This is a genomic window from Phenylobacterium terrae, from assembly GCF_042681205.1.
GTDB lineage: Bacteria > Pseudomonadota > Alphaproteobacteria > Caulobacterales > Caulobacteraceae > Phenylobacterium > Phenylobacterium terrae.
In genome coordinates, this window is sequence record NZ_JBHUEY010000006.1 from 673384 (window position 1) to 728548 (window position 55165).

The 55165-nt window shown below is 70.7% G+C and carries 53 protein-coding genes and 1 tRNA gene (1 of these 54 cut by a window edge); 20 read left to right on the plus strand and 34 right to left on the minus strand.

Annotated features, from left to right (window positions below):
* The first annotated feature begins 21 nt into the window (after positions 1-21).
* Positions 22-885 (plus strand): phenylalanine 4-monooxygenase, encoded by an 864-nt coding sequence (phhA, locus tag ACFSC0_RS17835; RefSeq protein WP_377282218.1) that lies wholly within the window; start codon positions 22-24, stop codon positions 883-885.
* Here phhA and ACFSC0_RS17840 read toward each other — a convergent pair.
* The 5 genes from ACFSC0_RS17840 to ACFSC0_RS17860 all read right to left on the minus strand — a co-directional run bounded on the left by ACFSC0_RS17840 (position 879) and on the right by ACFSC0_RS17860 (position 8384).
* A complete protein-coding gene (locus tag ACFSC0_RS17840; RefSeq protein WP_377282219.1) occupies positions 879-5039 on the minus strand; it encodes a translocation/assembly module TamB domain-containing protein in 4161 nt (1386 codons plus the stop codon). The genes phhA and ACFSC0_RS17840 overlap by 7 nt on opposite strands.
* Positions 5036-6751, minus strand: coding sequence for an autotransporter assembly complex protein TamA (locus ACFSC0_RS17845; protein ID WP_377282220.1), 1716 nt, complete (start codon positions 6749-6751; stop codon positions 5036-5038). The genes ACFSC0_RS17840 and ACFSC0_RS17845 overlap by 4 nt, the downstream gene beginning before the upstream one ends.
* A gap of 242 nt (positions 6752-6993) precedes the next feature.
* On the minus strand, positions 6994-7125 hold the full coding sequence (locus ACFSC0_RS17850) for a hypothetical protein (protein WP_377282221.1): 132 nt from the start codon (positions 7123-7125) through the stop codon (positions 6994-6996).
* Positions 7126-7139: 14 nt separating this feature from the next.
* Positions 7140-7553 (minus strand): hypothetical protein, encoded by a 414-nt coding sequence (locus ACFSC0_RS17855; RefSeq protein WP_377282222.1) that lies wholly within the window; start codon positions 7551-7553, stop codon positions 7140-7142.
* 369 nt (positions 7554-7922) lie between these two features.
* Positions 7923-8384 carry a phasin family protein gene (locus tag ACFSC0_RS17860; RefSeq protein ID WP_377282223.1) on the minus strand — a complete coding sequence of 154 codons (462 nt, stop codon included), beginning with the start codon at positions 8382-8384 and terminating at the stop codon, positions 7923-7925.
* A gap of 134 nt (positions 8385-8518) precedes the next feature.
* Between ACFSC0_RS17860 and ACFSC0_RS17865 the strand changes: the two genes are divergently transcribed.
* Complete coding sequence (locus ACFSC0_RS17865) at positions 8519-9736, plus strand: LLM class flavin-dependent oxidoreductase (RefSeq protein ID WP_377282224.1); 1218 nt, start codon at positions 8519-8521, stop codon at positions 9734-9736.
* Between the two features lie 136 nt (positions 9737-9872).
* On the opposite strand, the gene ACFSC0_RS17870 is transcribed toward ACFSC0_RS17865, so the two are convergent.
* On the minus strand, positions 9873-10184 hold the full coding sequence (locus tag ACFSC0_RS17870; RefSeq protein ID WP_377282225.1) for a hypothetical protein: 312 nt from the start codon (positions 10182-10184) through the stop codon (positions 9873-9875).
* Between the two features lie 221 nt (positions 10185-10405).
* Positions 10406-10480, minus strand: a tRNA-Lys gene (locus ACFSC0_RS17875).
* A 125-nt stretch (positions 10481-10605) separates the two neighbouring features.
* Here ACFSC0_RS17875 and ACFSC0_RS17880 point away from each other — a divergent pair.
* Positions 10606-11253, plus strand: coding sequence for a hypothetical protein (locus ACFSC0_RS17880; RefSeq protein WP_377282226.1), 648 nt, complete (start codon positions 10606-10608; stop codon positions 11251-11253).
* Between the two features lie 57 nt (positions 11254-11310).
* On the opposite strand, the gene tgt is transcribed toward ACFSC0_RS17880, so the two are convergent.
* Both tgt and queA read right to left on the minus strand, forming a co-directional pair.
* Positions 11311-12417: a tRNA guanosine(34) transglycosylase Tgt gene (gene tgt / locus ACFSC0_RS17885; RefSeq protein WP_377282227.1), complete on the minus strand. Its 1107-nt coding sequence runs from the start codon at positions 12415-12417 to the stop codon at positions 11311-11313.
* Entirely contained in the window at positions 12417-13493 is a 1077-nt protein-coding gene (queA, locus tag ACFSC0_RS17890; protein WP_377282228.1) for a tRNA preQ1(34) S-adenosylmethionine ribosyltransferase-isomerase QueA, read from the minus strand. Before queA ends, tgt begins: the two co-directional genes overlap by 1 nt.
* Positions 13494-13574: 81 nt before the next feature.
* Here queA and ACFSC0_RS17895 point away from each other — a divergent pair, with 81 nt between their 5' ends.
* Both ACFSC0_RS17895 and ACFSC0_RS17900 read left to right on the plus strand, forming a co-directional pair.
* Entirely contained in the window at positions 13575-14534 is a 960-nt protein-coding gene (locus tag ACFSC0_RS17895) for an endonuclease/exonuclease/phosphatase family protein (RefSeq protein ID WP_377355238.1), read from the plus strand.
* 63 nt (positions 14535-14597) lie between these two features.
* A complete protein-coding gene (locus ACFSC0_RS17900; protein WP_377282230.1) occupies positions 14598-15602 on the plus strand; it encodes an aldo/keto reductase in 1005 nt (334 codons plus the stop codon).
* Between the two features lie 133 nt (positions 15603-15735).
* Here ACFSC0_RS17900 and ACFSC0_RS17905 read toward each other — a convergent pair whose 3' ends face one another.
* The 6 genes from ACFSC0_RS17905 to gyrA form a co-directional block, all read right to left on the minus strand.
* Complete coding sequence (locus ACFSC0_RS17905; protein ID WP_377282231.1) at positions 15736-16203, minus strand: hypothetical protein; 468 nt, start codon at positions 16201-16203, stop codon at positions 15736-15738.
* 8 nt (positions 16204-16211) lie between these two features.
* Positions 16212-16769 (minus strand): HD domain-containing protein, encoded by a 558-nt coding sequence (locus ACFSC0_RS17910; protein ID WP_377282232.1) that lies wholly within the window; start codon positions 16767-16769, stop codon positions 16212-16214.
* Positions 16753-17232, minus strand: coding sequence for a peptidylprolyl isomerase (locus ACFSC0_RS17915; protein ID WP_377282233.1), 480 nt, complete (start codon positions 17230-17232; stop codon positions 16753-16755). The genes ACFSC0_RS17910 and ACFSC0_RS17915 overlap by 17 nt, the downstream gene beginning before the upstream one ends.
* Complete coding sequence (locus tag ACFSC0_RS17920) at positions 17232-18092, minus strand: peptidylprolyl isomerase (protein WP_377282234.1); 861 nt, start codon at positions 18090-18092, stop codon at positions 17232-17234. Before ACFSC0_RS17920 ends, ACFSC0_RS17915 begins: the two co-directional genes overlap by 1 nt.
* Positions 18093-18136: 44 nt before the next feature.
* Entirely contained in the window at positions 18137-18631 is a 495-nt protein-coding gene (gene coaD / locus ACFSC0_RS17925; protein ID WP_377282235.1) for a pantetheine-phosphate adenylyltransferase, read from the minus strand.
* 242 nt (positions 18632-18873) lie between these two features.
* Positions 18874-21642, minus strand: a complete 2769-nt coding sequence (gyrA, locus tag ACFSC0_RS17930; protein ID WP_377282236.1) for a DNA gyrase subunit A — start codon at positions 21640-21642, stop codon at positions 18874-18876.
* Positions 21643-21751: 109 nt separating this feature from the next.
* Here gyrA and ACFSC0_RS17935 point away from each other — a divergent pair, with 109 nt between their 5' ends.
* Both ACFSC0_RS17935 and ACFSC0_RS17940 read left to right on the plus strand, forming a co-directional pair.
* Entirely contained in the window at positions 21752-22270 is a 519-nt protein-coding gene (locus ACFSC0_RS17935) for a superoxide dismutase family protein (RefSeq protein ID WP_377282237.1), read from the plus strand.
* A 10-nt stretch (positions 22271-22280) separates the two neighbouring features.
* On the plus strand, positions 22281-24200 hold the full coding sequence (locus ACFSC0_RS17940) for a cellulase family glycosylhydrolase (RefSeq protein ID WP_377282238.1): 1920 nt from the start codon (positions 22281-22283) through the stop codon (positions 24198-24200).
* A 50-nt stretch (positions 24201-24250) separates the two neighbouring features.
* Here the strand turns inward: ACFSC0_RS17940 and ACFSC0_RS17945 are convergent, their stop codons facing one another.
* A complete protein-coding gene (locus ACFSC0_RS17945) occupies positions 24251-24625 on the minus strand; it encodes a VOC family protein (RefSeq protein ID WP_377282239.1) in 375 nt (124 codons plus the stop codon).
* 171 nt (positions 24626-24796) lie between these two features.
* Between ACFSC0_RS17945 and ACFSC0_RS17950 the strand changes: the two genes are divergently transcribed.
* The 3 genes from ACFSC0_RS17950 to ACFSC0_RS17960 all read left to right on the plus strand — a co-directional run bounded on the left by ACFSC0_RS17950 (position 24797) and on the right by ACFSC0_RS17960 (position 27122).
* The gene (locus tag ACFSC0_RS17950; protein WP_377282240.1) at positions 24797-25237 is read left to right on the plus strand and encodes a DUF3617 domain-containing protein; all 441 of its coding nucleotides are present in this window, start codon (positions 24797-24799) and stop codon (positions 25235-25237) included.
* A 194-nt stretch (positions 25238-25431) separates the two neighbouring features.
* Complete coding sequence (locus ACFSC0_RS17955) at positions 25432-26433, plus strand: fatty acid desaturase (protein ID WP_377282241.1); 1002 nt, start codon at positions 25432-25434, stop codon at positions 26431-26433.
* A 77-nt stretch (positions 26434-26510) separates the two neighbouring features.
* Positions 26511-27122, plus strand: a complete 612-nt coding sequence (locus tag ACFSC0_RS17960; RefSeq protein ID WP_377282242.1) for a beta/gamma crystallin-related protein — start codon at positions 26511-26513, stop codon at positions 27120-27122.
* 153 nt (positions 27123-27275) lie between these two features.
* Here ACFSC0_RS17960 and ssb read toward each other — a convergent pair whose 3' ends face one another.
* From ssb to flbT, 9 genes are all read right to left on the minus strand, one after another.
* Positions 27276-27761, minus strand: a complete 486-nt coding sequence (gene ssb, locus ACFSC0_RS17965) for a single-stranded DNA-binding protein (RefSeq protein ID WP_377282243.1) — start codon at positions 27759-27761, stop codon at positions 27276-27278.
* Between the two features lie 126 nt (positions 27762-27887).
* Positions 27888-28262 carry a hypothetical protein gene (locus tag ACFSC0_RS17970; RefSeq protein ID WP_377282244.1) on the minus strand — a complete coding sequence of 125 codons (375 nt, stop codon included), beginning with the start codon at positions 28260-28262 and terminating at the stop codon, positions 27888-27890.
* A gap of 38 nt (positions 28263-28300) precedes the next feature.
* Positions 28301-28999 (minus strand): hypothetical protein, encoded by a 699-nt coding sequence (locus tag ACFSC0_RS17975; protein WP_377282245.1) that lies wholly within the window; start codon positions 28997-28999, stop codon positions 28301-28303.
* A gap of 52 nt (positions 29000-29051) precedes the next feature.
* Positions 29052-31823, minus strand: a complete 2772-nt coding sequence (locus ACFSC0_RS17980) for a PQQ-binding-like beta-propeller repeat protein (RefSeq protein ID WP_377282246.1) — start codon at positions 31821-31823, stop codon at positions 29052-29054.
* A gap of 129 nt (positions 31824-31952) precedes the next feature.
* Positions 31953-32801: a flagellin gene (locus ACFSC0_RS17985; protein ID WP_377282247.1), complete on the minus strand. Its 849-nt coding sequence runs from the start codon at positions 32799-32801 to the stop codon at positions 31953-31955.
* 182 nt (positions 32802-32983) lie between these two features.
* Complete coding sequence (locus tag ACFSC0_RS17990; RefSeq protein ID WP_377355216.1) at positions 32984-33271, minus strand: flagellar protein FlaG; 288 nt, start codon at positions 33269-33271, stop codon at positions 32984-32986.
* A gap of 120 nt (positions 33272-33391) precedes the next feature.
* Positions 33392-34213 (minus strand): flagellin, encoded by an 822-nt coding sequence (locus ACFSC0_RS17995; RefSeq protein WP_377282249.1) that lies wholly within the window; start codon positions 34211-34213, stop codon positions 33392-33394.
* 456 nt (positions 34214-34669) lie between these two features.
* A complete protein-coding gene (gene flaF, locus ACFSC0_RS18000; protein ID WP_377282250.1) occupies positions 34670-35035 on the minus strand; it encodes a flagellar biosynthesis regulator FlaF in 366 nt (121 codons plus the stop codon).
* A complete protein-coding gene (gene flbT, locus ACFSC0_RS18005) occupies positions 34995-35420 on the minus strand; it encodes a flagellar biosynthesis repressor FlbT (RefSeq protein ID WP_377282251.1) in 426 nt (141 codons plus the stop codon). Before flbT ends, flaF begins: the two co-directional genes overlap by 41 nt.
* A 290-nt stretch (positions 35421-35710) precedes the next feature.
* Between flbT and ACFSC0_RS18010 the strand changes: the two genes are divergently transcribed.
* The 4 genes from ACFSC0_RS18010 (at position 35711) to ACFSC0_RS18025 (ending at position 39918) form a co-directional block, all read left to right on the plus strand.
* Positions 35711-37441, plus strand: a complete 1731-nt coding sequence (locus ACFSC0_RS18010) for a tetratricopeptide repeat protein (protein WP_377282252.1) — start codon at positions 35711-35713, stop codon at positions 37439-37441.
* A 49-nt stretch (positions 37442-37490) separates the two neighbouring features.
* Entirely contained in the window at positions 37491-38033 is a 543-nt protein-coding gene (locus ACFSC0_RS18015) for a hypothetical protein (RefSeq protein WP_377282253.1), read from the plus strand.
* A gap of 114 nt (positions 38034-38147) precedes the next feature.
* Positions 38148-39017, plus strand: coding sequence for an AAA family ATPase (locus ACFSC0_RS18020; RefSeq protein WP_377282254.1), 870 nt, complete (start codon positions 38148-38150; stop codon positions 39015-39017).
* A 79-nt stretch (positions 39018-39096) separates the two neighbouring features.
* A complete protein-coding gene (locus tag ACFSC0_RS18025) occupies positions 39097-39918 on the plus strand; it encodes a hypothetical protein (RefSeq protein WP_377282255.1) in 822 nt (273 codons plus the stop codon).
* On the opposite strand, the gene ACFSC0_RS18030 is transcribed toward ACFSC0_RS18025, so the two are convergent.
* A complete protein-coding gene (locus tag ACFSC0_RS18030) occupies positions 39915-40289 on the minus strand; it encodes a sortase family protein (protein WP_377282256.1) in 375 nt (124 codons plus the stop codon). The genes ACFSC0_RS18025 and ACFSC0_RS18030 overlap by 4 nt on opposite strands.
* Before the next feature lie 15 nt (positions 40290-40304).
* Entirely contained in the window at positions 40305-41111 is an 807-nt protein-coding gene (locus ACFSC0_RS18035; RefSeq protein WP_377282257.1) for a universal stress protein, read from the minus strand.
* 110 nt (positions 41112-41221) lie between these two features.
* On the opposite strand from ACFSC0_RS18035, the gene ACFSC0_RS18040 reads away from it, so the two are divergent.
* From ACFSC0_RS18040 to ACFSC0_RS18050, 3 genes are read left to right on the plus strand one after another with little or no spacing between them, the layout of a single operon-like run.
* Positions 41222-41866: a YfbR-like 5'-deoxynucleotidase gene (locus ACFSC0_RS18040; RefSeq protein WP_377282258.1), complete on the plus strand. Its 645-nt coding sequence runs from the start codon at positions 41222-41224 to the stop codon at positions 41864-41866.
* Between the two features lie 5 nt (positions 41867-41871).
* The gene (locus tag ACFSC0_RS18045; protein ID WP_377282259.1) at positions 41872-42387 is read left to right on the plus strand and encodes a tyrosine phosphatase family protein; all 516 of its coding nucleotides are present in this window, start codon (positions 41872-41874) and stop codon (positions 42385-42387) included.
* On the plus strand, positions 42384-43352 hold the full coding sequence (locus ACFSC0_RS18050) for an NUDIX hydrolase (protein ID WP_377282260.1): 969 nt from the start codon (positions 42384-42386) through the stop codon (positions 43350-43352). Before ACFSC0_RS18045 ends, ACFSC0_RS18050 begins: the two co-directional genes overlap by 4 nt.
* Here the strand turns inward: ACFSC0_RS18050 and ACFSC0_RS18055 are convergent.
* From ACFSC0_RS18055 to ACFSC0_RS18065, 3 genes are all read right to left on the minus strand, one after another.
* Complete coding sequence (locus ACFSC0_RS18055) at positions 43342-44280, minus strand: sterol desaturase family protein (RefSeq protein WP_377282261.1); 939 nt, start codon at positions 44278-44280, stop codon at positions 43342-43344. The genes ACFSC0_RS18050 and ACFSC0_RS18055 overlap by 11 nt on opposite strands.
* The gene (locus ACFSC0_RS18060) at positions 44277-44663 is read right to left on the minus strand and encodes a hypothetical protein (protein WP_377282262.1); all 387 of its coding nucleotides are present in this window, start codon (positions 44661-44663) and stop codon (positions 44277-44279) included. The genes ACFSC0_RS18055 and ACFSC0_RS18060 overlap by 4 nt, the downstream gene beginning before the upstream one ends.
* A 108-nt stretch (positions 44664-44771) precedes the next feature.
* Positions 44772-45302: a porin family protein gene (locus tag ACFSC0_RS18065; protein ID WP_377282263.1), complete on the minus strand. Its 531-nt coding sequence runs from the start codon at positions 45300-45302 to the stop codon at positions 44772-44774.
* A gap of 226 nt (positions 45303-45528) precedes the next feature.
* Between ACFSC0_RS18065 and ACFSC0_RS18070 the strand changes: the two genes are divergently transcribed.
* The 3 genes from ACFSC0_RS18070 (at position 45529) to ACFSC0_RS18080 (ending at position 49101) form a co-directional block, all read left to right on the plus strand.
* On the plus strand, positions 45529-46230 hold the full coding sequence (locus tag ACFSC0_RS18070; protein ID WP_377282264.1) for a Crp/Fnr family transcriptional regulator: 702 nt from the start codon (positions 45529-45531) through the stop codon (positions 46228-46230).
* A 70-nt stretch (positions 46231-46300) separates the two neighbouring features.
* Complete coding sequence (locus ACFSC0_RS18075; protein ID WP_377282265.1) at positions 46301-47818, plus strand: response regulator; 1518 nt, start codon at positions 46301-46303, stop codon at positions 47816-47818.
* Between the two features lie 278 nt (positions 47819-48096).
* A complete protein-coding gene (locus ACFSC0_RS18080) occupies positions 48097-49101 on the plus strand; it encodes a hypothetical protein (protein WP_377355217.1) in 1005 nt (334 codons plus the stop codon).
* A gap of 53 nt (positions 49102-49154) precedes the next feature.
* Here the strand turns inward: ACFSC0_RS18080 and ppdK are convergent, their stop codons facing one another.
* The 4 genes in view from ppdK to ACFSC0_RS18100 are tightly spaced (at most 11 nt apart) and all read right to left on the minus strand, a layout consistent with a single transcriptional unit that may run on beyond the window.
* Positions 49155-51851 (minus strand): pyruvate, phosphate dikinase, encoded by a 2697-nt coding sequence (gene ppdK, locus ACFSC0_RS18085; protein ID WP_377282267.1) that lies wholly within the window; start codon positions 51849-51851, stop codon positions 49155-49157.
* An 11-nt stretch (positions 51852-51862) separates the two neighbouring features.
* On the minus strand, positions 51863-54139 hold the full coding sequence (glyS, locus tag ACFSC0_RS18090) for a glycine--tRNA ligase subunit beta (protein WP_377282268.1): 2277 nt from the start codon (positions 54137-54139) through the stop codon (positions 51863-51865).
* Positions 54139-54654, minus strand: coding sequence for a DUF2314 domain-containing protein (locus ACFSC0_RS18095; protein ID WP_377282269.1), 516 nt, complete (start codon positions 54652-54654; stop codon positions 54139-54141). The genes glyS and ACFSC0_RS18095 overlap by 1 nt, the downstream gene beginning before the upstream one ends.
* A protein-coding gene (locus ACFSC0_RS18100) for a glycine--tRNA ligase subunit alpha (protein WP_377282270.1) crosses the window boundary here: on the minus strand, positions 54651-55165 show its 3' portion. Its footprint extends 385 nt past the window's final position; the window shows 515 of its 900 coding nt (coding positions 386-900); the start codon falls outside the window, past its right edge; the stop codon is at positions 54651-54653. Before ACFSC0_RS18100 ends, ACFSC0_RS18095 begins: the two co-directional genes overlap by 4 nt.

Consider the following 55165-nt stretch of genomic DNA (forward strand, 5'->3'; position numbering starts at 1 on the left):
CGAGGGGTCCATTCTCTGCGCATGAGCGCGGATGGGTTCGCCTCGCCGCCGCCCGGGGCCCGGGCGGACTGGACCATCGACCAGGACTGGGCCGGCTACACCGAGGCCGAGCACCGGGTCTGGATCACGCTGTACGAGCGCCAGGCGGCGCTGCTGCCCGGCCGGGCCTGCGAGCCGTTCCTCAAGGGGCTGGAGGCGCTGGACCTGCACCGCACCGGCATCCCCGACTTCAGCCGCATCAACGAGGAGCTCGGCCGGCTGACCGGCTGGCGGGTGGTGGCCGTGCCGGGACTGGTCCCCGACGAGATCTTCTTCGACCACCTGGCGAATCGGCGATTCCCCGCCGGGCGGTTCATCCGCAAGCCCGAGCAGCTGGACTACCTGCAGGAGCCGGACGTCTTCCACGACGTGTTCGGCCACGTGCCCATGCTGACCGACCCGGTGTTCGCCGACTTCATGCAGGCTTACGGCGAGGGCGGCCGGCGGGCGATGCGGCTCGGCCGGCTGAAGAACCTTGCCCGCCTCTACTGGTACACGGTGGAGTTCGGCCTGCTGGACACGCCGCAGGGCCTGCGGATCCTCGGCGCCGGCATCGTCTCGTCCCACGCCGAGAGCCGGTTCGCGCTGGAGGATCCCTCCCCCAACCGCCTGGGCTTCGAGCTGGAACGGGTGATGCGCACCCCCTACCGCATCGACGACTTCCAGCAGGTCTATTTCGTGGTGCCGAGCCTCGAGGCTCTGCTGGACGCCAAGCGCCGGGACTTCGGCCCGATCTACGAGCGCCTCGGTTCGGCCTGGGACATCCCCATCGACGCCATCCTGCCGACCGACCGCGTGTTCACCCGCGGGACACAGGCCTACGCCAAGGAAAAGGCGGCTCAGTAGTCGCGTCGCCAGCGCACCGCCAGGCGCGAATCGCCCTGGCCGGTGAGCCGCGACAGGATCGAGAGATTGCGGCTGACCCGCCACTCCACCTGGGCCGCAGGCCCCTGCCGGCCGCCGCCGATGATCTCGAGATAGACGTCGTCGGTCAGGTACTTGCCGCCGGCCACCATCACGCCGGACTCGTCGCCGCCGACCAGCGCCAGCCGGTCGAGACCTGCGAAGCTGCGCAGCCCGCCGATCACGTCGAAGCCGCCGCCGCCGGCCAGGGCCGACAGCGCCGAGGCGAGCTGGGCCGCCTCCAGCGGCGACAGCTGCGAGGCCGAGCGGCCGAACAGCACCTGGCTGAGCACCTCGTCGCTGGGCAGCACCGGCCGGGAGGAGAGCGTGATCTCCGGTTCGGCCGCCGTGCCGCGGATCCGCACCTCGGCCGTCAGCGCGGGGTCCTCGCGGACGGCGGTCAGGTCGAGGCGGATGCCCTCCGCACTGCTGGCCAGGTAGACGACGCCGCGGTCGTCGAACTCGAACCGCTTGCCCGCGAACTCGTAGCCGCCGCGCACGACGCGTGCGGTCCCGGTCAGCAGCGGCCGGGCCGTCGTCCCGCCGACGTGGGCGTCGAGCGAGAACTCCACGTCCAGGCCCCGGCCGCGCAGGAACACCCGGCGGGGCGCCTCCAGGCTGACGTCCAGCCCGATGGCCGGGCCCTGCCGGGGCCGGATGTCGAACGGCTCGTCCAGCTCCTCGGGCTTGTTGCGCTCGATGACGTCGAGGGTCACGACGCCGGAGGGGGTCGGGGGCTCGGCGGCGATGTCGGCCCGGTCGATGACCAGCGCCCCGGCCAGGCGCACGCGCCCGTCGGCCGCGCGGTTGATGGTCGCCTGGCCGCTCGCCGAGGCGGTGGCCATCTCATTGTCGATCAGCCGGAAGTGATTCAGGTCGAGCCGGAAGCTGCTCTCGCCGTTGCGGGTCAGGCTGATGTTGCCCGAGCCCTGCACCGTGCCCCCCTCGGGCCCTCGGCCGCTCATCTGGGTGACGTTGATCCCGGCGTTGGTGAAGTCGGCCCGCAGCACCACGTCCTGCAGGGTCAGCCCGGTGGCCGCGTCCTCGAAGCGGCCGCCGTCGACGGCGCCCTGCCCGCGCGCCTTCGGATCGGCCAGGGTGCCGCTGAGCGTGCCGCTGGTGCTGACCCGCCCCGAGAGCGACCGCTCGCCGCCGATCAGCAGATCCCAGAGCGGCCGGATCTCGCCGTTGGCCTGGAACTGGCCGCTGATCGGCCGCCGGCGGTTCAGCGCCAGGCGCAGGGGCGTTGCGGAGGCTTCCGCCGGCAGCACGACGTGGGCCGCCGCCTTCAGCCCCTGGGCGTTGCCGGCGTCGGCGTCGATGACCAACTGGTTGTCCGAGAGGCGGGCCAGCAGCGCGCCGTCGAGGCCCTGGGCCGGATCGGAGCCGCGTCCGCGCGCATCCTCCAGCTTGGCGTCGAGCACCCCGTCCAGCCGGTCGCCCCGCCCGCGCAGGGCCAGCACGCCGTTGATCCGCCCCGCCAGGTCCTCGTTGAACAGCTGCAGATCGAGGCGGGTGAGCTGGGCGCGCAGGTCCGCGGCGGAATCGTCGAGCCGCGCATCGACGTTGAGCAGTCCGCCGCCGCTGGTCGCCAGGCGGACCCGGGCGGTCTGGGCCGGCCCCCCGAAGCCGAACACCGCCGGCTCGACGGTCCGCAGCTCGCGATCCCCGAGCTTCCCGGCGCCGCCCAGGGTGAGAGTGTAGCCGGGGCCGGAGTCGGCCAGCGTCCCCTGCCCCGTTAGCGTCCAGCGTCCGCTGGTGGAGGCGCCGTTCGCCTCAACCGTGTAGGGCAGCCGGGACAGCGGCCCCTGGCCGGTGATGTGGCCGCGGGCGATGGAGAATCGCGCCCCCTTCGGCACCGCGCGGCGGGCGGTCAGGTCGAACTCGCCGCGGCCGCCGGCGCTGGTGTCCACCAGCCGCACGCGTCCGGCCACCTCGCCGCGATCCAGCAGAACGCCGGGTCCGACCGCCAGCTGCAGATCGGCCGACGAGGGCGTGCTGCGGCGGAGCGAGAGGGCGCCGGTGGCCCGGATCCCACCGGCGTCGACGGCCAGGTCGGTCAGGTCGACGCCGCCGCGCGGGAAGCGGAAGGCGGCCGAGCCCTTGGCCGGCCCATGCTCGCTGGCGGCGGTCACCGCGATCGTGCCGCTGGAGCCGTCCTGGCGCTGCAGGAAGCTGAGGACGATCTGCGCGTCGCGCAGGGGCAGCCTCGGCAGGTCGATGGCCTCGGCGTTGGCCACGACGTCCACTCGCGGCGCGAGCAGCGTGCCGCTCACCGCGCCGGTGCCCTTGGCCGCGCCGGTGATCTCGACGGGCCCGGCCCGGAACGGCCCGTCGGCCGACCAGTCGCCCTTGAAGGCGAGCTGGGCGTCGGGTCCGAACACGCCGGCGAAGTCGGCCCGCCCTTCGGCGCCGTTCAGCCGCGCCTCGGCGACCGAGAACAGGCCGTCGCGCCAGCTGGCCCTGCCGTTCAGGGTCGGCGAGGCGCCGAGGATCCGGTCGAGCTCCGCGAAGCCGGAGGCGAACCGCTGGCCCCTGGCGTTCACGTCGAACAGCCAGGGGGAGGTGTCGCCGCGATCGCGTGTCGCCCGCCACTCGGCGTTGACCACGCCGGAGGCGCCGATGCGGGCGGCCGGCAGATTGGTGACCTGCGCCTGCCCCTTGAAGCTGAGGTTGCCCAGAAGGCCGTAGCCGCCGCTGCCGGTGACGTTCAGCCCCGTCCCGTTGGCCTTCAGGTCGCGCACCAGCCAGCGGCCGTCGCCCAGCCGCTCCAGCGCCACCTCCGCGGTCGGCGTGGGGCCGAGCAACGGACCCAGCAGGTTCTCGCTGTGGCCGCCGGCGATGGCCAGCTTCGTCTCGATGGCGATCACCTGGTTCTTGCGCGTGACGGTCACCGGACCGCTGGCCCGCTGGGCGACGTAGTCGAGGATGTTGGCGTCCTCGGCCGTGGCGTTCCCCACCAGCTTCCAGGTCTTCCAGTCGCCGGTGAGCACGCCGCCGGCCTTCAGGGCGCCCATCGGCGGGAACGGGATGATGCGGGCCGCCAGCGGGGTCTGGGCGCTGATTGTCCAGCCCTTCGGCCCCGTGCGCCGCTCGCCGAGGTTGCCCAGGCCGCTGGCGGTGACCAGCAGGTTCTCCGCCCTGGCCTCGGCCGTGAGGTCGTAGAGCGACCCGTTCGCCTTCCGACCGGTGACGTTGAACGTCGCCTCGGGACCGAACGCCCTGGCGAGCCCCTGGGTCAGGGTCGAGGCGGTGAGCACCAGCCGCCCGGACGCCTGCCCCCCCTGCGGATTCCAGGCGCCGTGGGCCTGCAGCGGGCTCGAGGTCCCGGAGGTGGCGGCCGCGGAGAACCGGCCCTCGCTCTCGCGGCCATTGGCGTCCACCTGCAGGGCGAAAGGCTGGTCGACCGGCAGGCCGAGGGCGCCGGCCAGGGCGCCGCCCTCGGCCTCGAGCGCGCGCGCGGCGATCTTCAGCGGACGCCGGCCGCCGAATTCGAAGCGGACGTCCAGATGGTCGCCCGGCCGCAGCACGCTGTCGGCCTCGATCCGCCCGCTCTGGCCGCTGTTGCGGCGGCCGAGCTCCACATGGCCTTTGACGTCGTAGACCCCGCGCTCGTAGCTGAAGCCTTCCTGCAGCTCCACGCGGGCGGCCAGACCGTCGATGTCCACCGAGACCGGCAGCCCCGGCGACTTGGTGCTGGGCTCCAGGGTCGGCCGCCGGATCAGATGCACGGTCTTGGCGGTGATCTCCTCGGCCGACAGGCGGCGGAACAGGAGCTGGCTGTAGTCCCATTGGACCCGCACCTCGCGCGCCTCGAGCCAGGCGCCCTTCTCGTCCGAGACCGTCAGCCGCTGGACCGCGAAGTCGCGCCAGACGTCGCCGGACAGGCCATAGATCTTCAGCCGCCCGAAGCGGCCGAGCTTGAGGCCGTCGGTGCGCGCCTCGATCAGCAGCCGGGTCTGGGGCAGCAGGACCCCGTAGCGGGTGGTCAGAAGCGCCGCTCCGATCAGCACCCCCAGGATCGCGCAGACGATCAGGATCGCCTTCGGGAGCCGCGCGCGGCGGCGCTTCGGGGCCTCTGCGGTCTCGGCGGTCAAAAGCTTTGCCCGATGCTGAGGTAGACCTGGAAGGGCGCGTCGCTGGTCCGCCGGTCGAGGGGCACGGCGATGTCGACCCGGATCGGCCCGAACCCTAGGTCGTAGCGCAGCCCCAGGCCCGCGCCCAAGCTGAAGTCCTTACCGGCCGGGAACGGATCGGTGCCGACCGCCCCGCCGTCGACGAACGCGGCCATGCCCCAGCGGCCGAACAGCTTGCGGCGCACCTCGATGGAGGTCTCGAGCAGCGAGATGCCGCCCTGGGGCGTGTTGTCCTCGAGCCTGGGCCCCACCGCCTGATAGGCGTAGCCGCGCACCGAGCCGCCGCCGCCGGCGTAGAAGCGCCGGGAGGCCGGAACCTCGGGGATCGACCCGCCGACCATCGTCCCGACCCGCAGCCGGCCGGCGACGACCGTGCGGCCCTCGTCGTCGAGGGGATAGTACATCGTCCCCTGGGTCTGCAGCTTCAGGTACGGCAGGGTGTCTTCGCCGGTGATCAGCGTGGGCTCGCCCCGGGCCTCGATGCGCCAGCCGCGCTTGGGGTCCAGCGGATCGTCCGACCGGTCGAGGGCCAGGGCCCCCAGCAGGGTGGCGGTGACCAGGTCGCGGCCGAGCGGCGAGAGCGTGCCCCGCCTCAGTTCGTCCGTGCGGCTGAGGTCCAGGGTCGCGCCGACGGTCAGGTAGGAGGTCTTTCCGTAGCGGCGGGTGACGTCGACGTGCACGCCGGCGCCGGTCTCGTCGTAGGCGTCGGTCTTGACCTGGTAGACCGCCCCGCCAAGCCGCAGGGTCTGCTGCGCCTGGCGCCAGTGCGGCAGGCTGAGCTCGGCGCCGGCCCGGCTGTCGATGCTGGAGAGGCGGCCGAGCAGCTCAAGCGTGTCGGCCCGGCCGAGCACGTTGTAGCGCGTCCAGCGCGCCTCGAGGCCGGCGCCGTCGGTGGTGGAATAGCTGGCGCCCAGCTCGAGGGTGCGCCGCTCCCTGTCGGCCAGGCTGACCACGATCGGGCGAAGGCCCTCGGGCGTGGTCTGTTCCTTCGGCGCCAGAGCCACGGTCACCGACTCGTAGACGCCGGTATCGAGCAGCCGCCGCTCCAGCTCGGCCACGTCCTCCGGATCGTAGGGCTCGCCCTCGCGCCAGGGGGCCAGGCGCTGCACCCACACCGGGTTAGTGCGCCCCTCGGTCACCAGCTTCAGCCCGTCCAGCCGGACCAGGTCGCCGGAGTTGATGCGGAAGGTCGGCCGAAGCGTGCTGTCGGCGTAGTCGACGATCACCTCGCGGGGGGCGGCGGCGACGTCGGCGTAGCCGCTCTTCTGCACGGCCGCGACGGCGCGCCCCTCGGCGGCGAGCACGTCGGCGGCGCGCCCGGGGGCGCCCGGCTCCAGCAGCAGCGATTCCTCGGCGGCCTCGCGAACCTCCGGCTGCGGAGGCTCGCCGACCCACTCCACCCGCGGCTCGGCGACGACGAAGCGCGGGCCCGGCGCCACCCGGACGACGGGGACCGGCGGCTCGGTGTCGGTGAGGTCGGCCTCGACCTCGTGGGCGTAGTAGCCCTCGCTCCGCAGGACGGCGATGGCGTCCTCGGCGGCCTCGCGGGCGCGGCGGCGGGCGTCGAAGCGGTTCTGGATCGGCCGCTCGGTCTCGCCGATCGCCTGGGCGATGGCGGCGCGCAGCTCCTCGTCGAGCTCACCCTCGATGGTGGCGCGAGGAGATTGCGCCAAGGCGCGCGGCGCCGCGGCCCAAGCGCACAAAGCCGCAGAGGCGGCGACTGCGATGACCAGTCGACCCAAGCAGACTCACCCCTGTCGCCCCCACCCGGGTGTAACGGGGCCATAATGGGATGTCACCTGCGCCGGCCCGCGGGGTCGCGGAAATTGTGGAGGCGCCGGCGCCCGGAATTTGGGCGCCTGCTCGTCTCTCGGCGCGGCGACGGCCGCTTCGACGTGCCGCCGACCCGGGGCGTCTACAAGGGCGAGGCGGAAAGCCGGCTGGGGGTGGGGGTGAAGCCTTCCTCAGCGCCGCGGCCCGGCGGCCCCGCCCCGCCGGCGGCTTCGACTACGAGCAGCAGCAGCAGCAGCAGCAGCAGCAGCAACAACAGCAGCAGTAGGCTCAGCGCGGCGGCGCCGTGGCGATCCGGACCACGGTCCGCGGCGGCGTCGGCAGGATGCGCCTGAGGCCGTAGATCCACCAGTGCGAGGCGTCGTACGAGACCTGCACCAGCAGGCCTTCGGGCCGGCGCTGCAGCGTGACGCGGCTGGCCTGGGCGCGCGCGTCTCCGGGAAGCCGGCGGGCGGCGGCGCGGCGGGCGAGCTCTTCCTGCACGCTGGGGTCGGCGCTGACCCGCACCGCCAACGCGCCTTCGTCGGCCGCCGCCTGCACCCGGCCGCTGAGCCACCAGTAGCCGCCCCACGCCGCCAGTTGGCCGGCGGCCAGCACCAGAGCCGGCGCGAACAGAAGCCATTGGAAACGCCTCAGGTTCAGCACGGCAAGGTTGAGGGCCAAGCGGCGGCGCAATTCAGACATGGCGACCTATTGCCGCAAACCGGGTAAACCGCGCGTAAAGGTTGTGAGCCTGAAGCCCGAGTACGGCGACCGGCCCGCACGGAGGTGGGGGTTGCGTGGGGCCACGGGCCGGCCGCCGCCCGCGCGCCGCCGAAGCCGGCGCCGGACGGCAAGCCAACATCCGGCCGCGGCCGAAGGTTCCCCTAGGTCAATCCAGGTCGGCTCGAACGGGATCGCCGGGTGCGCTCCCGCCGCCCGCCGCGTCCAACGTCTGGTTCAGAAGGCTGGACCACGATGCAGGCCCAAACAGGAGCATAAACAACCACATGCAACGCTTCCTTTCGTGGGAGCCTGAACGGCCGCCCACGCGGAGGCGTTCCTACGGCGCCGCTAGCGGGGCGGCTCCTGGCCCGTCCGGTCGGCGGCCGCGCTGAGGGGCTTGAGCGAGGCGTTGACGATGTCGCCCATGGCCTGCGAGGCGCGCCGCAGCTCGTTCACATAGGCCTCCATCGCCGCCTTGTTGTAGGCGCTCTGAGCCTCGATCACCTCCTGCGGGCTGCGGGCGGCGGCCAGCGCCTGGGCCGCGCGGGCCTGGTGCTCCATCATCTGGCGGGCGTAGTCGGCGGCGTGGGCGGCCAGCTCCTGCGCCCCCTGGGCGGCGGCCGTGACGCTGGCGACCATCGCCTCGAGGGTGCGGCGCCCCTGGGCGTCCATCTCCTGGAAGGTGGCCATCGGCCCGTCGAAACCGGGCATGAACGAGCGCCGCTCGGCGCCGCCGCCCGCGGCCGATGCGCCCGCGCCGTCAGCCGATGTCGCGCCCGGACCGGGCGTGGGGTTTGCGGGGTCTGCCATGATCATTCCTCCCAGTATCGCCCGATAACGGACGGGACCCCGCTTCGCTCCACCAAGCGACGGATTCGCGGCAGGTTGACCGAACGTCGATACGCAGCCCTACTTTCCGCAAAGGAAAGAGAGGGAACGCGACCATGAAGTTCGGCATCTTCTACGAGCTGCAGCTGCCCAGGCCGTGGGGGCCGGACGACGAATGGCGCCTCTACAACAACGCCCTCGACCAGCTCGAGCTGGCCGACAAGCTGGGCTACGACTACGCCTGGGAGGTCGAGCACCACTTCCTGGAGGAGTATTCCCACTCCTCCGCCCCGTCGGTGTTCTTCGGCGCGGCCAGCCAGCGGACCAAGAACATCCGCCTGGGCCACGGCATCTACCAGCTGACCACCAACCATCCGGCCAAGGTCGCGGCCAACGTCGCGGCCCTGGACCTCTTGTCCAACGGCCGCGTCGACCTCGGCATGGGCGAGAGCGCCTCGATCACCGAGCTCGAGCCGTTCGACGTGCCGTTCAAGGAGAAGCGCGAGATCTTCGAGGACGCGGTGCGCTGCATGGTCCCGATGTTCACCTCGCCGAACCACAAATACCACGGGCGCTACTTCGACTTCCCCGCCCGCAACGTGCTGCCGAAGCCGCGGCAGAAGCCGCACCCGCCGCTGTGGACCGCCTGCTCCCAGCTGCCGACCATCGCCTACGCCGGCGAGAAGGGACTAGGCGCCCTGGGCTTCCAGTTCGTCAGCGCCGATGCGGCCCACGCCTGGGTGCACGCCTACTACAACGGCATGACCAAGCGGCTCGACCGGCTGGCCGACTATCCGGTCAACCCGAACATCGCGCTGGTCTCGATGTTCATGTGCGCCAGGACCGACGAGGAGGCGCGCCAGAAGGCGGACGGGGCGACCTTCTTCCAGTTCTGCCTCAGGTTCTACAACTCGGCCGACCGCAAGCGGCCCGCGCCCGGCGAGGTCGACATGTGGGTCGAGTACAACAAGTGGAAACAGGCCAATCCCGAGGCCGCGGAGAACGCCCTCTCGGGTGGCCTGATCGGCAGCCCCGAGACCCTGCGCCGGAAGCTGCGCAAGTTCGAGCAGAGCCACATCGACCAGGTGATCCTGCTCAACCAGGCCGGCCGCAACAGTCACCAGGACATCTGCGACTCGCTGGAGCTGTTCGCCGAGGAGGTGATGCCCGAGTTCCACGCCAACGTACCCGCGCACGAGGAGTGGAAGGCCAAGGTGATGGCCCGCGAGATCGAACTGGAGGAGATCGATACCGCCGCCTTCACCGCCCGCTACGGCGCCAAGTCGGTGGACCTGACGAAGGCGCCTGTGCCGGCCAAGGCGCCGGCGGAGTAACGGCTCCGCCAGCACCGTCATCCCGGCCGGAAGCCCGCTTCGGCGGGCTGGAGAGCCGGGACCCAGAAAACTGGCGCAGATGCTGGGCCCCGGATCGGCCTTGCAGGCCGTCCGGGACGACGACGATCGAGGCGCTCTAGTCCTTCTTCGCCCGCTGCCGCGCCACCAGCAGCGAGACAAGCGCCGCCGCGGCCACGGCGACGGCCGTCGCGGTCGCCGCCGGGTGCTTCCTGACCGTCTCGGTCGCGCCCTTGGCGAGCGCCTTGGACTGCTCCTTGGCCTGGACGGTCAGCTGCTGAGCCGCCTGGGAGAGGGCCTCGGCCGCCCGCGCGATCGCCTCCTCGGCCTCGTCGCCGCTCTTGGCGGTGGCCGTCTTCAGGTTGCGGGTGATCTCCTTGAGGTTGGTCTCAAGGTCGGAGGCGACGGACTTGATCAGCGATCTGGCCAAAGGGGGTGCTCCTCGCAGGCGTTCGCCCGCGATGCTGCGCAATTCCTGGGCGAGGGCAAGCCCTGGCGGCCGAGCTCAGGTCGCGAACAGACTGTCGCACCCTTAACCATATGGAATTTGCGCCGTTGTCAGCTCGCCGAAAGCAGCTCACCATCCCTCCCGCCGCCCGGGGGCGCCGAAAGTGGGAGCGTGTCGTCTGCCGCCTTTCGCACGACAGAGCTTGGTAGGCCGGGTGAGGATCGAACTCACGACCATTCGATTAAAAGTCGAATGCTCTACCACTGAGCTACCGGCCCATGGCGCGGCGCGAAAGCGCGCCGGCCGAAGCGGCGCGGACCTTAGGGCCGAGGCCGCGTCGCGGCAAGGCGCGAACGGGAGCCACGGCAAGCCTCGCGCATTATCCCCCTTGGGAGGATCAAAAATGAAGCGCACCCTTGCCGTGTCTGTAGCCTGCGGGGGAGCGCTCGCCGCCCTCGCCTGCCCCGCCGCAGGCCAGACCCTCAAGACCGCCGAAGACGCCCAGAAGAGTTCGCTCACGCACGCGATCACCGCGCCGCTGCGGGACGTGAACCTGATGCGCAGCAAGATCCCCGTGGTGCTGAAGGACGCCCTCGACGATCCCTACCGCCGGCCGGTTCCGGCCAATTGCTCCGGCATCATCCACGAGGTCACCCAGCTCAACGACGCCCTGGGCGACGACCTCGACGCCGACAATGTGAAGAAGGTGACGATGAGCGGCCGGGCCAAGGAAGAGGCCCTGAACGCCATCGCCGGCCTGGCCTCCGACGTGATCCCGTTCCGTGGATGGGTCCGGAAGATCACCGGCGCCGAAAAGCACGACAAGACCGTGCAGCAGTCCATCGCCGCCGGCGCCGTCCGCCGGGCTTATCTGAAGGGCCTGGGCGAGGCGCGCGGCTGCAACCCGCCGGGCACGCCGATGCACAAGCCGCTGGCTGACGCGCCCGTGCTGACCGAGAACGACGTGACCGCGCCGCCGGCGGTGCTGACCAAGCAGCAGGCCGCCCCGATCCAGAAGATCGACGTGAACCAGACCTTCGCGCCCCACTGACCCCCAATCCCGGCGATGGCCGGGGTGAGCGGGGTGCAGGGGCGGCCAGGCGCCTGCCTACTGTCTGGCGGCGAAGTCCTTGCGGAAGGCGTCCAGCCGCCCTTCGGCGATCGCCTGCCTGAGCGCGGCCATGAGGCCCTCGAAGAAGGCGACGTTGTGCCAGGAGAGCAGCACCTGGCCGAGGATCTCGTCCGCCCTCACCAGATGGTGCAGGTAGGCCTTGGAATAGGCTGACGAGGCCGGGCATGGGCTGGCCTCGTCCAGCGGGGCCTCGTCCTCGGCGAAGCGGGCGTTCTTCAGGTTGATCGGCCCGTCCCAGGTCCAGGCCTGGCCGTGGCGGCCGGACCTCGTCGGCAGCACGCAGTCGAACATGTCGACGCCGCGGGCCACCGCTTCGACGATGTCGATGGGCTTGCCGACGCCCATCAGGTAGCGCGGCCGCTCGTCCGGCAGCATGGCCGGGGCGAAGTCCAGCACCTCGCACATGGCCGCGTGGCCCTCGCCCACCGCCAGCCCGCCGATCGCGTAGCCGTCGAAGCCGATCTCGATCAGCCGCTCGGCGCTCTCCCTGCGCAGGGGTTCGTAGACCGAGCCCTGCTGGATGCCGAACAGGGCCTGCGTATCGCGCGCGCCGAACGCGGCCTTGCAGCGCTCGGCCCATCGCGCGGAAAGGCGCATCCCCTCGGCCGCGCGCGGCTCTTCGGCCGGCCAGGCGACGCACTCGTCGAGTTGCATGACGATGTCCGAACCCAGCAGGTCGGCCTGGATCTCGATGGAGCGTTCCGGCGAAAGCACGTGACGCGAGCCGTCCAGGTGGCTCTGGAAGGTGACCGCCTCCTCCTTGACCTTGGAGATCTTGGACAGGCTCATCACCTGGAAACCGCCGGAGTCGGTCAGGATCGGCCCGTCCCAGCGCATGAACTTGTGCAGCCCGCCGAGCCGCGCCACCCGCTCCGCCGTGGGCCGCAGCATCAGGTGGTAGGTGTTGCCCAGGATGATGTCGGCCTGCGCCTGGCGGACCTGGTCGACCGTCAGCGCCTTGACGGTGCCGGCGGTGCCGACGGGCATGAAGGCGGGCGTGCGGATCTCGCCGCGCGGGGTTTGGATCATCCCCGTGCGGGCCCGCCCGTCGCGGGCGTCGATGCGGAAGGGAAAGGCCGCCATCAGGCCGCCCGCCACAGCAGGCTGCCGTCGCCGTAGGAATAGAAGCGGTAGCCCGTCTCGACCGCGTGCGCATAGGCGGCCCGCATCCGCTCCAGGCCCGCGAACGCGCTCACCAGCATGAACAGGGTCGATTTCGGCAGGTGGAAGTTGGTCATAAGCCCGTCGGCGATGCGGAAACGGTAGCCCGGGGTGATGAAGATGGCGGTCTCTCCGGAGAAGGGCGCGAGCCGGCCATCCTCCGCCGCCGCCGACTCCAGCAGCCGCAGGGAGGTGGTGCCGACGCAGACGATCCGTCCGCCGGCCGCGCGGGTGGCGTTGATCTCCTCGGCGGTCGCTGCGGCGACCTCGCCCGACTCCGCGTGCATCCGGTGCTCGGCGACGTTGTCCGTCTTCACGGGCAGGAAGGTGCCGGCGCCCACGTGCAAGGTGACGAAGGAGAGGCCGACGCCCATCTCGCGCAGACTCCCCAGCAGGGTCTCGGTGAAGTGCAGGCCCGCCGTCGGCGCGGCGACCGATCCCTCGGTCTCGGCGTACACCGTCTGGTAGTCGCGCCGGTCCTGCTCGTCCTCCCCCCGCTTGGCGGCGATGTAGGGCGGCAGGGGCATGGCGCCGCGCTCGGCGATGGCCGCGTCCAGGTCGGGGCCGGAAAGATCGAAGCTCAGCGTGACCTCGCCGCCCTCCCCCTTCTCCTTGACGGTCGCGTCGAGGGCGGTGAGCAGGCAGGCGCGGTCGGCGCCCTCGCCGAACGAGACGCGGTCGCCGACGGCCAGCCGCTTGCCGGGCTTCATGAACGCCGTCCAGCGGTGCGGCGCCAGGCGCCGGTGCAGGGTCGCCTCCACCATCACCACCGAATCTCCACGGATCCTGCGCCCCTTCAGCCGTGCGGGGATCACACGCGTGTCGTTGAACACCAGCCGGTCGCCCGGCCTCAGCAGCCTGGGCAGGTCGCGGACGATCAGGTCCTCGAACGGGCCGGAGGGAGGCACATGCAGCAGCCGCGCCGAATCCCTGGGACTCGCGGGCCGGAGCGCGATGCGGTCCTCGGGCAGGTGGAAGTCGAAATCGGAAAGCTGCATCGGGGCCCGGTCAAGCGCATGGCGGCCGGGGCGCGTCAAGCGGGGGCGTGGTACAGGCCGGCCATGGGGGCCTTGCGACTCGTGCTGATCCGGATGGCGGCGGCGCTCGCCCTGGCGATGGTGGTCACCGGGGCGTTCGCCGCCCTGGCGGCCCACGGCGGGCGCGTCTCCGACCGGCTCGACGTGGCCGCCCACTTCGCCCCGATCCAGCTGTGGATGGTGCTGGCCGGCGCCGCCCTGACGCTGCTGACGCCGAGGAGCCGCCTGAGGGCCGCGACGGTGGGGATCGCGGCGGTGGGCGCGCCGCTCGCCCTGCTGCTCGTCTGGCCCGAGCTGACCCGCGCCGAAAGCCGGGCGCCGGCCGGCGCGGAGGCCGACCTGAAGCTGATCCAGTTCAACATCTGGGGCGGCCGCAACCGCGACCTGGAGGGTACGCTCGACTGGCTCTACGCCCAGGACGCCGACGTGGTGGTGATGCAGGAGGTCAAGCCGCGCGTCCTGGATGCGGTGGCGCGACGCGGCGGCTATCACGTCACCTGCGAGCGCCGCTACCGCTGCCAGACGGTGATCCTGAGCAGAGCCCCGCCGCTGGAGACCGGGGTGCCCGATGTGACGCGGCGCGCCCATCCCTCGTCGGCGCGCGCCACGCTGCCCCTGCCGGACGGCTCGCGCTTCACGGTCGTCGGCGTGCACTACACCTGGCCGATCCCGGCCGGGCCGCAGCAGGCGCAGGGGCGGGAGCTGTCGGCGACCCTCGGCCAGTTCCCGAAGGAGCGTCTGATCGTCTCCGGCGACTTCAACTCCACGCCCTGGTCGTTCAGCCGTCGGCGGGAGGACCGCGACTTCGGTCTGGAACGGCGCACGCGGATGCTGTTCAGCTGGCCGGCGGCCCGGCCGGCCGGGGCGGCCTCACCCCTGCCCTTCCTGCCCATAGACCACGTCTACGCAGGGCCTGCCTGGCGCACCGTCAGCGTCGAGCGTGGGCCGCGCCTCGGATCCGACCACTACCCGGTCGTCGTCCGGCTCGCTCTGGCCCCTTGACGCCTCCTCCGCACGGGCGTTCCTGACGGGCTTCCCGGAAAGCAACAGGTGCGGAGGTCCTCCATGGACAAGCGGCGCGTCGGTCCCTTCGAAGTCTCGGCCATCGGGCTGGGCTGCATGAGCCTGTCGCACGCCTACGGCTCGCCGCCGCCGAGGGAACAGGCCGAGCAGGTGCTGCTGGGCGCCCTGGACGCCGGCTACACCTTCTTCGACACCGCCGCCGTCTACGGCCTCGGCCATAACGAGACCCTGGTGGGCGAGGTGCTGGGCCCGCATCGCGACAGGTTCGTGCTGGCCTCCAAGTGCGGCATGACCGTCGGCGACAAGCGCGAGATCAACGGCCGGCCGGAGAACCTGAAGGCCACCTGCGAGGACAGCCTGCGCCGTCTGAAGACGGAGGTCATCGACCTCTACTACCTGCACCGCTGGGACCGCCGGGTGCCGATCGAGGAGAGCGTCGGCGCGCTCGCCGACCTGGTGCGCGAGGGCAAGATCCGCTCCATCGGCCTCTCGGAAGTCTCGGCCGACACCCTGCGCCGGGCCCATGCCGTGCACCCGATCGCGGCGATCCAGACCGAGTACTCTCCCTGGACCCGCAACCCCGAGGTCGCCGTGCTCGACGCCTGCCGCGAGCTCGGCGTGACCTTCGTCGCCTTCAGCCCGGTGGCCCGCGGCTTCCTGGCCGGCGGCGTGCGCGACGTCTCGAAGCTCGAGCCCGGCGACATCCGGCTGAACATGCCGAGGTTCCAGGGCGAGAACTTCGCCGCCAACCTCAAGCTGCTGGAGCGTTTCGAGGCGCTGGCCCGCGAGGCCGGCTGCACGCCGGCACAGCTTTGCCTCGCCTGGCTGCTGCACAAGGACGAGACCATCGTCCCGATCCCCGGCACGACCAGCCCCGACCACATGCGCGAGAACGCCGCCGCCGCTCAGGTGCGGCTCTCGGCCGAGGTGATGGCCCGCATCGACGAACTGGTGAACCCGAAGACCGTCGCCGGCCCCCGCTACAGCGCCGCGCTGCAGGCCAACATCGACACCGAGCTGCTGCCCGGCGAGCTGGAGCCGGCGTGATCTAGACCTCTCCCCCCGCTAGAGCCGCTACGGTGACTGGTTGGCCGCCAAACGGCCGACCTGTCACCTCTCTCCGCGCCGGGTGACAGGTAGCGCCGGTGGCGCAACCGGTCACCGGATCGCACTGGAGGGTCTACTCCAACGCCTTGCGCGCCTTCTTGAGGTCCGCGTCCAACCTGTCCCGCTGGGCGGCGTAGTTGCGCGCCTCGAGGGCCTCGCGGGCGTTCAACTCCTCGCGGGCGGCGGCGATCTCGGCGCAGGCGGTGCGGTGGGTTTCCTCGAGCGAGGCGAGCCGGGCTTCGAGGTCGGCGACGCGCTTCAGGGCGGCGGGCGACGGGCCCTTCTTCTTCGGCTTGGCGGCCTTGGCGGGCTTGAGCTTGGCGAGCGCCTCGCGGGAGCCGGCCGGGCGGCGGAGCACCTCGCCGGGCCGGGCCAGGGCGGCCTCCACCACCGCGGGATCGTCCGTCTCGCGCGCCGCGCCGGACTTGAACAGATCCTGATGGACGCCCCAGGCCGCCAGCGCCTTGGCCTTGGAGCTGACGGCGACGACATAGTCGGTGAGCCCGTCGGAGGTGACGAAGACCTTCAGCCGGGGGGCCATGGCGTCCTCTAGGCGAGCGTTGCGAGCTCCCGGGCGAGATTCTCGCGCGCCTGGACCTCGAAGCGGGCGCCCAAGCCGGGATCGGGAAAGATAACCGGCGCATCGAGGAAGCGTTGCAACACGCGGCTGCGGCCGGAGCGCCAGAGCGCGTCCGGCACATGGGCGTACTCCTGCCGGACGGCGCGGGCGTAAGCGTCGTAGTCGGCCGGCGGTGCGCCAAGGATCGCCAGGTCGACGGAGACCAGGACGGCGCCCAGCCGATCGCCCGGCTCCACCGCGTGGCCGGCGGTCAACCGGATCAGCCGCGCGACCTCGGCGCGGTCCGCCGGGCTCACGTCCATCGCAGCCAGGTCCGCCTCGGCCAGTTCGGCGCTACGGGCCTCGTTGTCCGACGCCTTCGGATCGTAGACCGCGTCGTGCCACCAGATCGCCCAGGTGAGCAGGCGCCGCGCGTCCGCCGACAGCCCCTGGACCTCGTCCAGGAGCTTCAGGCAGGCCTCGATGTGGGCGCGGGTGTGGTAGCGCCGGTGCGGCTCGGCGTAGGCGGCCTCAAGCCTGGGCTTCAATGTCCGCCAGCACCTTCATCGAGACGATGCGGCCCGGGTTCCTCGGCGGCTCGCCCTTGGGCAGGGCGTCGACGTGCTCCATGCCCTCGATCACCTCGCCCCAGACGGTGTACTGGCGGTCGAGGAAGGTGGCGTCGTCGAAGCAGATGAAGAACTGGCTGTTGGCCGAGTTCGGGTTGTTGGTGCGGGCCATCGAGCAGGCGCCGCGCACGTGGTGGGCGTCGGTGAACTCGGCGTTCAGGTTCGGCTTGTCCGAGCCGCCCGAGCCGGTGCCGGTGGGATCGCCGCCCTGGGCCATGAAGCCGGGGATCACCCGGTGGAACTTCACCCCGTCGTAGAAGCCCTCGCGCGCCAGCTCCTTGATGCGGGCCACGTGGTTGGGGGCGAGATCCGGGCGGAGCTTGATCCTCACCGGCCCGCTTTCGAGCTCCATGATCAGGAAATTCTCGGGGTCCTGGGCCATCACTTCACCTCCACGGGGAGTTCCACATCGCAAGCGTTGAAATCGGGGCCCTTGAGGGCCTTCAGCCGCGCCACCTCGGCCGTCAGCCACGGGCTCTTCGTGTCAACCACGCGGACCTTCGGTCGTTCCGCCTCGGGGATGTCGGCAAGGACGCGCACCTTCTGCATCTCATCCTGCGGCGGGGCGACCGGCTCGCCGGTCTTGATCGCCCGCACCACCTCAAGGCCCGAGATCACCCGGCCCCATACGGTGTAGCGCTGCTCGAGCGCCGGGTACTTGGCGCGCATCAGGAAGAATTGGCTGTTGGCGGAATTGGGATCGCCGCCCCGCGCCATGCCCGCGACGCCCGGGCAGTAGAGGCCGAAGGCGGTGACCTTGCCGTCGACGGTGGCGGCCGCCATCCAGGCGTTCTGGCTGCGAACCGGGACGGGCCCGACGAATCCGATCTCGCTGACCGCGTCGGCGTGCACCTTGACCATCTCGGAGGGCGCGATGCGAAGCGTGAACTCGGCCGGCAGGTCCGGCAGGGCCGAGCCGCCCTCCCCGGTGTCCAGCGGATCGCCGGTCTGGGCCATGAAGCCGTCGATGACGCGGAAGAACCTGCGCCCGTCGTAGAGGCCCTGCCGGGTGAGCGTGCGGATGCGCTCGGCGTGCTGGGGCGCCACCTGCGGGACGATCTCCACCAGGATGCGGCCCTTGTTGGTGTCGATCACCAGCACGTTCTGCGGATCGGGCGTGCGCCAGTCGCCGGGACCGGGCGCCGCCGGCTGGGCGGCGGGCGCGGGCGGCTTGGGCTGGGCCAGGGCGGGGGCGGCGGCGAGCGAGAGCGCGCACGCGCCCAGGACGAGGGCTCGGATCATGGGCGCTACTGGTAGCGGGCGTCGCGGGGCTAGGCCAGCGGCGCTCAGCGCGCGGCGACCTTTTCCTTCAGCCGGGCCTCGATGCGGGGGCTGACGAACCTGTTCACCTCGCCGCCGAGCACGGCGATCTCCTTCACCAGCTTGGAGGCGATCGCCTGATGGCGCGGGTCGGCCATCAGGAAGACGGTCTCGATCTCGCGGTCCAGCTGCTGGTTCATCGCCGTCATCTGGAACTCGAACTCGAAGTCCGCCACGGCCCGCAGGCCGCGGACGATGACGCTGGCCCCGACCTCCCGGGCGAAGTGCATCAAGAGGCCCTCGAAGGGCTCGACGACGATCTCGGCGGTGGAATTCAGATGCTCGGTCTCGGCGCGGACCATCTCGACCCGCTCGTCGAGGGAGAACATCGGGCCCTTGCCCTGGTTGATCGCGACGCCCAGGACCAGCTTGTCCACCAGCTTCACGGCCCGGCCGATGATGTCCAGGTGGCCGTTGTGCATCGGGTCGAAGGTGCCCGGATAGAGACCGATACGCGTCATAAAGGGCGTTCCCCCTGAGCTCTCCCCCTGCGGCAATGGCCTAGCCGGGCGCCATTAGGCAAGCCGTTTCTTGCTCAGAGGGAGCTTCCCTCCTCTTCCCTCCCCTTCAGGGGAGGGTGGCCCGGAGCGTAGCGACGGGACGGGTGGGGAAGTGAGGCGAGCCTCCGGCGTCGGGGATGTCCGCGCCTCCCCCGCCCCGGTCGGCTTCGCCGACTCGGCCCTCCCCTGAGGGGGAGGGAAAGCTACTCGTCGGTCGGCGCAGGCGGCTCTTCGCCCACCACGCCCTCTTCCGGCTCGTCGCCGGCGTCGGCGAGGCGCTCGACGGAGACGACGTGCTCGTCGGCGGACTTGCGGAAGATGGTGACGCCCTGGGTGTTGCGGCCGGCCACCCGGACCTGCCGGACCGGGGTGCGGATCAGCTGGCCCTGGTCGGTGACCAGCAGGATCTGGTCGGCGTCCTCGATCGGGAAGGAGGCGACCAGCCGCCCGCCGCGCTTCGAGAGGTCCTGGGCCATCAGCCCCTGGCCGCCGCGGCCGGTCCGCCGGTACTCGTAGGCGCTGGTCCGCTTGCCGAAGCCTTCCGACGAGACGGTGAGGATGAACTCCTCGGCCGCGCCCAGCGCCGCGATGCGCTCGGGCGGCATGGGGGCGAGGCCCTCCTCTTCCCCGGCCTCGTCGTCCTCGGGCGCGGATTCCTCCGGCTGCTCGCCGAGCTCGGCCGCGCGCATGGCTCTGCTGTGCTTGAGGTAGGCGGCCCGTTCGGCAGGGCTGGCCTCGACCGAGCGCAGGATGGCCATGGAGATGACCTGGTCGCCGTCGGCCAGGCGCACGCCGCGCACGCCGGTGGAGTCACGGCCGGCGAACACCCGCACCTCCTCCACCGAGAAGCGGATGCAGCGCCCCAGCGCCGTGGTCAGCAGCACGTCGTTCTCACGCGTGCAGACGCAGACCCCGATGATCGAGTCGCCCTCGTCGAGCTTCATGGCGATCTTGCCGTTGCGGCGGATGTCGATGAAGTCGGAGAGCTTGTTGCGGCGGACGTTCCCCGAGCGGGTGGCGAACATCACGTCGTACTGGTCCCAGGTCGCCTCGTCCTCCGGCAGCGGCAGGATGGAGGTGATGGTCTCGCCGGGCTCGATCGGCAGGATGTTGACGAACGCCTTGCCGCGGCTGGTCGGCGTGCCCACCGGCAGGCGCCAGACCTTCAGCTTGTAGGCCTTGCCGCCGGACGAGAAGAACAGCACCGGCGTGTGGGTGTTGGCCGAGAACACCCGGGTGACGGCGTCCTCTTCCTTGGTGGCCATGCCCGAGCGGCCTTTGCCGCCCCGGTGCTGGGTCCGGTAGATGTTGAGCGGGGTGCGCTTGACGTAGCCCGAGTGGGTCACGGTGATGACCATGTCCTCGCGGGCGATCAGGTCCTCGTCCTCGACGTCGGCGTCGCCTTCGACGATGTCCGTCCGGCGCGGCACGGCGTAGGCGTTGCGGACCTCCACCAGCTCTTCGCGGACGATGGCCATCACCCGCTCGCGCGAGGACAGGATGTCGAGGTGGCCCTGGATGACGGCCGCCAGCTCGCGCGCTTCGCCGAAGATCTCGTCGCGGCCGAGGCCGGTCAGGCGAGACAGGGTCAGCGCCAGGATCGCCCTCGCCTGCTCGTCGGTCAGCCGGATGCGGTCGCCCTCGACCAGCACCGTGCGCGGGTCGGCGATCAGGTCGACGAGGGGCATCATGTCGCCGGTCGGCCAGGCCTCGGCGATCAGCCGCTCGCGGGCCTCGGCCGGGTCCTTAGACGAACGGATGATGTGGATCACCTCGTCGATGTTGGCGACGGCGATGGCCAGGCCGACCAGCACGTGGCCGCGGTCGCGGGCCTTGGCGAGTTCGAACTTGGTCCGGCGGACGACGACTTCCTCGCGGAAATCGACGAAGGCCGTGATCATCTCCTTCAGGCCCATCTGCTGGGGCCGGCCGCGGTTGAGCGCCAGCATGTTGACCCCGAACGAGGTCTGCAGAGGGGTGAAGCGGTAGAGCTGGTTGAGCAGGACTTCGGCGCTGGCCTCGCGCTTCATCTCGACGACGACGCGCATGCCGTCGCGGTCGGATTCGTCGCGCAGGTCGGCGACGCCCTCGATGCGCTTCTCGCGCACCAGCTCGGCGATCCGCTCGACCAGGGCGGCCTTGTTCACCTGGTAGGGGATGGCGGTGATGACGATCGCCTCGCGGTCCTTGCGGACCTCCTCGATGGTCGCCTTGCCGCGCATCACCACCGACCCGCGGCCGGTCATCAGCGCCTGGCGCGCGCCGGTCCGGCCGATGATCTCGCCGCCGGTCGGGAAGTCGGGGCCGGGGACGATGTCCAGCAGCTCGTCGAGGCCGACGTCGGGGTTGTCGATCAGCGCCAGGCAGGCGTCGACCACTTCGCCGAGGTTGTGCGGCGGGATGTTCGTCGCCATGCCGACGGCGATGCCGCCGGCGCCGTTGACCAGCAGGTTGGGGACGCGCGAGGGCAGCACCACCGGCTCGTGCTCGGAGCCGTCGTAGTTGTCCTTGAAGTCGACCGTGTCCTTGTCGAGGTCGGCCAGGATCGACATGGCCGCCCGAGTCAGCCGGCACTCGGTGTAGCGCATGGCCGCTGGCGGATCGTTGTCCACCGAGCCGAAGTTGCCCTGGCCGTCGATCAGCAGCAGCCCCATCGAGAACGGCTGGGCCATCCGCACCAGGGTGTCGTAGATCGCGACGTCGCCGTGCGGGTGATACTTACCCATCACGTCGCCGACCACGCGGGCCGACTTCACGTAGCCGCGGTCGGGGGTATGCCCCTGCTCGTTCATCGAGAACAGGATGCGCCGGTGCACGGGCTTGAGGCCGTCGCGCACGTCGGGCAGCGCCCGGCTGACGATGACGCTCATGGCGTAGTCGAGGTAGCTGCGCTTCAGCTCGTCCTCGATGGCGATAGGGGCGATGCCCCCGCGCCGGCCGTCGTCCGGTGGGGTGGGGTTGTCTGCGCTCAAGGGTGGGATTTAGCCGTCAGAATCGGACACAGGAGATAGGGTCTCCGGGTATCATCCGAAAGCCGCAGACGCTAGGTTTCCCACCTCTTCAGTCACAGGAATCCTGCCCATGCGTACTCCGATCGCCGCTCTCGCCGTCCTGGCGCTCGCCGCGCCCGCCTTCGCCCAGACCGCGGCCGCACCGCTGCACGTCGAGCTGAAGAACAACGCCGGCGCGTCGGTCGGGCACGCCATGATCAGCGAGGCGCCCAACGGGGTCCTGATGCGCGTCGAGGCCAAGGGCCTGCCCCCTGGCTGGCACGGCCTGCACTTCCACGAGAAGGCCGACTGCTCCAAGAGCGACTTCACCAGCGCCGGCGGTCACGTGCACGACAAGCCGACCATGGTCCACGGCCTCCTGAACCCCGACGCCAACGAGGCCGGCGACCTGCCGAACCTGTTCGTCGCCCGGGACGGGACGGCGAACGCGGAGTTCTTCTCGACCTACGTGTCGCTCAAGGCCTCCGGAAAGGTCCAGCTGGCCGACGCCGACGGCTCGGCCCTGGTGATCCACGCCTCGCCGGACGACCACAAGACCCAGCCGATCGGCGGGGCCGGCGCGCGCATCGCCTGCGGCGCGATCAAGTAGGCCCCTGTCGATGAGCCCTGGACGCCTCGCGACCCGCGGAACCGCCTTCATCGATGACGCCGGGCGCGAGGTGATCCTGCGGGGCGTCAATCTCGGCGGGGACTGCAAGGTCCCCTACCCCGACGGCGGCACCCACATCCCGAGCGACTTCGCCGGCCATCGCGAGGTCTCCTTCGTGGGCCGCCCGTTCCCGATCGAGGAAGTCGACGAGCACCTTGGCCGGCTGCGCGGCTGGGGCTTCAACTGCCTGCGCCTGCTGACCACCTGGGAGGCGGTCGAACACGCGGGCCCCGGCCGATACGACGCCGACTACCTCGACTATTTCGCGCAGGTCTGCCGGCGGGCCGGCGAGCACGGCTTCTGGGTGTTCGTCGACTTCCACCAGGACGTCTGGAGTCGGATGACCGGCGGCGACGGGGCGCCCGGCTGGACGTTCGAGGCGCTGGGCCTCGACTTCACCCGCTTCGATGCGGCCGACGCGGCGCTCGTGATGCAGCACCGCTACGACTACGCCAGCCCCATGGCGCGCCAGGAAGACCGCTACCCGATGATGAGCTGGGGGCGGAACTACCAGATGCCGGCCAACGGCATCTGCTGGACCGCCTTCTTCGCCGGCCGCGCCTTCACGCCGGAGTGGACCATCGACGGGCGCAACGTGCAGGACCTGCTCCAGGGCGCCTACCTCGGCGCCATGCGGGCGGTGGCCGAGGCGGTGAAGGACCAGCCGCACGTCATCGGCTTCGATTCCTTGAACGAGCCCGGCCGAGGCTGGATCGGCCAGCCGCTGTCGGCGCGGGCGCTGACCGCCACGCCCGACAATCCTCGCCCGCCCCGGCCCGGGCCCGTGTGGACGCCGCTGGACGGCCTGGCCGCCGCCGCCGGCCTGACCCGCGCCCTGCCCGTGCTGGGCCGGCGGGGCGAGGCGCCAGGCCTGGAGATCGTCTCCGAGCTCACCGTCAACGCCGCCGGCGTGCGCATCTGGACCTCCGAAGACGCCGATCCGTTCGAACGCGCCGGGATCTGGCGGCGCGACGACGGGGCGGCCCTGCGCGAAGACGCCTTCCGGGCGGTGGACGGCCGGCGGGTGGACCACGACGCCGACTTCATGGCCCCGTTTATGCGCGCGGTCGCGCAGACGGTGCGCAGCGTGCGCGAGGACTGGCTGCTGTTCGCCGAGCTCGACCCCTTCGACGCGGCCACCGGCCACGGCTTCCCGGCCGGCATGCCCGAGCGGACGGTCAACGCCAACCACTGGTACGACGCCCGCACCCTGGTGACCAAGACCTTCGACGCCGACTTCGATCCGGAGCGGCTGAGGGGCCGCTACCTGCGCGAGCTGTCGCGCATCCGCGAGCACGGCGAGGCGCTGGACGCCCCCACCCTGATCGGCGAGTTCGGCATCCCCTACGACCTGAACGGCGGCGAGGCCTACCGCCGCTGGGCCGAGGGCGAGCGCGGCGAGGCGATCTGGGCCGCGCACGAGCGGGCCCTGTCGCTGATGTACGACGCCATGGATGAGCTCGGCCTGTCCTCCACCCAGTGGAACTACACCGCCTCCAACCGCAACGACCTGCGCATCGGCGACGGCTGGAACCAGGAGGACCTGTCCATCTTCTCCCGCGACCAGCTGGCGGGCGGCTCGGATGGCGGGCGGGCCGTGCGGGGCTTCTCACGGCCCTACGTGCGCGCGGCGCAGGGGCGCATCACCGCTCAGCGGTTCGACTGGAGCGCGGGGCTGTTCACCGCCGAGATCGAGGTCGATCCGGCTGTCGGCGCGGCGAGCGAGCTCTACGTGCCCCAGGCCTGGTTCGGCGCCGGCGCCGAGGTGCTGTGCGACGACCCGAACGCCGAGGTGGGCCGCTCCGGCGATCTGGTGCAGGTCCGCTCCCGCCGGCCAAGACGACTGAGGCTGGGGGTTTCGAACGGCTGACGACCAATGGACCTCCCCCTCCGGCATGCGGAGGGAGAGGTCACATCCTGCTACAGCCTGTGCATCGCGCAGAGCTTGTTGCCGTCGGGATCGCGCAGGTACGCGAGGTACATGCGGCCGGTGGGCTGCTCGCGCACGCCGGGCGGGTCTTCGATCGAGGTCCCGCCGTGGGCCAGGCCCGTGGCGTGCCAGGCGTCCACCTGGTCGGTGGAGGCGCAGGCGAAGCCGATGGTGCCGCCGTTGGCGGGGGTGGCGGGCTGGCCGTCGATCGGCAGGGAGACGCCCAGGACGCCGCCGTTGGCGCGGTAGAAGATCCGGTGGCGGTCGACGAAGCCGGGCCCGGCGCCCAACGTGCCGAGCAGGGCGTCGTAGAAGCCCTTGGCCTTCTCCAGGTCGTTGGTGCCGATCATCACGTGCGAGAACATCTGCGCCCCTTTGGGTGTTTGAGCGCCCAGACGAGCGTGCGGATGGGCGATGGTCAAGCGTGACCCAGCGTCGGGTTGCGACCTTGGACATCCCCCGTTCAGCTTGCCCCGGGCATGCTTGCGTCCCATCTGAGCCGCAGCCCCTTCGAAACGCCATTCAAAGACGACGCCATGAAACGCCGCCTCGCCCTCCTCCTTGCGCCGCTTCTGCTGGCCGGTCCGGCCGCCGCCGCCGAAGGCATCCTGCCGGGCTACTGGGAGACCACCAACCGGCTGATCTCGCCGATCCCGCAGAAGAAGGTGGAGAAGCGCTGCATCACGCCCCAGGAGGTGGCCAAGTTCATGGAGGGCCCGTCCAACCGGCACTACAAGTGCACCTATCCCACCAAGTCGTTCGAAGGCGGCAAGATCCTGCTGAAGGGCACCTGCCGCTCCAAGAAGGGCCGTGTGGTCGACGTCTCCGGCCAAGGCAGCTACACGCCGACGACGATGCAGCTGACCGCCAACATCGCCACCGAGTGGGCCGGCCTGACCATCGCCGGCAGGGCCAGCACCGACGCGCGGCGGATCAGCGACACCTGCCCGTCCGCCGCCGTGGCGCAGTCCAACTGACGCGGCCCTGACGATCATTTGATGGGCCCGGGCGGAACGTCGGCCGCCGCCCGGCCCTTCCGTTCGCAAGCGTTCCGGTTGACCGCAGCCGCAAAGCCCGCAACAGCAGGGCGGCGCGGGGTACGGTCTCATCGGCGCCCCATTCCCCCCGCATCACCTCGCCGCCTCCAAACGAAAGCCGACAGACCTTCCCCGTGACCGACCTGACCGCCACCGACTGGAGCCGGACGCTCGCTCCTTACCGGACGCCCAAGCTCAGCCGCAGCCTGCTCGAGATCCTGATCACCATGGGATCCCTCTTCGCCCTGTGGGGCCTGGCCTGGTTCGCCTTCGAGGCGGGCGTGGTCTGGGCGGCCCTGCTGCTGACCATCCCCGCCTCCTTCTTCCTGATGCGGGTGTTCCTCATCCAGCACGACTGCGGCCACGGCTCCTTCTTCCCGGCCAAGGCGGCGAACGACTGGGTCGGGCGAGTGATGAGCGTCTTCACCCTGACGCCCTACGAATACTGGCGGCGGGCCCACGCCCTGCACCACGCCACCTCCGGCAACCTCGACCGGCGCGGCATCGGCGCCATCGACACCCTCACGGTGGAGGAATACCGGGCGCTCAGCCCGCTTCGCCAGCTCGGCTACCGCCTCTACCGCCACCCGCTGGTGATGTTCGGGCTTGGGCCGGCGTTCAACTTCTTCATCATCCAGCGCGTGCCGCTCGGCATGATGCGCGAAGGCTGGCGGCCGTGGGCCTCCACCTTGGGCAATACCGTGGCCATCCTGGCCGGGGCGGCGCTGCTCGTCTGGCTGGTCGGCCTGGGGCCGCTGGTGGTGAACTTCGTCACCATGCTGCTGGCCGCCACCATCGGGGTGTGGCTGTTCTTCGTGCAGCACCAGTTCGAGGGGGTCTACTGGGCCCGCCAGGGCAAGTGGAAGCGCGACCTGGGCGCGCTGGCGGGCTCGTCCCACTACGACCTGCCGCCGGTGCTGCGCTGGCTGACCGCCAACATCGGCATCCACCACGTGCACCACCTGTCGAGCCGCATCCCCTATTACCGGCTGCCGGAAGTGCTGCGCGACCAGCCGGAGCTGAAGGATGTGAGCCGCATCGGCCTCATGGAAAGCTTCAAGTGCGCGCGTCTGGCGCTCTACGACGAGGCGCGCGGCGAGCTGATCTCCTTCCGCGAGTTCAAGCGCCGCGGCTGACGCGGACCCGACGGCGCCGTACAGCCAAGGTTCATACCTGCCGGCCTAGCCTCCTCCCATCAACCACGGAGGCTGGGATGCGGCTCTTGACGATGGCGGCGGTGGCCGCGACGACCCTGGCGACGGCGGCGAGCGCCCAGCCCTACGGCGGGCGCGGGGGCTCGGCCACGCTCTACGAGTTCCCGAACTTCCAGGGCCGCCAGTTCACGGTCTCCAGCGAGACCACCAACCTGCCCCGCCAGTTCAACGACTTGGCCCGCAGCGCCCGCTTCAACGGCCGCTGGACCGTCTGCGAGAACGCCGACTTCGGCGGCCGCTGCGTGGAGCTGTCAGGGGACGTGCCCGAGCTGAACAGCGTCGGCCTGGCCGAGCGGATCAGTTCGCTGCGCCCGGCCGGCCGCGACGGCGGCTGGGGCCGGCCCGACGACGACTGGGACCGCCCGGGCGGCGGCCGGCCCGGCGGGCGCGGGATCGACGGCGCCCGGACCGTCTTCTACCCCTACCCGACCATCCGCGGCTCGGACATCGCCGCAGGCTCGACCTCGGCCAACGAGTTCTGCCGCCGGATGGGCCACGGGGGCGCTGCCCACTACGACTCCTCGGAACGCGCGCCGCGCGCGGTGGACTGGAACGGCCGCCCCATCGGCCCCTCGCCGGTGCTGCGCGACCTGCTCTGCCGGAAGTACTGAGGCGTCAGAAAACAAGACCTCTCCCTCCGCAACGGAGGGAGAGGGTTGGGAGACGGAGGCCCGGCCGGGGGCCATCCCTAACGTCAGCGATTTCGGCGAGGCCCCCCTCACCCTTCCCTCTCCCCCCGCAAACGTGGGGAGAGGCCTGACGTCCTAGAACGGGATCTCGTCGTCGAGGTCGGCGGAGAAGTCCTCGCGGGGGCCGGCGCTCTGGTTGCGCGGGCCGGAGGAGAAGCCGCCGCCACCGCCGGCGTATTCGGAGTCGCGACCGCCGCCAGCGCCCTCGCCGCGGCCGTCCAGCAGGGTCAGCTCGCCGCGGAACTTCTGGATCACCACCTCGGTGGAGAACTTCTCGACGCCGGACTGGTCGGTCCATTTGCGGGTCTGCAGCTGGCCCTCGATGTAGACCTTAGAGCCCTTGCGCAGATAGTTCTCGGCGACCTTGGCGATGTTGTCGTTGAAGATCGCCACCCGGTGCCACTCGGTCTTTTCCTTGCGCTCGCCGGTGGTGCGGTCGCGCCAGCTTTCCGAGGTCGCCACGCGCAGGTTGGCCACGCGCTCGCCTGACGGGAGCGAGCGGATTTCGGGATCGGCGCCGAGATTGCCGATCAGAATGACCTTGTTGACGCTGCCCGCCATCGATCTGTCCTTGTTCTTTCCGTAGGTGCGGGCCGAACGCCCGGTCGCACGCTACTCCCGGCCGGTGGGCCGATCAATGCTGATGTTCACGTTCGGTTCTGGGTCGCGACTGCGGCCGATAGACCTCTACCGCTGGGGCATGGCGCCCGGAATGGCGAGTCGGCCGTCGCCGGTGCGCACGAGCGCCAGGTAGCGGTGCTCCTCCAGCGAGGGGGCGGTGAAGATGCCCTCGCGCTGCAGGAAGATGAAATTGCCCTGGTAGGCGCCGACCAGTTCGCGGTTGCTGCCGCCCAGCGTCAGGAAGCGGATGCGCATGGCCTCGAGGGCCGCGGCGCAGTTCTCCAGGTTCGGCTGTTCGGAGAGCCTGTTGTACTTCAGCGTCCCGTCCTGCTGCGGCACCACGTGGTAGCAGACGTTGGGCGTGCCCGGCGGGATGGTCCGCTTCTGACAGGCGACGAGGGCGAGCGCGGCGAGCGCCGCGATCAGGAGTGAGCGAGACATGGCGCGAACCTATACACGAGACGCGCCGGGCTCAAACCTCACCCGACGGCGGGGATGGCGCAGGCCGGCCCCTGTTCGGCCAGCCGGCGGAAGCTGCGGTTGTCGGCGGAGATCTCCACCCGGCCCGGCACCAGCCGCAGGGTCTGCTGGCCCCAGCGTCCGTAGCTGGCGGCGCCGGGGCGCTCGCAGCGTCCGGCGTAGAGGGTCTGGACGCAGGCGTTGAGGGTCATGTCCGGCAGCTTGCGCCATTCGGCGCCCGAATAGCGCCAGCAAGGCGCCGCGGGCCCGGCCGGCCGGGCCGAGGGCGCAGCGCCCGCGGGCGCCGGGGCCGGCTGAGGCGCCGGCGGCCCGTCCATCCCGGCGGAGGTCGCCTCGCTGATCGGCGGCAGGGGCACGATCGAGGCGCCCGCCTGGTTGGCGGCGGCCAGGGCGCCGGTCTCGTCGACGCCGACGTCCAGGGCGTCGGTGGCCACGCCGTTGCGGCGGGCGCAGTCGGCCAGGGTCAGCTCGCCGACGAACTGGCCGTCCACGAAGCAGCGCAGGGCCCGGGTCGGGCTGACGCGCTCGTCGGTGTCGGTGGTTTCGACCACCAGTCCCGCCTGGGAGGCCGGCGGCGGCGCGGCGGGTTCCTCCCGCCCCTGCAGCACGAGGACGGCGGCCAGGCCGAGGCCGGCGAGCAGCGCCGCCGCGCCGCCGCCCACGACCAGGGCGTTGCGCCTGTCCGAGAGGAATGCCATCGCCCCTGGCTAGACCGCGCGGGGCGCGCTTTCAAGCGGTGCGCGCGGCGCCTCAGCCGCCGCCGGTCAGCCGGTCCAGGGCGGACTGGTAGTTGGCGATCTGCGACTGCAGGTAGGCCGGAACGTGTCCCGCGGGGTTCACGGTCGACGGCGGCGGCTTCGGCGAGGCGAGCGCCACCAGATCCTTGTAGGCGGTGCGGATGACGCTCATCGCCGACGAGATCTCGGCCAGGGCGTGCCGAACCTGGTGGATGTCGTCGAGATTGAGGTCGCTGGGCAGGCCCAGGCCATACAGCGGCGCCTTGCCGTCGGCCGGCACGGTCTTGCCATCGACGACCTTGGTGTTGCGCACCACCCCTTCGGCCAGGCCGAGGACCTCCAGGGCGTTGTCGCTGCCCTTGCCCGGCAGGATCTCGATCAGCGAGCGGTCGTGCAGCGGCTTGATCTGCAGGCGCCGGACGCCCTCGCTGGTGACGATCTCCACCTTGGCCCGGAAGGCGAGCGCCCGGCGGATCTTGGTGGCCAGGGTCTCCAGGGTGTCCTTCTCGTCGAGGGTCACCGCCTGGGGACGGCCGCCGTCGGCGCGCAGGTAGAAGGTGTCGCCCGCGCGGGCCGCGCTGACCGCGGTGACCCGCGGGGAGTCGGAGAGGTCCAGCGTCCCCTTGGGCAGGCCGATGCGGTCGAGCACGCTGGCGCCGGTGGTGTCGATGGCGATCGGACCGGGCGCCGTGTGGCCTTCGCGGCCGGTGAAGCGGCGCGACCAGACCGCATCGCCGGTATCGACGTCGATGCGGGCCAGGAAGCCGTCCTTGGTCCCGACCTTCGGCTGGTCCGGCAGGTCGGCGCCGGCCTGGCCGCTCAGCCAGATCTGGCCGTCCTTGGCCGCAAGACCGGTGAGCTTCTCGTCTCCGGTCCCGCCGTAGTAGGCGAGCCGATCGCTGGCCGCCGGAGTGAGGTTGGCGGAAAGGCGGGCCACGAAGGCGTCGGAGCCGCCGGCGTGCGCCTGGGTGATCGTGCCGGCCGAAAGGGCGGCGTTGCGGGTCGTACCGGCGAGGACCAGCTGGCCGCCGTCGAGAACCAGGCCCTTGATCTCGCCCTGCATCTCGCCCAGGTCGCGGGTGGCGACGAGCGTCGGCGCGCCGGTCGCCTGCAGGTCGAAGCGGCGCAGCACGGCGCGGCCGTTCTCGACCCCCGCCACGACGAGGGAATCGCCGTCCACCACCAGGCCGCCGGCCCGGTCGTCGCCGCTGGAGCCCACCGCCTGGGTGAACAGGTGCTGGACCTTGCCGGTCGCGTCGGCCTTGAAGCCCTGAATGTAGTTGTCCCAGCCGCCCAGGCCGGTGGAGCCGGTGATGCTGGAGCGCGCCCGGCCGGCCACGTAGACGGCTCCGTCGGCGCCGAAGCTGACCTGGCTCGCCTCGTCCGCCTGCCGCGCGCCGCGGCGCTGGGTCCACATCTCCTGGCCGTCGGCGTCGAACAGGGTGACGAAGCTGTCGGACTGGTCGGCGAAGGCGCCGGTCTCGCCCGAGTTGAAGACGCCGTTCGTGGTCCCGTTCATGGCGCCGGTCACCGAGCCGGCGACCGCCACCTTCCCGTCGGCGGACACCGCCAGGGCCAGGCCGGAGGCCTTGTCCGAGGCGCCGAGGGTGCGCGTGTAGAGGAGGTTGCCGGCCGAGTCGTACTTCAGCAGGGCGACGTCCTGCGTCCCCTTGATCTCCTGGCCGGCCACCTTGTTCTCGACATCGGCCAGCATGTAGACGGCGCCGTCCGGCCCGACCTGGGTCGCACGGACGGCGATGACGTTCGGGTCCAGGTCCTTGGCGAAGGCGCGCCCGTCCACGAAGTTGGCCTCGCCCGAGGTCTGCAGCGGCGCGGGCACGGACGTGACGTCGGTCTGGAACTTGAGGAACTGGTTGGTCAGCTTGGCGTCGTCGGTGGACGGCTTGCCGTCGGGGTCGGGGTTGCCGACGGTCTGGGCCATGTAGACGGCGCCGGCCGTGGCGGGCGCCGAGAAGGTCAGCTTCTCGGCGATGTCGGTCTTGACCTTCAGAGCCCAGCGGTCGGGCTCCGGCGTCAGCTTGACCACCCGGCCGTTGACCGTGGTGGTCCGCTCGGCCCCCGGGATGCGATGGCTGGCGAAGCGGGTGACGGCGCCGGCGTCGGCCAGCTTCTGGTTGATGAAGCCGACCACGTTGCCCATGGTCCGCGGCGTCGAGCCCATCTGCGACAGGTCGATGCTGACGTTAAGAGTATCGTTTACCCGCTTGAGGGATATGTCGAATTTGACGTCGCCCTGAAACGCGGGAACCTCCGCGCTGGACGAGCCGGAGACCAGGGGGGCGGTGATGTACTCCGTCTTGTCCCGCGGGACGCCGGTTTCCATCCGGGCCCGCGTCATCGCCTCGCCGCGGGTCAGCCTGACGCTGTCGAGCTTCAGGTCGTCGACGTAGTTGGCGATCTCGGCCATGCCCTTGGTGAAGGTCGAGCGGATCTTCGCCTGGTCGACGCTCGTCAGGCCCTTGGCGTTCATCCGCTCGGCGACGCCCATCAGGGTGGAAAGGCCGTTGTAGAGCGCGAACATCCTGCGGTAGTCGGCGCTCGCGCCGGCAAGGTCGAGCTTGGCCGCGCCCTCGTCGATGAAGCGGCGTCCCAGCAGCGCATTGCGGACCGATTGGGCCGGGTCCGGCGCCCCGCCGCCGGGCGACCACGGCGCCGTCGGCGCGTACTTCTTCCTCGGGAGAAGCTCAGACGCGCCGCCCTGCCCCGTCACGCCCAGACGCGACTGGTAGTAGTTCATCAGGATGGACGGATCGAACGAGATCATGCCGGTCCCAGCGCGGGCGCAATCCCGCAAGGCGGATGGTGACCGCTCGTCGCTGCCAGTCCGTTAACCGGCAAGGTAAAGGGCCCGGACGTCGCCGTCCGAGCCCTGGAACAGCCCCTCACGCGCGGACTACTGGCGGAACAGCGACAGGATCACCTGCGGCGCCTGGTTGGCGATCGCCAGCGCCTGGGCGCCCAGCTGCTGCTGCACCTGCAGGGCCTGCAGCCTCGCGCTCTCCTTCGCCAGGTCGGCGTCGACCAGGTTGCCGACGCCCGAGGTGAGCACGTCGGTGAGCTTGGTGACGAACAGGGTGTGGTTCTCGATCTGCTTGGCCTGGGCGCCCAGGTCGCCGAGCGCCTGGTTCACGTTGGCCAGCGAGGCGTTCACCCGGGCCAGGTTCAACGAGGCCTGGCTCTTGGTCGAGATGTTGGCCGTCGGATAGCTGAAGGTGACGTACGGGCCGCCGCCGGCCGCGGACATCGAGAAGGTCTTCGCCGACAGGGTGACGGACGATGTGGCCTCGGCGTTGGCCAGGAACTTGATCGAGGCGGTGACGGCGCCCTTCAGCAGGTTCGCGCCGTCGAACTCGGCGTTGTCCACCACCTGCTTGATCTGGCGCAGCAGCGACTGGAAGTCGGAGTTGAGGGCGGTGCGGGCCTGGGTGTCCAGCGACGGGTCCATCGCCGCGACCACCTTCTCCTTCAGCTGGACCAGGATGTCGGAGACCGATTCGCCGGCGCTGAGGGTGACCTCGGAGATCGACTGGGCCCGCTCGAGGCTCATCCGCACCGATCCGAGCGCCCCGATGTCCGCCCTCTGGCCCTGGGCGATGGCCCAGACCGAGGCGTTGTCCTTGGCGTTCTGGATCTTGAGGCCGGTGCTGATGTGGCTCTGAACGCTGTTGAGCGCGCTGCTCGTCTTGTTCAGATTCTGAAGCGCGATCATCGCCGCGTTGTTGGTATGAACGCTGATCGCCATGCCCTGACCTCCTTCGGTGGTCTCCGGACGTCGCCCAAAGCGACTCGTCCGGCAGCCCGTGAGCAGGACGCTAGGCAGCTATGGTGTGCAGAAGGTTAACGCCGTAAACGGCTGCGTCCGCCCGCCGGCCTCGCCGGGGCGGTGTAAACGCTTGGACTGTCGGGGCCCCGCTCGGGAGCGCCCTAGGCTCGGGCCTTGATCAGATCGCCGGCTTCGTAGCTGGACCGATCGCGCATCCGCAGCAGGTCTTCCCGGGGAACCTGGGCGACCACCTCTCCGGTCATCCGGTTGATGGTCTTGTAGACGTAGCTTCCGCTGCCTTCGTCGATCTCGATCACCAGGCGCAGGTCCACCGCTTCCTCGACTTCGCTGCGCTCGACTTTCGGCGCAGGTTCCAGCCGGGGCGTGGCCGTCTTGCCCCCAGAGATCATGTCCGCCGTCGCCGCGACGGCCGCCACATTCCTTTCCATTCTCCGCATCGCCGGTCCTTTCGGGGCCGGCGCCCCTGGCTCAACCGTCTACGGCGGGGAGGTCGCCCTCCCCGCCGCGAACGGCCGGACGCCGGCCTGGACCAGCGCCCGATGTGACGCCTATCGGAACAGGCCCAGCAGGATCTGGCTGGAGCCGTTGGCGATCGACAGGGCCTGCACACCCAGCTGCTGCTTGGTTTGCAGCGACTGCAGGCGGGCGCTTTCCTTCGCGAGGTCGGCGTCCACCAGGTTGCCGACACCGGCGTCGATCGTGTCCTGCAGCTTGCCCACGAAGTTCAGGTGCTGGCTGATCGACTTCGAGCCCGTACCCAGCTTCGAGAGAGAGGCCGAGACGTTGGCGATCGAGGTGTTGAGCGTGGCCACCATGGTCGAGGCCGCGCCGGCGGTGCCGATGCTGGCCGCAGCCGCGACGGTCACGACCGAGCCGCCCAGCGCCATGACCTGCGCCTGCACCGTCATCTTCGTGCCGGTGGCGTTGGCCAGGGCGGTCAGGTTGGCGGCGCCCGACTTCAGCAGGTTGATCCCGTTGAACTCGGCGTTGGCGACGACCTTGCCGACCTGGTCGCGGAGCGACTTGAAGTCAGCGTTCAGAGCGTCGCGCGCGGCGGTGTCGAGGCTGGTGTCAGAAGCCGCCAGGGCCTTGTCCTTCATCTGAAGGAGCAGGTCGGAGACGGACTCGCCGGCCGACAGGGCCACATCGACGGTCGAAACCGCGCGCTGCAGGGATTCCTTGACGGTGTTGAGCGAGCTGGAGGTGGCGCGCTGGTTCTGGGCGATGGCCCAGATGGCGCCGTTGTCCTTGGCGCTGTTGATGCGCTTGCCGGTGTTGATCCGGCCTTGGACTTCGAACAGATCCGAGTTGGTCTTGTTCAGTTGTTGCAGGGCGACCATGGCGCCCACGTTGGTATTGACGCTGTTCACGTCGGTGACTCCTATTCTCAGGTCTCCGCCGTCATTTTGACGACGCGGGCGTTTTGCCCGGCCCGATAGGCAGCAAGCGCCGGGCCAACTCCGGCGGACCTGGCCGATCACCTACTGCTTTGTTTTTGCTAAATTAACCGGGCGTTATCCATGCCAGAAGCGGCAAGATTTGCCGACCAATCCCGCCGGTCGGCAGATTCTGCCCGGCAAGGATCGCTGGGCCTGGAAAGCGCCCTCGCCTCGGGCATGGGGCCGCGGATGCAGGAGCGGGGCGACAGGCGGCGCCGCGCCGGCGCAACCAGTCGCCAAGGCGCGCCGGTGACTTGCTGGGCGAAAGCCCTAGCTGTCACCCATCCCGCACGTTCGCTCACCGTCGGCGACCTTGCCGGCTCCCGCAAAAACGAAAGAGGCCCGCTGCGAGAGCGGGCCTGGAGGCGAATCGAGCATTTGCGGCGCCTAGGCGGCGTCTTCGGTCTGGCCGCTCAGGCCCTGCATGATCATCCGGTTCACGTCGATGAGGGCGTCGATGTCCTCTTCGCGGCGGATCACCTGGCTGGTGTACTTGTGGACCCAGATGCTGAGCGAGATGATCGAAGCGCGCAGTTCGTTCGGCAGCTTGTTCTCGGGATCAGCGCAGTCCGCCCCGAGCGCGCCCCAGAGCCGGCGGTTCCAGTCCAGCGCGTCGACGCGGGTGCGGAAGTCGAGCGCGTCGGCCTTGGCCGCCTCCATCAGGGCGCGGGTGACCTGGCCGAACAGGCGATACTCCGCCTCGCGAGGGCTCTCAGCCCTCTGCGCGACCCGCTGGTACGCTTGAAGTGACATTCCCCAGCACCTCGTCTTCGTAATCGATGAGCTTCCGGCAGATCATCAACGCCTTGTAGTATTCGTTCTCCAAAATGTGCTTGGAAATATTGACGCATTCCGTGAGCACATTCGGATTACGCGTCGCCGTCATGAACTCTGTCAGGCGGCGCGCCATTTCGTCGTAGTACTTCTGGGCGTTGGCCTCATCGAGGTACATCATCATCACAGGGAAGTAGATGCGCCGAGCCGGCGTATTCGCCTCCTCGGGCTGCATGATGTCCTTCTCACGCAGCACGGACGCCTTGTTCTGGAGAATCAGCGTGCCCCGCCGGTCCCCGTTCTGGACCACCGCGCCATTCAGCACGAACCTTTCGCCAGGCTTCAGCGACAACTTCAGCGGCAAAGTCCGGCCCCCTGGTCACGGCGATCGAGCGCCGTCCTCTTCTCTTCCCTGCGGCGTGACGCCAGCCCCTGAGGAGCAGGCTTAGCGTCGGCTCGTTAACGCCCTCTTGCCGGACAGGCTCGGGCGGGGCGGCTTAAGCAAGGATTAAGCATACCCACGCGAACCATGCCTCAATCCTCAAGTGATTTGGAGTCTCCGCCATGCCGCGGCCCGACAAGCTCACCGCTGCATCCGCGCGAGCATTGGATATGGGGCTCGGCGCCGAGCCGATTCTACGCAATACGGGGGTATTGGGCGCCGAACCGGCAGGGTCGGCCGCGGCCCTGGCGCGGCTGAACGCCGCAATCGGCGAACTGAAGGTCCTCTCGGCCGCGCCGCTCGTCCGGCGGGCCGCGGCGGCGCTGAACGCGGGGGATCCGGAAGAGGGTGCGCGCTGGGCCATCAAGGCGCTGGAAAAGGACGAGACCAGCGGGGTCGCCTGGTACGTGCTGGCCTTCGCCCGCGAGCGGTCCGGGGACTTCGGCTCTTCCATCAAATGCTACGAGAAGGCGCTGGAGCTGCTTCCGGACCACGCCCAGATCGCCAACGACCTGGGCCGCCTGGCCATGCGCATGGGCATGCGAGAGCAGGCGGAGAAGCTCTATCTCCACTTCATCCAGCGCAACCCTGAGAACGTCGAGGGCTACAACAACCTGGTCTCGGCGCTGCGTGAGCAGGGGCGCTACGACGAGGCGATCGAGATCCTCAAGGCCACCCTCGAGAAGCATCCGACCAGCGCCCTGCTCTGGAACTCGCTGGGCACGGTGATGACCGAGCTCGGCGACATGCCGACGGCGCTCATCTTCTACGACGAGGCGCTGAAGCTGCAGCCGGAGTTCCCCAAGGCCCGCTACAACCGCGCCGCCACCCTGCTGGCGATGGGCGACACCGAAGGCGCCCTCGCCGCCTGTGACGCCGCCTTGGCCGGCGACGTCGCCGAGGACGACAGGCAGATGATGCTGCTCGCCCGCTCAACCATGCTCATCGAGCTGGGCCGGATCGGCGAAGGCTGGGACCACTACGAGGTGCGCCTGAGGCGCCAGTACGACGACTCCACGGTGTTCGCCGTCGAGCGGCCCGTCTGGTCCCCGGGCGACGATCTCGCCGGCAAGTCCATGCTGGTCGTCGCAGAGCAGGGGCTGGGCGACGAGGTGCTGTTCTCCAACGTGCTGGAGGACGTCATCCGGGACCTGGGCCCCGACGGGCGGCTGGCGCTGGCCGTCGAGCGGCGCCTCGTGCCCCTCTTCAAGCGCACCTTCCCCGACGCCGACGTCGGCGAGCACCTGACGGTCCTGTTCCACGGCCGTACCGTCCGGCTGGTCCCGCACGTCGAGGACAAGCTCGACAGTTTCGACCTGTGGGCGCCGATGGCCTCCCTGCTTCGCCAGTACCGCCGCACGCTGGACGCCTTTCCGGTCCGCGACCGCTACCTCACGCCCGACCCGGAGCGGATCGAGCACTGGCGTTCGGTGCTGGCGCAGGCGCCGGCGGGCAGGAAGGTCGGCCTGCTGTGGAAGAGCGCCATCAAGGCCCAGGGCCGCGACCGCTACTTCTCGCCGTTCGACGCCTGGGCGCCGGTGCTGAAGACCCCCGGCCTCACCTTCGTGAACCTGCAGTACGGGGACTGCGCCGAGGAGCTGGAGCAGGCCAGGCGGGACTTCGGCGTCGAGATCTGGACCCCGCCGGGGATCGACCTGAAGAACGACCTGGACGACCTGGCCGCGCTCTGCTGCGCCATGGACCTGGTGCTGGGCTTCTCGAACGCGACCTTCAACATCGCCGCCGCCTGCGGCGCCCCGGTGTGGCTGGTCTCGACCCCGGGCGTGTGGCCCCGACTCGGCACCCGGCGGTACCCCTGGTACCCGCAGGCCCGGGTCTTCGTGCTCGACACCTACGGCGACTGGGATCCGCTGATGGCCGAGGTCGCCGGGGCCCTGGGAGAGTTCGCCCAAGGCGGAACGGCAGCCCCGCCCAAGGGTTGATCTTCGCGAACGCGCCGCCCTCCGGCGGCCCGATGCGAGGAGCCCTTCCATGCCCGGCACGAGTTTCGACTCCGACGCCGAATTCGATCCGCAGGACCAGGCCGAGGCGCACGACGAGAGCAACCTGGTCGGCGGCGAAGGCGATCATGGCGGCCGCGTCCGCACCTTCGGCGAAGGCGACGACATGCGCACCTTCGAGGAGCTGCCCGACGTCATGGACATGACCCAGGCCGTCGGCGACCGCTCCGAGGACGCCGAAGTGGCCCTCGACGCCGACGAGTTCGACGAGGACGCCTTCGGCGACGGCGACCTGGACGACGAGGACGAGGACGCCTACGCCGCGGGCAGCGCCGATTCGGACATCTACGACGACGAATCCTCCGAGGACGTCGTCGACGACTTCGACGAGGACCGGGTCAGCTCCGAGGAGATCGAGGGGCTGAGCGAGGTGCGCGACGCCGACGAGGCGACCGGCGGCGAGGACGACTTCACCAACTTCCAGTCCAAGAACGTCGGCGACGACGACCTGCGCCGGATGGGCTACCTGGACGACGCCGACAATCCGGGCTCCAACCCCGCCCGCCGCGGCTGAGCCTTCCCCCCCTGGGAAGGAAGGCTTGATCATCCCGCAACGCGCTTTAGTCTGCGGGCTCCAAACATCTGTTCGAGAGCGGGCGCCATTCCGGCGCGCCGCCCAGGAGCCGCAATGACCGAGCGTTTCGAAGGCACCGACAATTATGTCGCCACCGAAGACCTGAAGGTGGCGGTCAACGCCGCGATCGCCCTCGAGCGTCCGCTCCTGATCAAGGGCGAGCCGGGCACCGGCAAGACCGTCCTGGCCTACGAGATCGCCGAGGCCCTCAAGGCGCCGCTGATCACCTGGCACATCAAGTCGACCACCAAGGCCATCCAGGGCCTCTACGAGTACGACGCGGTGACCCGCCTGCGGGATTCCCAGCTCGGCGACGAGCGGGTGAAGGACGTCAAGAACTACATCAAGAAGGGCAAGCTCTGGGAAGCTTTCGAGAGCCCCGTCCGCCCGGTGCTGCTGATCGACGAGATCGACAAGGCCGACATCGAATTCCCGAACGACCTCCTGCAGGAGCTCGATCGGATGGAGTTCTACGTCTACGAGACCAACGAGACCATCAAGGCCAAGGTCCGCCCGGTGGTGGTCATCACCTCGAACAACGAAAAGGAGCTGCCGGACGCCTTCCTGCGCCGTTGCTTCTTCCACTACATCCGCTTCCCGGAAGCCGAGACGATGAACCAGATCGTCGAGGTCCACTATCCGGGCATCAAGCAGAAGCTGGTCAGCGAGGCGCTGCGCATCTTCTACGACATGCGCAAGGTGCCGGGCCTGAAGAAGAAGCCCTCCACCTCCGAGCTGCTCGACTGGCTGAAGCTGCTGATGGTCGAGGACATCGACGAGAACGCCCTGCGCGAGAAGGATCCGACCAAGCTGATCCCGCCGCTGCACGGCGCCCTGCTGAAGAACGAGCAGGACGTGCATCTGTTCGAGCGCCTGGCCTTCCTGGCGCGGCGCGAAGGCGCCCCTTCCCGCCCGGGCCAATAGCGCCTTACGGCGATTTCACTCGACGTTTCAGGGGCCTCCGGTCAGGTTCGAAGAGAACCCGACCGGAGGCTTCTTCGTTATGAAGGCCCTTTACCTGATCGCCGCATCCGCCGCCGCGCTGAGCGTGGCCGCCTGCTATCCGGCGCCGAAGCGGCTGACCCGACTGGATTGCCCGGAGGCCCAGGGCGCCCTCACCCGCATCGGCCAGGCCGCCGACGGCCGCAGCTGCGCCTACGTCAGCGAGAACGGGGCCGAGGTCAGCCTGCGAATCGTCGAGGTTGAGGGCGGCCTCGAGGCCACCCTCGCCCGGCTCGAGCAGGAGCTGAGGAGCTACATCCCGCCGCAGACGGCCGCAGCCCCCACGAGCGCCGACGGCGTGGAGAACGCCGAGGCTCCGGCCGAAACCGCCGCCGCCAGCGCTGAGGCGGATACGGCGTCGGGCTGGGCCGGCGCCGCGGCCGCGGCCCAGAAGGCCTCCGCCGAGGCTCGGGCCGACGCCGGCGGGCGTCTCAACGTCGAGGTGAGCGGCGACGAGGGCGCCGAGGTCGTGCGGGTCGACATCCCCGGAATCCGCATCGAGGCCGACGAGGCCAACGACGAGGCCAACATCCAGATCGGCAAGATGACCATCCAGGCCAGCGACCAGGGCGCCACCATGCGCACCCGCAAGGACGTGCGGCTGCGCGGCGAGGCCCTGTCGCGCGAGAAGCGGGGCGTGCGCGCCCGGCTGGTGATCGCCGGCGACCAGGTCGAACCGGCCTGGCGCTACCTGGAATACGAGGTCGGCGGCCGCAAGACCGGTCCCCTCGCGGTCGCCCTGGTCCGCGCCAAGGAGGGCGACGGCATGGGTCACGACCACAGCGATGTGGAGCGCCTCGTCCGCCGCAACGGCGGGGTCTAGCTGACCGGCTGGACCTCGACGACCTTGTAGGTCAGCGGACGGCCGTCCTCGTCGGTGACGGTGACGTATTCGCCGACCGCGAAGCGGTGCTCGCCGAGCCGGTAGACGGGCTCGTCGTCGGCCACGTCCTCGTCGTCATAGTCGAAGAACCAGCGTTGGCCGCGCTTGGCCAGGCGGCCGTCGGCCGGGTCCTCGTCCGGCGAGAAGCGGCGCACCGCGCAGTCGCTCTTGTGCCGGGCGTAGGCGGTCTCGTCGAGCCGGCCGTCGTCGGTCAGCGGTGCGGTGAGCGCATAGCCTCGGCGATCGTCGCCGCCGGCGAACTCGGTCCCGGGATTGCGGGCCAGCCGCATGACGATGCGCGAAAGTGTCATCGAATCTAGACCTCGTCAGTGGGACAGGAACAGCGACGGCTGGTCTGCGCCGAGCAGCGTGCGCGTCGTGCCCCCGAAGATGAATTCCTGAAGCCTTGGATGTCCGAACGCACCGGCCACGAGAATGTTCGCAGACATCTTCTGACAGGCCTTCAGCAGGCAGGGGCCCACCTCGCCCGGCTCCTCCAGCGGCTGGACGTCGGCGGCCACGCCGCGGGCGGCGTAGTAGGCCTGCAGCCGCGAGGGATCGAACTTGCGCGCCTTCACGCCGGCCAGGATCACCACCTTGCTGGCCTTCTCCAGCAGCGGCAGGGCCAGGCGCGCCGCGCGCGAAGCCTCCTTGCCGCCGTCCCAGGCCACCGCCACCACGCCGCCGATCGACAAGCCGCTGCGGGCAACCATCACCGGCCGCTGCTCGTCCACGACGATCTGCTGGAAGGCCTCCGCCAGCGGCCCGCGGCCGCGCGGCGGATCGCCGGTGAACACCACCACGTCGGAAAGCCGGCTCTCCGCCGACAGTCCCGCCCAAACCGGCGTCTTCAGCGAGACGAAGGCCTTCTTGCCGTAGGCGCAGCCGTCCATCGAGGCCTGGGCGTGCCGTTCGCCGACAGCGGCCGCCTCGCGCAGGGATTCGAGGGCCGTGGTCTGGACGCCGCCCAGGAACCCCTCGCCCATCCACGGCATGACGTCGGCCACGTCGGCCGGCGTGTAGACGCCCGCCAGTTCCGCGCCGAAGGGCTCGGCCAGCATCGCCGCCGCCGCGATCGCCTCGCGATCGCCCGCGCCTCCCGACAGAGGCGCCATGATCCTGGCCCAGCTCATCGAACTTCTCCGTTTGCTGTGGAGCCTTTGCGGCGCTCGGCGGTTCGGGACATTGATATTTCTCAACGCATCGGTCAGTTCACAACCTTGACTGTGAAAGGAACGCGCAGGTGAGAAAAGGGCTGCGCCGCGGCAAAGCCGAACCTCGAGCCTGGCAGCGGATGCTTTCCGGCCGCCGTCTCGACCTGCTCGACCCCTCGCCCATGGACATCGAGATCGAGGACATCGCCCATGGCCTGGCCCGCGTCGCGCGGTGGAACGGCCAGACGGTGGGCGAGCACGCCTTCTCCGTCGCGCAGCACTCCCTGGTGGTCGAGGAGATCGTGGCCCACATCCGGCCGGAAATCGAGCCCCGCTGGCGGCTGGCGGCGCTGCTGCACGATGCGGCGGAGTATGTGATCGGCGACATGATCAGCCCGTTCAAGGCCGCCCTGGGCATGGACTACAAGGCCTTCGAGGAGCGGCTGGAGACCGCCATCCACGTGCGCTTCGGCCTGCCGGCCAAGGCCCCGTCCGAGGTCAAGACCCTGATCAAGCAGGCGGACCGGGCCTGCGCCTTCTTCGAGGCCACCCAGCTGGCCGGCTTCACGCATGCCGAGGCGCTGGAGTTCTTCGGCGCGCCGCCGGCCGGGTACGACCTGCACATCGAGCCCCTGCCCCCGGCCCAGGCCCAGGCCCGCTACGTGCAGCGGTTCCACGTCCTGTCCGAGGCGGCCGGCTACACCTCAGAGCCTGTGGCCTTCGCGACGGAGTAGCGGCCATGATCCTGATCGTCTGCGGCCTGGCCCCCTTGCCCGAGGTGATCGCCGCCCGGCGGCCCTCGCATGTCATCACCCTGCTGGACCCGGCCACCTTGATCGAGACGCCGGCCGGCATCGCGCCGGAACGGCACCTGCGGCTCGGGGTCAACGACATCTGCGAGGCGGCCGAGGGCATGATCCCGCCGGACGAGACGGCGGTCGCCCGCATCCTGGAGTTCGGCCGCACCTGGGACGAGACCGCGCCGATGGTCGTGCACTGCTGGGCCGGCATCAGCCGCTCGACCGCCAGCGCCTTCGCCCTGGCCTGCGAGCGCTCGCCCGAGGTCAGCGAGCTGGAGATCGCCCGGCTCATGCGCCAAGCCGCGCCGCACGCCTACCCCAACCGCCGAATCGTCGCCCTGGCGGACGACATGCTGGGCCGGCGCGGTCGCATGGTGGATGCGGTGGAGGCCATCGGCGGCAACGGCTGGGTCAGCTCCGGCGTGCCCTTCGACTTCCCGGTCCGGCACCGATGATGAGCGTCGTCATCGGCCTGTCGGCCGTGATCGTGGCGATCCGCGACGGTGAGGCCGTGACCCTGACGGTGCGCCCGCGGGCCAGCGAGCTCGCCGGCCTGCCGTTCGGCCCGTTCGACCCCGGCGGCCACCGCACCTTCGAACTGGCCCTGCGGGCCTTCGTGACCGAGCAGACGAGGTTCGACCTCGGCTACGTGGAGCAGCTCTACACCTTCGGCGACATGGGCCGGGATGCGCCGCTGGCCGACATGGGGGACGGCGACGGCAAGGCGCGGGTGATCTCGGTCGGCTACCTGGCGCTGACCCCGCATGCGGTGGACATCACCGCCCTCGGCGCGGAATGGGCCTCGTTCTCGCGCTTCTTCCCGTGGGAGGACTGGCGCGGCGGCCGCCCGCCCGCCCTGGCCCCGATCGAGGAGGCCCTGAAGGCCTGGTGCGGCTGCTGCGGCGGGGCGGCCGAGGGCGCCCAGCGGCTGGCCCGCGCCCGGCTGCTGTTCGCGCTGGACGGCGCGCCGTGGAACGAGGAGCGGGTGCTGGAGCGCTACGAACTGCTCTACGAGGCGGGCCTGGCGCCCGAGGCGGCGCGGGACCGCAGCGAGACCCCGGTGCGCAGCGAAGCGCTGACCGCCGCGCTGGGCGAGCCGATGATCTCCGACCACCGGCGGATCCTGGCCACCGCCCTCTCCCGCCTCCGCGGCAAGCTGAAGTACCGTCCGGTCGTCTTCGAGCTGATGCCCGAGGCCTTCACCCTCTCCGCCCTCCAACGGACCGTGGAGGCCATCGCCGGCGTGCCCCTGCACAAGCAGAACTTCCGGCGCGCCCTTGAGCGAGCCGACCTGGTGGAGGGGCTGGGCCGGCTGGAGACGGACACCGGCGGCCGGCCGGCCGAGCTGTTCCGCTTCCGCCGCGAGAGCCTGGCGGCGCGGCCGGTCTCGGGGCTGTCGCTGCCCCTGCTCAGGGAGTGACGCGGCCTGTCAGGTCGGCGGGCTCCTCGGCCGTCGGCGGCTGGGCGGCGGCCCAGCGGGCGCGGATCTGAAGCGAGGTCTCGCGAGCGCCGTCCGGGCTCCATCCCGGCCGGCCGAACAGGTAGCCGAACGCCTCCCTCGGCGAGCGGGCGTGGACGATGTCCAGGCCGATGGCCGCCCACTCGTGGAAGGCGACGCGGATCGGGTTGAAGCTGCCGATGTTCTTCACCAGCCCGTAGCGGCAGGGCTCGTCCGCCCGCTCCGGCTCGAAGGTGCCGAACAGGCGGTCCCAGACGATCAGCACGCCGGCGTAGTTGCGGTCCAGGTAGCGCGGGTTGCGGGCGTGGTGCACCCGGTGGTGGGAGGGCGTGTTGAAGACCGCCTCGAACCAGCCGGGCATCTTGCCGATCGCCTCGGTGTGTATCCAGAACTGGTAGACGAGGCTGATCCCCTTCTGGATGGCCACCATGGCCGGCGGGAAGCCCAGGAACGACAGCGGCAGCCACAGCAGCCAGGTCCCCGACACCCCGCCCGTCCAGGTCTGCCGCAGGGCGGTGGAGAGGTTGTAGTGCTGGCTGGAGTGGTGGTTGACGTGGGCCGCCCACCAGAAGCGCCGCTCATGGCTGAGGCGGTGGAACCAGTAGTAGGTGAGGTCCTCCGCCAGGAACAGCACGACCCAGGCCCATACGGCGGTCATGGGAATGCTGAACAGCCGGTGCTCGTAAGCCCACACCGCCACGGCGAAGGTCACGCCGCCGATCAGCAGACCGGCGACGTTGCTGCCCAGCCCCATGGCCAGCGAGGCGGCGGTGTCGCGCACCTCGTAGTGCGCCTTCGCCTTGCCCGCGCGCGCCAGCAGCATCTCGAGGACGATCGCCAGGACGAAGAACGGGATCGCCAGGGCGACCGGATCGATGTCGGGCGTCACGCGGCCAGGTCCTGCGGCGGCCAGGCCTCCATGGCCAGGACGACGGTCGGCGCGCCGGGATCGCCCAGCTCCAGCCGCAACCGCCCGTCCTTGAGCGTGGCAGCCACCGCGTTGGTCCAGGGCATGTGCCGCGTCACGTAGCCGTCGCCGACCTGGTAGATCACCAGCGCCAGGACGCCCGAGCGGCCGACGGCGCCTCGCCCGTCTGTCGAAACCCAGACCGCGTCCACGGTGCGGCCGAACTCGAGCATCAAAAGGTCTATCGCCCGCTCCGGTGTCAGCGGCCCGACCGGTTTGGCGATGCGCGCCCAGGCGGAAAGGGCTACGAGGGCGCCGACGGCCGCGACCGACCCGGCGAACTGGATGAGGGCGCCTTTATCCAATGTGCTTCCTCTTTTCGAGGAGCCTCGGAGCTTGCGGCGGCGCGGTCAAGAAAAACGGCGCGCCCCCGAAGGGACGCGCCGCAAACGCAACTCTCCTCGAGCCGACGCTTAGAAGCGACGGCTGTAGGCGATCGACCAGATGTCGGCGTCGATGTCGTCGTCGTACTCGTGACGGGTGTAGTCGACGCGCACGCCGTTCACGCCGTCGAAGAAGTACTGGCCGCCGACGCCGAAGGCCCAGCCGCTGTCGTCGTCCGAGCCGGAGCCGAGGCCGGTCACGTTGGCTTCGACTTCAGCGGTGGAGTAGCCGACGCGGGCCAGCAGGTCGAAGTTCTCGTTCACCGGCAGGAAGGCGACGCCGTAGATGCCGAGCTGGTGCTTCAGCTCGAGGCTGCCGTTCACGCCCGGGGCGATGGTCACGTCTTCGTCGTTGATGCCGAAGGCAGCTTCACCTTCGACGCCGAAGTTCGGGTGGAAACGAGCGCCCAGGCGCGCCTGGATGGCGCCAAGGTCCGCATCTTCCACGTCCACGTGGGCGTAGCCGATGTTGCCGTAAACGGTGGTGGCTTCTTGAGCCGAGGCGAGGCCGGGGAGGGCCAGAAGAGCGACGGCCGAGGCCGCGACAACGAGAGATTTCATGTTCTTGTCTCCAAATGCGGTTCTGCGCCGCGCGGGTGCTCTAACGGTTGAATCGGGGCGAAATCGAGTCGGACAGACGACTCTGTGGCCTTTGGGCGACCCTATGTGGCTGAACGGCCACAGCCCGATTCGGCTTGCTCAGGCATGAAATCTCCCGTCTTTTCAGCGGCTTGAATCTGGCCCGGCCGCGCCGGAGCCACGGTCCGGCTGGAAGCGTTTTGCAGCCATGGGTCTGGACAACCGCTTCCTGGATTCGCTGCCGCCCGAGGAGATCGCCCGGCTGGAGCCGGCGCTCCGCCGTCACACCCTCACGCGCGATCAACTCATCGCCGAAACCGGCCATCCGGTTCCCCACGCGGTCTTCCCGATCGATTGCGTGATCTCGGTCGTGGCGGTGATGCACGACGGCCGGCAGATCGAGACCCGGACCATCGGTCGCGAGAGCGGCTATGGGCTGCTCCACGCCCTCGGCTCGCGGCATTCGTACGAGCGGGTGACCGCGCAGATCGGCGGCGAGGCCTGGCGGCTGCCGATCGACACCCTGGCCGCGGCGGCGGCCGCCAGCCCGCTGCTGGTGCGGCGCATCGTGCAACGGGCGCAGGCGACCCTCGTCCAGACCGCCCAGTCGACCGCCTGCAACAGCCTGCATTCGGCCGAGCAGCGGCTGTGCCGCTGGCTGCTGCTCACCCGGGACCGGCTGTCCTCGGAGGTCCTGCCCCTGACCCAGGAGCACCTGTCCATCATGCTGGGCGTGCAGCGCACCACCGTCACCGCCGTCGCCTCCGAACTGCAGGCGAGCGGGGCCATCGCCTATTCGCGCGGCCGGATCACCGTCCTCGACGCCGAAGCCCTGCAGCGGCGCTCTTGCGAGTGCTACGAGGCCATCAAGGACGCCGCCGCGGAGCTGCTGCGCGACGGCCGCGACTGAGGCGAACGGCCACGGCCGGAACGGCCAAGGTTTTACGCGCGGCTAGGGCTTTCCCGGCCATCCTCCCCCCATGAGTCGCTCCGCCGCCCGGCCCCTGCCCTCGCTCGACGCCGCCCGCGCCGCCGCCCTGGAGGCGAAGCTCGCGCCGTGGGTGGGATCGCGCGCCGTCTGGCGGCGGCTGGCGGGGCACGCCATCCTCGGCGCCAGCGTGCTGCTGGTGATCGGCTGGCCGCTGGTGGCCCTGTGGCTGGCGCTGGCCTTCGCGGCCACCCTGGCGGCCTCCAGCGCCGGACGCCGCAGGATCATGCGGCGGGCGCATCGGCCCAGCCCCCTCGACCGCCTGCTCCCGGCCGCCAGCGCCTATGCGGCGCCGGCGCTCCTGGCGCTGCTCGCGGCGACCATCGGCGGCGGCTGGGGCCTGGCCGCGGCCGCCTTCATGCTTACGGCCCTGGCGGTGCACGCCGTCGGCCAGGGCGACGTCGCCGCCTGCCTGCGGTGGCTGCGGCGGCGCAGGGCCCGCCGCGCGGCGCTGCCGGCGGCCGCTCGCATCGCCCGGTCGGCGGCCCCGACGCGCATCACGCCGGCCGGCAGAGCCGCGCCTGCGGCGTCCCCGGACTCCGGCCAGGCGATGCGGACGCTGCTGGCCGACCTGCTCGACCTCTCCCGCCTCGAGGCCGGCCGCCTCACGGTCGGCGCCGCCGCCTTCGACCTGCGCTCGCTGCTCGCCGCCACCGTGCGCGACTGGCGGCCCGAGGCGCGGCGCAAGGGGCTGGCCTTCGGCCTCACCGGCGGCGCCCAGGCGCCCCGCTGGGTGGTGGGCGATCCGGTCCGCATCCGCCAGATCCTCGACACCCTGATGGCCAACGCCCTCAAGTTCACGACCGCCGGCTCGGTCACGCTCACAGTCGGCGCCGAGCCGCGCGCCGACGGGCGCATCGACCTGACCCTGGCCGTGCTGGACTCCGGCCCGGGGATGACCAGCGACCAGTTCGCCGCCCTGTTCAACGCCTACGACCGGCGGGAGCCGGCGGCCCGCCGCGCCGGGCCGGGCCTGTCGCGTCACCTGGCGCGCGCGCTCGCCCGGCTGATGGGCGGCGAGCTGACCGCCTCCAGCGCGCCGGGCCTGGGCGCCGCCTTCTCCCTCAAGCTTCCGCTGGCGCTGGCCGACGGCGGCGAGGGCGAGATCGACACCGCCCGCGGCCTTCGCGTGCTGGTGGTCGACGATCACGCCGTCTACCGGCAGGCCTTCTCGCTCATCCTGGCGACGGTCTGCCGCGAGGTGGTCTGCGCCCAGGACGGCATCGAGGCCCTGGACCTGCTGGCGGCCGAGCCCTTCGACCTGGTGCTGCTGGACCTCGCCATGCCCCGGCTGGGCGGCCTGCCGGCCACCCGCCGGCTGCGCGCCTCGTCCAGCCTGGGCCGCGACGTGGCCGTGATCGCCCTCACCGCTTCGGACTCCGAGGATGACCGCGCCGCCTGCCTGGCCGCCGGCATGAACGGCTTCGTCTCCAAGCCGGTGGACGCACGGGAGCTGCTGGCGGCCATCCATGCGGTGATCAGCGGCGAGGCGATTCCGCAGGCCGCCTGACCAGCGTGGCCCTAGCGCCACATTGGCAATCCCACGTTCCACGAACCTGACGATGCGAATTGTCAGGCCGCCAGCGCTGTGAGAAAGAGCCGCCCCTCCTCACCGCCTTAACCAGAAGAGACCGCATGTCCCCAGACCCCGCCATTCGTCGCCGCCCTGAGAAAGGGATCGAGCGCTGCGCGTGGCCGGACATGCCCCTGGCCGCGCGCCCCAGCCGAACAAGCTAACCCCGCGGCCGCTCCTCGAGCGCCGCCGGCTCGAGGACCGCCATGTCTCACATGACCTTCCGCCGCCCGGCTCCGCCCGGCGGCTGCCAAGAAATCTCTTCGCTGCTGATCCACCTGGCGGGCGAGTTCGCGCCGGCCATCGCCGGCGTGTGGCCCGCGCCGCACGCCGCGTTCGTCACCGCCCCGGCGGCACGGCGGCAGCTGATCGCCCTGGCGCTGGCCGGCGGGGCGGCGCCGGCCGCCGTCGCCGAACTGGCGCAGGGCCCGCTCGCGCGCGCCATCAAGGCCGCAATCGCCGACGCGCCGGAGGGTCTGCCCCGGGCGCTGGGCCGGATGGGCGAGACCTGCTGGTCCGCGGCCGACTACGGCCGGCTGCTCTGGGCGCTCCGGCATCCGCGGGCGGCCAAGGCGGTCCGGCATGCCGAGCTGGTGACGCCGGAGCTGGTGCGCGCGCTCGCCGCCCTGCCCGAGCCGATGCTGGCGGCCGCCGCGCGGACGGACCTCGGCGTGGCCGGGGCCGAGCTGCTGCGGGAATGCTACGCGGCGATTGCGCGGAACCGGGGCGAGGCGGCGGCCCGCGAGGCGGCCGAGCGGTGGGGCCGGATGTCCGCGGGCAAGCTGCGGCAGGCGGTGTTCGACGCGCTCGCCGTCGACGCGCCCCCGCCGCCCTTCCTCGGGACCCCTCGGCTGCGGCCGCTGGCGAGCGTCGCCGCCGTCCGCGACGCCGGCCGGCGTTACCGCAACTGCCTGCGGGACGACCTCAGCTACCTCGTGGACGGCGACGTCGCCTACTACGAGTGGTTGGGCGAGCCGTCGGCGGTGGTGGAGCTCTGCCGCGACCCGGTCACCGGCTGGCGGTTCGAGCAGGCGCGGCTGGCGCACAACGCACCCGTGCCGCCGGCCGTCGGCGCCCAGATCCTCGCCGAACTCGAGGCCATGGGCGTGGGACTCGGCCGCAGCTGGTGGCAACTGCGCCAGGCGCTCTACCAGCTCGGCACGCCGAACCTGCAGCTGGAGCCGCTGGACCAGCTCTCGGCCGAGCGCTTCGGGCGGTAGGCCGGTGGTGAGAGGCGCATCCCGTCCGGGACGGGGTGCGCCTCGATCGCCGGCTAGCGGTCCTTCTCGCGCTCGCCGATAGCCGCCTGGGCCGCCGCCAGGCGGGCGATCGGCACGCGGTAGGGCGAGCAGCTGACGTAGTCGAGGCCGGCGTCTTCGCAGAAGGCGATGGAGGCCGGATCGCCGCCGTGCTCGCCGCAGATGCCGAGCTTGACGCCCGGGCGCGCCTTGCGGCCGCGTTCGGCGGCGATGCGGATCAGGTCGCCGACGCCCTCCTGGTCGAGGGAGACGAAGGGGTCCTTTTCGAAGATGCCCTTGTCGATATAGGCGCCCAGGAACCGGCCGGAGTCGTCGCGGCTGATGCCGAAGGTCGTCTGAGTCAGGTCGTTGGTGCCGAACGAGAAGAACTCGGCGTGCTGGGCCAGGTCGTCGGCCCGGATCGCCGCCCGCGGCAGCTCGATCATCGTGCCGACCTGGTAGTCGATGCGGCGGCCCTTGTCGGCCATCACCTTCTCGGCGATGCGGTCGGTGAGCCGGCGCAGGAAGGCCATCTCCTCGCCCTTGGCGACCAGCGGGTGCATGATCTCCGGGCAGGGCGCGGCCTTGCCGCTGGCGGCCACCTCGAGCGCGGCCTCGATGATCGCCTGCACCTGGATCTCATAGATCTCGGGATAGGCGACGCCCAGGCGGCAGCCGCGGTGGCCGAGCATCGGGTTGACCTCGTGCAGCTCCTTGGCGCGGCGGAGCAGCTTGGCGGCGTCCAGGCCGGTGGCCTGCGCGACCGCGGCCACGTCCTCCTCGGTGTGCGGCAGGAACTCGTGAAGCGGCGGGTCGAGCAGGCGGATGGTGACCGGCAGGCCCTCCATGATCTCGAACAGCTGGACGAAGTCGTCCCGCTGCATGGGCAGGATCTTCTCCAGCGCCTGGCGCCGGCCCGCCTCGTCGTCGGCCAGGATCATCTCGCGCACGGCGGCGATCCGGGCAGGGTCGAAGAACATGTGCTCGGTGCGGCAAAGGCCGATGCCCTCGGCCCCGAACTGGCGGGCCGTCTTGGCGTCGAGCGCGGTCTCGGCGTTGGCCCGCACCTTCAGCCGGCGGACCTTGTCGGCCCAGCCCATCAAGGTGGCGAAGTCGCCGGACAGCTCCGGCTCGATCATCTTCACGACGCCGGCCAGCACTTCGCCGGTGGAGCCGTCGATGCTGATGACGTCGCCTTCCTTGAAGGTGCGGCCGCGGGCGTAGAGCTCGCCGCTCTTGCCGTCGATGCGCAGCTCGCCGGCGCCGGAGACGCAGGGCCGGCCCATGCCGCGGGCGACCACGGCGGCGTGGCTGGTCATGCCGCCGCGGGCGGTGACGATGCCGCGGGCCGCGTCCATGCCGCGGATGTCCTCGGGGCTGGTCTCCTCGCGCACCAGGATCACCGCCTCCCCTGCCCCGCCGAGCTTCTCGGCGGTGTCGGCGTCGAAGACGATCTTCCCGGTGGCCGCGCCGGGCGAGGCCGGCAGGCCGGTGGCGATCACGTCGCGGGGCGAAGCGGGGTCGATGGTCGGGTGCAGCAACTGGTCGAGGCTGGCGGGTTCGACCCGCATTACCGCCTCTTCCTCGGTGATCAGCCCTTCGCTGGCGAGGTCCACGGCCACCTTCAGCGCGGCCTTGGCGGTGCGCTTGCCGTTGCGCGTCTGCAGCATGTAGAGCCGCCCGCGCTCGACCGTGAACTCGATGTCCTGCATGTCGCGGTAGTGGCGCTCGAGCCGCTCCACGACGTCCTTGAACTGGACGAAGACCTCCGGCAGCGCCTCCTCCATCGACGGCGCCTTCTCGCCCATCTCCTCGCGCGCTGCGCGGGTCAGGGCCTGCGGGGTGCGGATGCCGGCGACGACGTCCTCGCCCTGGGCGTTGATCAGGAACTCGCCGTAGAGCCGGTTCTCGCCGGTGGACGGGTTGCGGGTGAAGGCCACGCCCGTGGCGCTGGTCTCGCCCATGTTGCCGAACACCATCGACTGGACGTTCACCGCCGTGCCCCAGCTCTCGGGGATGTCGTGCATGCGGCGATAGAACTTGGCCCGATCGTTCATCCAGCTGGCGAACACCGCCCCGATGGCGCCCCAGAGCTGGGCGTGCGGGTCCTGCGGAAACGGCTGGCCGAGCTCGTTCTCCACCTGGGCCTTGTAGTCGGCGACGACCCGTTCCCAGTCCTCGGCCGCGAGCCCGGTGTCGACGGTGACGTCGAGGCGTTCCTTATGCTCGTCGAGGATCTCCTCGAACATGTGGTGGTCCAGGCCCAGGACCACGTTCGAGTACATCTGGATGAAGCGGCGGTAGGAATCGAAGGCGAACCGGCGGTCGCCGGCCAGGGCCGCGAGGCCTTCGACCGTCTGGTCGTTGAGGCCGAGGTTCAGGACGGTGTCCATCATCCCGGGCATCGAGGCCCGCGCGCCGGAGCGGACCGAGACCAGCAGCGGGTTCTTCGGATCGCCGAACGTCTTGCCGGTCAGCTCCTCGACCTTGGCCAGGCCCTGCTCCACCTGCGCCTTCAGGTCGGCCGGGTACTGCCGGTCGTTGGCGTAATAGTGGGTGCAGCACTCGGTGGTGATGGTGAACCCCGGCGGCACGGGAAGGCCCAGAGAACTCATCTCGGCCAGGTTCGCGCCCTTGCCGCCCAGCAGGTTCTTCATGGACGCATCGCCGTCCGCGCCGCCGCCGCCGAAGGAATAGACCCAGCGCGTCTTCGTCAGCGCATCCGTCGTCATGCCGACCTCTCTCATCCCGTCACCTGGCTGAAGTCCGCCACGCGCCCCATGGCGTCGCGAACCTGAGCCAAAAGCCGCAACCGGTTTTCGCGTTCCGAAGCCTCTTCGGAATTGACCAACACCTTGTCGAAGAAGGAGTCCACCGGCGAACGCAGGCCCGCCAGCGCGCGCATGGCGGCGGCGAAGTCCTCGTTGTCGAGGGCGGTCTCCACCTGCGGCTCGGCGGCCTCCAGCGCCGCGATCAGCGCCCGCTCCTCGGCCGGCGAGGCGGACATCGGCCGCGCCTCGCCCTTGGGAAGCGGGCCCTTCTTCTCCTCGGCCCTGAGGATGTTGGTGGCCCGCTTGTAGCCGGCCAGCAGGTTGGCCCCGTCTTCGGTCTTCAGGAACCGATCGAGGGCCTCGACCCTGGCGACGATGCGCACCAGGTCGTCGTCGCCGAGCGCGAAGACCGCGTCCACCAGGTCGTGCCGGCGGCCCTCCTCGCGCAGCTGCACCTTCAGCCGGTCGGCCAGGAAGGCCCGGACCTCTTCGGCCACCTCTTCGAAGGCGCGGAACTCGTAGAGCACCCTGCCCTCCGGCTTGGCGCCGCCCTTGGACGTGCGGTCGAACTGCAGGTCGACCTCCTGGTCCATCTCGACGACCACCGGCGCATCCTCGAGCAGCGCCTCCTCGAACTCGCCGAGGTAGACGTTGAACTCGCGGCTGGGGTTGCGCGCCCGCGCGCCGAGGTAGGCGGTGGTCTTCGGGGTGGAGACGAACAGCGCCCGGCCCGGATCCACGAAGCACTTCAGGCTCCGGTACCAGGCCTCGACCAGCTCGCGCACCGGGGTGCGGGCCTCGGACTTCAGGACGATACGGATCAGGCCGAGCGCCGCGCGGCGCAGGGCGTAGGGGTCGCGCGAGCCGGTGGGCTTCTCGCCGATGGCGAAGAAGCCGGCCAGGGTGTCGACCTTGTCGGCCAGCGCCACGGCCATGGTCACCGGCGTGTCCGGCGCCTCGTCCGACGGGCCGAGCGGGCGGTAGTGGTCGCGGATCGCCTCGGCGACGACGCGGGAGAGGCCCTCCTCGCGGGCGTAGTAGCCGCCCATGATCCCCTGCAGCTCGGGGAACTCGCCCACCATGCCGCTGGCCAGGTCGGCCTTGGCCAGGCGCGCGGCCTGCACGGCCTTGTCGACGTCGGCGCCGACCTTGGGGGCGATCTCGCGGGCCAGCATCTCCAGCCGCTCGACGCGCTCGGCCACCGTGCCGAGCCTGGCGTGGAAGGTGACGCCCTGCAGCTTCTCCAGCCGCTTCTCCAGCGTGACCTTGCGGTCCTCGTTCCAGAAGAAGCGGGCGTCGTTCAGGCGGGCGGAGAGCACCCGCGCGTTGCCGGCGGCGATCGCCTTGCCCCCGTCGGGGGCGGCGATGTTGGCCACCGTCACGAAGTTGGGCGCGAGCTTGTCGGAGCCGGCCTGACGCACCGCGAAATACTTCTGGTGGGTGCGCATGGAGGTGCGGATCACCTCCGGCGGCAGGTCGAGGAACGCCGGGTCCATCTCGCCCAGCACCGGCACGGGCCATTCGACCAGGCCGGCGACCTCGTCCAGCAGGCCGGCGTCCTCCACCAGCTCGAGGTTGCGGGCGAAGCAGAGGGTGCGGGCGCCTTCGAGGATCTTGTCCTTGCGCTCCTGCGGATCGAGCAGGACGAAGTTCTTGCGCAGGCCCTCTTCGTAGGCGTCGAAATCCCGGGCCGCGAAGGCCTGGCCCGAGCCCATGAAGCGGTGACCCTCGGTCAGGTCGCCGCTGGCGATGCCGTCGATGGTGAAGGGCACGACCTGGCCGTCGAAGACGCAGAGGATGCGCTTCAGCGGCCGCACCCAGCGCAGCGTCCCCCGCCCCCAGGTCATCGACTTGGGCCAGGGGAAGTCGCGGACGATCTCCTCGACCATGGCCGCGATGATCTCGGCCGTCGCGCGGCCCTTGCGCTCGATGGTGGCGAAATAGACGCCGTCGCGCTCGACCAGCTGCTCGCGGGCCACGCCCGCCGACTTCAGGAAGCCGGCCAGCGCCTGTTCCGGCGCGCCGACGCGCGGGCCCTTGCGCTCTTCGCGCCGGTCCGCCTGGGCGGCGGGCAGGCCCTCGGCGCAGAAGGTCAGCCGACGGGAGCCGCCGAACGCCTTGGCCGCTTCGGGCAGCAGCCCTTCGGCCGCCAGCTTCTCGCGCGCCATGCGCTCCAGGTCGCGCGCGGCCTGCGCCTGCATGCGCGCAGGAATCTCCTCGGAGAAGAGTTCGAGCAGAAGCTGCGGCATCAGTTCGTCTCAGACTCGAGCGGGTTCGGCGACAGTCCGTATTCGGCCAGCGGCGTGTCGGGGTATTGCCGGGTCATCAGCACGCGCGTGGTGAAGTGGCCGTAGTTGACCTCGCCCTTCGCGTAGCCCCAGTCAGAGATGATGGCCTCTGGCACTTCGACTTCGGACCCCAGGGTGAGCTCGTCTCCAAGGTGGACCGGCTCGTTGGCCAGCCGTCCGGTCACCTTGCCGTCGCGACGGTCGCTCACGTCGATCCAGATGTGCTCGATCCCCTGGCCGCCGACCGTGGTCATTGCGGCCTTCACCGTGAAGTCGGAGTACTCCGGCGTTCCGGTCTCGAACCTGCGCCAGAACTGAGGGAGCGACGCCTTGGCTTCGGCCATGGCGGCGTTCATCCGCTCATCGTCGTCCGCCACTTCGATGAAGGCTTCCTGCGGCTGCGAGCACGCCGGCGCGGCCAGCGCCAACATCACCGCGCCGAGCAGCCCGGCGGTCGCTTTGACGGTCCCCCTCACGCGTTGCCCCCTTCGTTCGCCATCCAGGCCTGGGCGCACATCTTACAGAGGTCGCGGATGCGGCCGATGTAGCTCTGCCGCTCGGCCACGGCGATCGCGCCGCGGGCGTCCATCAGGTTGAAAATGTGGCTGGCCTTGAGCACGTGATCGTAGGCGGGCAGCACCACCGCCTGGCCCTGCGGGCCCTTCTGGGCGAGCAGGCGCGGCACCTGGGCTTCCATGTCCTCGAACCAGCCCTTCAGGGTCTCGACGTCGTAGCCCTCGAAGTTGGCGGCCGAATGCTGGCGCTCGTTCTCCAGGAAGACCTCGCCATAGGTCTTGGGCTCCGGACCGTCCGGGTCGTTGAAGGCCAGGTCGGTGAAGTGGTCGACGCCCTGCAGGTACATCGCCAGCCGCTCGAGGCCGTAGGTCAGCTCGCCGGCCACCGGCCAGACGTCCAGGCCGCCCACCTGCTGGAAGTAGGTGTACTGGGTGACCTCCATCCCGTCGCACCAGACCTCCCAGCCGAGGC

What these genes read in the sequence shown, in the direction of transcription:
- ACFSC0_RS18020 (WP_377282254.1), top strand. Translation starts at nt 38,148, where the DNA reads ATGACCGAGCGTTTCGAAGGCACCGACAATTATGTCGCCACCGAAGAC.
- ppdK (WP_377282267.1), bottom strand. Translation starts at nt 51,851, where the DNA reads ATGACGACGGATGCGCTGACGAAGACGCGCTGGGTCTATTCCTTCGGC.
- ACFSC0_RS17950 (WP_377282240.1), top strand. Translation starts at nt 24,797, where the DNA reads ATGAAACGCCGCCTCGCCCTCCTCCTTGCGCCGCTTCTGCTGGCCGGT.
- ACFSC0_RS18035 (WP_377282257.1), bottom strand. Translation starts at nt 41,111, where the DNA reads ATGAGCTGGGCCAGGATCATGGCGCCTCTGTCGGGAGGCGCGGGCGAT.
- ACFSC0_RS18070 (WP_377282264.1), top strand. Translation starts at nt 45,529, where the DNA reads ATGGGTCTGGACAACCGCTTCCTGGATTCGCTGCCGCCCGAGGAGATC.
- ACFSC0_RS17905 (WP_377282231.1), bottom strand. Translation starts at nt 16,203, where the DNA reads ATGGCCCCCCGGCTGAAGGTCTTCGTCACCTCCGACGGGCTCACCGAC.
- ACFSC0_RS17970 (WP_377282244.1), bottom strand. Translation starts at nt 28,262, where the DNA reads ATGTCTCGCTCACTCCTGATCGCGGCGCTCGCCGCGCTCGCCCTCGTC.
- ACFSC0_RS18050 (WP_377282260.1), top strand. Translation starts at nt 42,384, where the DNA reads ATGATGAGCGTCGTCATCGGCCTGTCGGCCGTGATCGTGGCGATCCGC.
- ACFSC0_RS17860 (WP_377282223.1), bottom strand. Translation starts at nt 8,384, where the DNA reads ATGGCAGACCCCGCAAACCCCACGCCCGGTCCGGGCGCGACATCGGCT.
- ACFSC0_RS18075 (WP_377282265.1), top strand. Translation starts at nt 46,301, where the DNA reads ATGAGTCGCTCCGCCGCCCGGCCCCTGCCCTCGCTCGACGCCGCCCGC.
- ACFSC0_RS17980 (WP_377282246.1), bottom strand. Translation starts at nt 31,823, where the DNA reads ATGATCTCGTTCGATCCGTCCATCCTGATGAACTACTACCAGTCGCGT.
- ACFSC0_RS18025 (WP_377282255.1), top strand. Translation starts at nt 39,097, where the DNA reads ATGAAGGCCCTTTACCTGATCGCCGCATCCGCCGCCGCGCTGAGCGTG.
- ACFSC0_RS17945 (WP_377282239.1), bottom strand. Translation starts at nt 24,625, where the DNA reads ATGTTCTCGCACGTGATGATCGGCACCAACGACCTGGAGAAGGCCAAG.
- ACFSC0_RS17880 (WP_377282226.1), top strand. Translation starts at nt 10,606, where the DNA reads ATGAAGCGCACCCTTGCCGTGTCTGTAGCCTGCGGGGGAGCGCTCGCC.
- ACFSC0_RS17985 (WP_377282247.1), bottom strand. Translation starts at nt 32,801, where the DNA reads ATGGCGATCAGCGTTCATACCAACAACGCGGCGATGATCGCGCTTCAG.
- ACFSC0_RS18065 (WP_377282263.1), bottom strand. Translation starts at nt 45,302, where the DNA reads ATGAAATCTCTCGTTGTCGCGGCCTCGGCCGTCGCTCTTCTGGCCCTC.
- ACFSC0_RS18080 (WP_377355217.1), top strand. Translation starts at nt 48,097, where the DNA reads ATGACCTTCCGCCGCCCGGCTCCGCCCGGCGGCTGCCAAGAAATCTCT.
- ACFSC0_RS18030 (WP_377282256.1), bottom strand. Translation starts at nt 40,289, where the DNA reads ATGACACTTTCGCGCATCGTCATGCGGCTGGCCCGCAATCCCGGGACC.
- ssb (WP_377282243.1), bottom strand. Translation starts at nt 27,761, where the DNA reads ATGGCGGGCAGCGTCAACAAGGTCATTCTGATCGGCAATCTCGGCGCC.
- coaD (WP_377282235.1), bottom strand. Translation starts at nt 18,631, where the DNA reads ATGACGCGTATCGGTCTCTATCCGGGCACCTTCGACCCGATGCACAAC.
- ACFSC0_RS17865 (WP_377282224.1), top strand. Translation starts at nt 8,519, where the DNA reads ATGAAGTTCGGCATCTTCTACGAGCTGCAGCTGCCCAGGCCGTGGGGG.
- tgt (WP_377282227.1), bottom strand. Translation starts at nt 12,417, where the DNA reads ATGGCGGCCTTTCCCTTCCGCATCGACGCCCGCGACGGGCGGGCCCGC.
- ACFSC0_RS17990 (WP_377355216.1), bottom strand. Translation starts at nt 33,271, where the DNA reads ATGGAAAGGAATGTGGCGGCCGTCGCGGCGACGGCGGACATGATCTCT.
- flaF (WP_377282250.1), bottom strand. Translation starts at nt 35,035, where the DNA reads ATGTCACTTCAAGCGTACCAGCGGGTCGCGCAGAGGGCTGAGAGCCCT.
- ACFSC0_RS17960 (WP_377282242.1), top strand. Translation starts at nt 26,511, where the DNA reads ATGCGGCTCTTGACGATGGCGGCGGTGGCCGCGACGACCCTGGCGACG.
- queA (WP_377282228.1), bottom strand. Translation starts at nt 13,493, where the DNA reads ATGCAGCTTTCCGATTTCGACTTCCACCTGCCCGAGGACCGCATCGCG.
- glyS (WP_377282268.1), bottom strand. Translation starts at nt 54,139, where the DNA reads ATGCCGCAGCTTCTGCTCGAACTCTTCTCCGAGGAGATTCCTGCGCGC.
- phhA (WP_377282218.1), top strand. Translation starts at nt 22, where the DNA reads ATGAGCGCGGATGGGTTCGCCTCGCCGCCGCCCGGGGCCCGGGCGGAC.
- ACFSC0_RS17915 (WP_377282233.1), bottom strand. Translation starts at nt 17,232, where the DNA reads ATGGCCCAGGACCCCGAGAATTTCCTGATCATGGAGCTCGAAAGCGGG.
- ACFSC0_RS17940 (WP_377282238.1), top strand. Translation starts at nt 22,281, where the DNA reads ATGAGCCCTGGACGCCTCGCGACCCGCGGAACCGCCTTCATCGATGAC.
- ACFSC0_RS17935 (WP_377282237.1), top strand. Translation starts at nt 21,752, where the DNA reads ATGCGTACTCCGATCGCCGCTCTCGCCGTCCTGGCGCTCGCCGCGCCC.
- ACFSC0_RS18015 (WP_377282253.1), top strand. Translation starts at nt 37,491, where the DNA reads ATGCCCGGCACGAGTTTCGACTCCGACGCCGAATTCGATCCGCAGGAC.
- ACFSC0_RS17920 (WP_377282234.1), bottom strand. Translation starts at nt 18,092, where the DNA reads ATGATCCGAGCCCTCGTCCTGGGCGCGTGCGCGCTCTCGCTCGCCGCC.
- ACFSC0_RS17975 (WP_377282245.1), bottom strand. Translation starts at nt 28,999, where the DNA reads ATGGCATTCCTCTCGGACAGGCGCAACGCCCTGGTCGTGGGCGGCGGC.
- ACFSC0_RS18045 (WP_377282259.1), top strand. Translation starts at nt 41,872, where the DNA reads ATGATCCTGATCGTCTGCGGCCTGGCCCCCTTGCCCGAGGTGATCGCC.
- ACFSC0_RS17900 (WP_377282230.1), top strand. Translation starts at nt 14,598, where the DNA reads ATGGACAAGCGGCGCGTCGGTCCCTTCGAAGTCTCGGCCATCGGGCTG.
- ACFSC0_RS17855 (WP_377282222.1), bottom strand. Translation starts at nt 7,553, where the DNA reads ATGTCTGAATTGCGCCGCCGCTTGGCCCTCAACCTTGCCGTGCTGAAC.